This window comes from Piscibacillus salipiscarius (assembly GCF_042685285.1).
GTDB classification, from domain to species: Bacteria; Bacillota; Bacilli; order Bacillales; family Alkalibacillaceae; genus Piscibacillus; species Piscibacillus salipiscarius.
The window spans coordinates 57,672-112,101 of the sequence record NZ_JBHUMZ010000007.1 but is presented as its reverse complement, the minus strand read 5'-3'; the positions used below and the strand labels follow the sequence as shown (position 1 = coordinate 112,101).

The 54,430-nt window shown below is 35.2% G+C and carries 60 protein-coding genes and 1 riboswitch (1 of these 61 running past the window's edge); of the genes, 52 read left to right on the top strand and 8 right to left on the bottom strand.

Annotated elements, in window-relative coordinates; translation table 11 throughout:
- Positions 1-138 precede the first annotated feature (138 nt).
- Positions 139-279, bottom strand: coding sequence for a sporulation histidine kinase inhibitor Sda (gene sda / locus ACFSW4_RS01320; RefSeq protein ID WP_279401516.1), 141 nt, complete (start codon positions 277-279; stop codon positions 139-141).
- Positions 280-630: 351 nt separating this feature from the next.
- Here sda and ACFSW4_RS01315 point away from each other — a divergent pair, with 351 nt between their 5' ends.
- Genes ACFSW4_RS01315 through ACFSW4_RS01280 form a run of 8 tightly spaced genes read left to right on the top strand, consistent with a single transcriptional unit; the run spans position 631 to position 5,622 of the window.
- Entirely contained in the window at positions 631-1,149 is a 519-nt protein-coding gene (locus ACFSW4_RS01315; RefSeq protein WP_377326968.1) for a YqeG family HAD IIIA-type phosphatase, read from the top strand.
- The gene (gene yqeH / locus ACFSW4_RS01310) at positions 1,149-2,255 is read left to right on the top strand and encodes a ribosome biogenesis GTPase YqeH (protein ID WP_377326966.1); all 1,107 of its coding nucleotides are present in this window, start codon (positions 1,149-1,151) and stop codon (positions 2,253-2,255) included. The genes ACFSW4_RS01315 and yqeH overlap by 1 nt, the downstream gene beginning before the upstream one ends.
- A 14-nt stretch (positions 2,256-2,269) precedes the next feature.
- Positions 2,270-3,073: a shikimate dehydrogenase gene (aroE, locus tag ACFSW4_RS01305; protein WP_377326964.1), complete on the top strand. Its 804-nt coding sequence runs from the start codon at positions 2,270-2,272 to the stop codon at positions 3,071-3,073.
- Between the two features lie 20 nt (positions 3,074-3,093).
- Positions 3,094-3,384 carry a ribosome assembly RNA-binding protein YhbY gene (yhbY, locus tag ACFSW4_RS01300; protein ID WP_054753058.1) on the top strand — a complete coding sequence of 97 codons (291 nt, stop codon included), beginning with the start codon at positions 3,094-3,096 and terminating at the stop codon, positions 3,382-3,384.
- A 12-nt stretch (positions 3,385-3,396) separates the two neighbouring features.
- Positions 3,397-3,960 (top strand): nicotinate-nucleotide adenylyltransferase, encoded by a 564-nt coding sequence (locus ACFSW4_RS01295; RefSeq protein WP_377326962.1) that lies wholly within the window; start codon positions 3,397-3,399, stop codon positions 3,958-3,960.
- Positions 3,950-4,519 (top strand): bis(5'-nucleosyl)-tetraphosphatase (symmetrical) YqeK, encoded by a 570-nt coding sequence (gene yqeK, locus ACFSW4_RS01290; protein WP_377326960.1) that lies wholly within the window; start codon positions 3,950-3,952, stop codon positions 4,517-4,519. Before ACFSW4_RS01295 ends, yqeK begins: the two co-directional genes overlap by 11 nt.
- A 17-nt stretch (positions 4,520-4,536) precedes the next feature.
- The gene (gene rsfS / locus ACFSW4_RS01285; RefSeq protein ID WP_054753056.1) at positions 4,537-4,881 is read left to right on the top strand and encodes a ribosome silencing factor; all 345 of its coding nucleotides are present in this window, start codon (positions 4,537-4,539) and stop codon (positions 4,879-4,881) included.
- Between the two features lie 15 nt (positions 4,882-4,896).
- Complete coding sequence (locus tag ACFSW4_RS01280) at positions 4,897-5,622, top strand: class I SAM-dependent DNA methyltransferase (RefSeq protein ID WP_279401513.1); 726 nt, start codon at positions 4,897-4,899, stop codon at positions 5,620-5,622.
- Positions 5,623-5,720: 98 nt separating this feature from the next.
- Here ACFSW4_RS01280 and comER read toward each other — a convergent pair whose 3' ends face one another.
- A complete protein-coding gene (gene comER, locus ACFSW4_RS01275) occupies positions 5,721-6,554 on the bottom strand; it encodes a late competence protein ComER (protein ID WP_054753051.1) in 834 nt (277 codons plus the stop codon).
- 78 nt (positions 6,555-6,632) lie between these two features.
- On the opposite strand from comER, the gene ACFSW4_RS01270 reads away from it, so the two are divergent.
- The 3 genes from ACFSW4_RS01270 to ACFSW4_RS01260 are packed head-to-tail and all read left to right on the top strand — an operon-like array spanning position 6,633 to position 10,044.
- Complete coding sequence (locus tag ACFSW4_RS01270; protein WP_054753050.1) at positions 6,633-7,226, top strand: helix-hairpin-helix domain-containing protein; 594 nt, start codon at positions 6,633-6,635, stop codon at positions 7,224-7,226.
- A 47-nt stretch (positions 7,227-7,273) separates the two neighbouring features.
- A complete protein-coding gene (locus tag ACFSW4_RS01265; RefSeq protein WP_054753049.1) occupies positions 7,274-7,843 on the top strand; it encodes a ComE operon protein 2 in 570 nt (189 codons plus the stop codon).
- Positions 7,840-10,044 carry a DNA internalization-related competence protein ComEC/Rec2 gene (locus ACFSW4_RS01260; RefSeq protein WP_377326956.1) on the top strand — a complete coding sequence of 735 codons (2,205 nt, stop codon included), beginning with the start codon at positions 7,840-7,842 and terminating at the stop codon, positions 10,042-10,044. Before ACFSW4_RS01265 ends, ACFSW4_RS01260 begins: the two co-directional genes overlap by 4 nt.
- Before the next feature lie 78 nt (positions 10,045-10,122).
- Here ACFSW4_RS01260 and ACFSW4_RS01255 read toward each other — a convergent pair whose 3' ends face one another.
- Complete coding sequence (locus ACFSW4_RS01255; protein ID WP_377326954.1) at positions 10,123-10,257, bottom strand: YqzM family protein; 135 nt, start codon at positions 10,255-10,257, stop codon at positions 10,123-10,125.
- Between the two features lie 309 nt (positions 10,258-10,566).
- Here ACFSW4_RS01255 and holA point away from each other — a divergent pair, with 309 nt between their 5' ends.
- Positions 10,567-11,637: a DNA polymerase III subunit delta gene (gene holA / locus ACFSW4_RS01250; protein ID WP_377326952.1), complete on the top strand. Its 1,071-nt coding sequence runs from the start codon at positions 10,567-10,569 to the stop codon at positions 11,635-11,637.
- Between the two features lie 149 nt (positions 11,638-11,786).
- Here holA and rpsT read toward each other — a convergent pair whose 3' ends face one another.
- Entirely contained in the window at positions 11,787-12,053 is a 267-nt protein-coding gene (gene rpsT, locus ACFSW4_RS01245; RefSeq protein WP_377326950.1) for a 30S ribosomal protein S20, read from the bottom strand.
- Between the two features lie 191 nt (positions 12,054-12,244).
- Here rpsT and gpr point away from each other — a divergent pair, with 191 nt between their 5' ends.
- The 13 genes from gpr to deoC all read left to right on the top strand — a co-directional run bounded on the left by gpr (position 12,245) and on the right by deoC (position 26,808).
- A complete protein-coding gene (gene gpr, locus ACFSW4_RS01240) occupies positions 12,245-13,339 on the top strand; it encodes a GPR endopeptidase (protein WP_377326948.1) in 1,095 nt (364 codons plus the stop codon).
- A gap of 69 nt (positions 13,340-13,408) precedes the next feature.
- The gene (gene spoIIP / locus ACFSW4_RS01235; protein ID WP_377326946.1) at positions 13,409-14,530 is read left to right on the top strand and encodes a stage II sporulation protein P; all 1,122 of its coding nucleotides are present in this window, start codon (positions 13,409-13,411) and stop codon (positions 14,528-14,530) included.
- A 16-nt stretch (positions 14,531-14,546) separates the two neighbouring features.
- Positions 14,547-14,840: a hypothetical protein gene (locus ACFSW4_RS01230; protein ID WP_377326944.1), complete on the top strand. Its 294-nt coding sequence runs from the start codon at positions 14,547-14,549 to the stop codon at positions 14,838-14,840.
- Positions 14,841-14,982: 142 nt separating this feature from the next.
- Complete coding sequence (gene lepA, locus ACFSW4_RS01225) at positions 14,983-16,791, top strand: translation elongation factor 4 (RefSeq protein WP_377326942.1); 1,809 nt, start codon at positions 14,983-14,985, stop codon at positions 16,789-16,791.
- 50 nt (positions 16,792-16,841) lie between these two features.
- Positions 16,842-18,005 carry a radical SAM family heme chaperone HemW gene (gene hemW, locus ACFSW4_RS01220; protein WP_377326940.1) on the top strand — a complete coding sequence of 388 codons (1,164 nt, stop codon included), beginning with the start codon at positions 16,842-16,844 and terminating at the stop codon, positions 18,003-18,005.
- A 77-nt stretch (positions 18,006-18,082) separates the two neighbouring features.
- A complete protein-coding gene (hrcA, locus tag ACFSW4_RS01215) occupies positions 18,083-19,111 on the top strand; it encodes a heat-inducible transcriptional repressor HrcA (RefSeq protein WP_054753030.1) in 1,029 nt (342 codons plus the stop codon).
- A 175-nt stretch (positions 19,112-19,286) separates the two neighbouring features.
- Entirely contained in the window at positions 19,287-19,850 is a 564-nt protein-coding gene (grpE, locus tag ACFSW4_RS01210; protein ID WP_054753064.1) for a nucleotide exchange factor GrpE, read from the top strand.
- A 40-nt stretch (positions 19,851-19,890) separates the two neighbouring features.
- The gene (gene dnaK / locus ACFSW4_RS01205; RefSeq protein WP_377326938.1) at positions 19,891-21,711 is read left to right on the top strand and encodes a molecular chaperone DnaK; all 1,821 of its coding nucleotides are present in this window, start codon (positions 19,891-19,893) and stop codon (positions 21,709-21,711) included.
- A gap of 172 nt (positions 21,712-21,883) precedes the next feature.
- Positions 21,884-23,011: a molecular chaperone DnaJ gene (gene dnaJ, locus ACFSW4_RS01200; RefSeq protein ID WP_377326936.1), complete on the top strand. Its 1,128-nt coding sequence runs from the start codon at positions 21,884-21,886 to the stop codon at positions 23,009-23,011.
- A gap of 39 nt (positions 23,012-23,050) precedes the next feature.
- Entirely contained in the window at positions 23,051-23,995 is a 945-nt protein-coding gene (gene prmA / locus ACFSW4_RS01195; RefSeq protein WP_377326934.1) for a 50S ribosomal protein L11 methyltransferase, read from the top strand.
- A 14-nt stretch (positions 23,996-24,009) separates the two neighbouring features.
- Complete coding sequence (locus ACFSW4_RS01190) at positions 24,010-24,771, top strand: 16S rRNA (uracil(1498)-N(3))-methyltransferase (RefSeq protein ID WP_377326932.1); 762 nt, start codon at positions 24,010-24,012, stop codon at positions 24,769-24,771.
- On the top strand, positions 24,768-26,120 hold the full coding sequence (gene mtaB / locus ACFSW4_RS01185; protein ID WP_377326930.1) for a tRNA (N(6)-L-threonylcarbamoyladenosine(37)-C(2))-methylthiotransferase MtaB: 1,353 nt from the start codon (positions 24,768-24,770) through the stop codon (positions 26,118-26,120). The genes ACFSW4_RS01190 and mtaB overlap by 4 nt, the downstream gene beginning before the upstream one ends.
- Positions 26,121-26,133: 13 nt before the next feature.
- Positions 26,134-26,808, top strand: coding sequence for a deoxyribose-phosphate aldolase (deoC, locus tag ACFSW4_RS01180; RefSeq protein ID WP_377326928.1), 675 nt, complete (start codon positions 26,134-26,136; stop codon positions 26,806-26,808).
- Between the two features lie 37 nt (positions 26,809-26,845).
- On the opposite strand, the gene ACFSW4_RS01175 is transcribed toward deoC, so the two are convergent.
- The gene (locus tag ACFSW4_RS01175; RefSeq protein WP_377326926.1) at positions 26,846-27,814 is read right to left on the bottom strand and encodes a Na/Pi symporter; all 969 of its coding nucleotides are present in this window, start codon (positions 27,812-27,814) and stop codon (positions 26,846-26,848) included.
- 159 nt (positions 27,815-27,973) lie between these two features.
- On the opposite strand from ACFSW4_RS01175, the gene rpsU reads away from it, so the two are divergent.
- From rpsU to guaA, 24 genes are all read left to right on the top strand, one after another.
- Positions 27,974-28,150, top strand: a complete 177-nt coding sequence (rpsU, locus tag ACFSW4_RS01170) for a 30S ribosomal protein S21 (protein ID WP_054753022.1) — start codon at positions 27,974-27,976, stop codon at positions 28,148-28,150.
- A gap of 18 nt (positions 28,151-28,168) precedes the next feature.
- A complete protein-coding gene (locus ACFSW4_RS01165; protein WP_054753018.1) occupies positions 28,169-28,612 on the top strand; it encodes a GatB/YqeY domain-containing protein in 444 nt (147 codons plus the stop codon).
- Positions 28,613-28,747: 135 nt separating this feature from the next.
- Positions 28,748-30,070: an NfeD family protein gene (locus ACFSW4_RS01160; protein ID WP_377326923.1), complete on the top strand. Its 1,323-nt coding sequence runs from the start codon at positions 28,748-28,750 to the stop codon at positions 30,068-30,070.
- Positions 30,071-30,095: 25 nt separating this feature from the next.
- Complete coding sequence (floA, locus tag ACFSW4_RS01155; protein ID WP_377326921.1) at positions 30,096-31,094, top strand: flotillin-like protein FloA; 999 nt, start codon at positions 30,096-30,098, stop codon at positions 31,092-31,094.
- A 23-nt stretch (positions 31,095-31,117) separates the two neighbouring features.
- Positions 31,118-31,570 carry a hypothetical protein gene (locus tag ACFSW4_RS01150; protein WP_054753016.1) on the top strand — a complete coding sequence of 151 codons (453 nt, stop codon included), beginning with the start codon at positions 31,118-31,120 and terminating at the stop codon, positions 31,568-31,570.
- A 167-nt stretch (positions 31,571-31,737) separates the two neighbouring features.
- Complete coding sequence (gene yqfC / locus ACFSW4_RS01145) at positions 31,738-32,016, top strand: sporulation protein YqfC (RefSeq protein WP_054753014.1); 279 nt, start codon at positions 31,738-31,740, stop codon at positions 32,014-32,016.
- A 5-nt stretch (positions 32,017-32,021) separates the two neighbouring features.
- The gene (gene yqfD, locus ACFSW4_RS01140) at positions 32,022-33,191 is read left to right on the top strand and encodes a sporulation protein YqfD (RefSeq protein WP_377326918.1); all 1,170 of its coding nucleotides are present in this window, start codon (positions 32,022-32,024) and stop codon (positions 33,189-33,191) included.
- Positions 33,192-33,194: 3 nt separating this feature from the next.
- Positions 33,195-34,148, top strand: coding sequence for a PhoH family protein (locus ACFSW4_RS01135; protein ID WP_377326916.1), 954 nt, complete (start codon positions 33,195-33,197; stop codon positions 34,146-34,148).
- 22 nt (positions 34,149-34,170) lie between these two features.
- Entirely contained in the window at positions 34,171-35,622 is a 1,452-nt protein-coding gene (locus tag ACFSW4_RS01130) for an HD family phosphohydrolase (RefSeq protein WP_377326914.1), read from the top strand.
- A complete protein-coding gene (gene ybeY / locus ACFSW4_RS01125; protein ID WP_054753003.1) occupies positions 35,623-36,093 on the top strand; it encodes an rRNA maturation RNase YbeY in 471 nt (156 codons plus the stop codon).
- Positions 36,094-36,112: 19 nt separating this feature from the next.
- Positions 36,113-36,436 carry a diacylglycerol kinase family protein gene (locus ACFSW4_RS01120; protein WP_377326912.1) on the top strand — a complete coding sequence of 108 codons (324 nt, stop codon included), beginning with the start codon at positions 36,113-36,115 and terminating at the stop codon, positions 36,434-36,436.
- 124 nt (positions 36,437-36,560) lie between these two features.
- Entirely contained in the window at positions 36,561-37,469 is a 909-nt protein-coding gene (gene era / locus ACFSW4_RS01115) for a GTPase Era (protein WP_377326910.1), read from the top strand.
- Positions 37,470-37,631: 162 nt separating this feature from the next.
- Positions 37,632-37,781: a YqzL family protein gene (locus ACFSW4_RS01110; RefSeq protein WP_279401508.1), complete on the top strand. Its 150-nt coding sequence runs from the start codon at positions 37,632-37,634 to the stop codon at positions 37,779-37,781.
- A 15-nt stretch (positions 37,782-37,796) separates the two neighbouring features.
- A complete protein-coding gene (recO, locus tag ACFSW4_RS01105; protein ID WP_377326908.1) occupies positions 37,797-38,540 on the top strand; it encodes a DNA repair protein RecO in 744 nt (247 codons plus the stop codon).
- A 175-nt stretch (positions 38,541-38,715) separates the two neighbouring features.
- The gene (locus ACFSW4_RS01100; RefSeq protein ID WP_279401507.1) at positions 38,716-39,339 is read left to right on the top strand and encodes a helix-turn-helix transcriptional regulator; all 624 of its coding nucleotides are present in this window, start codon (positions 38,716-38,718) and stop codon (positions 39,337-39,339) included.
- A gap of 12 nt (positions 39,340-39,351) precedes the next feature.
- Positions 39,352-40,152 (top strand): pyruvate, water dikinase regulatory protein, encoded by an 801-nt coding sequence (locus ACFSW4_RS01095; protein ID WP_377326906.1) that lies wholly within the window; start codon positions 39,352-39,354, stop codon positions 40,150-40,152.
- Between the two features lie 358 nt (positions 40,153-40,510).
- Positions 40,511-42,325, top strand: a complete 1,815-nt coding sequence (dnaG, locus tag ACFSW4_RS01090) for a DNA primase (protein WP_377326904.1) — start codon at positions 40,511-40,513, stop codon at positions 42,323-42,325.
- Positions 42,326-42,361: 36 nt separating this feature from the next.
- A complete protein-coding gene (gene rpoD, locus ACFSW4_RS01085) occupies positions 42,362-43,486 on the top strand; it encodes an RNA polymerase sigma factor RpoD (protein ID WP_054752996.1) in 1,125 nt (374 codons plus the stop codon).
- A 26-nt stretch (positions 43,487-43,512) separates the two neighbouring features.
- Positions 43,513-44,046: a hypothetical protein gene (locus ACFSW4_RS01080; protein ID WP_377326902.1), complete on the top strand. Its 534-nt coding sequence runs from the start codon at positions 43,513-43,515 to the stop codon at positions 44,044-44,046.
- 106 nt (positions 44,047-44,152) lie between these two features.
- Positions 44,153-44,515, top strand: a complete 363-nt coding sequence (locus ACFSW4_RS01075; protein WP_054752992.1) for a c-type cytochrome — start codon at positions 44,153-44,155, stop codon at positions 44,513-44,515.
- A 72-nt stretch (positions 44,516-44,587) separates the two neighbouring features.
- Entirely contained in the window at positions 44,588-45,295 is a 708-nt protein-coding gene (locus tag ACFSW4_RS01070) for a tRNA (adenine(22)-N(1))-methyltransferase (RefSeq protein ID WP_377326900.1), read from the top strand.
- Positions 45,282-46,388: a Nif3-like dinuclear metal center hexameric protein gene (locus ACFSW4_RS01065; RefSeq protein ID WP_377326898.1), complete on the top strand. Its 1,107-nt coding sequence runs from the start codon at positions 45,282-45,284 to the stop codon at positions 46,386-46,388. Before ACFSW4_RS01070 ends, ACFSW4_RS01065 begins: the two co-directional genes overlap by 14 nt.
- Positions 46,389-46,526: 138 nt before the next feature.
- A complete protein-coding gene (guaB, locus tag ACFSW4_RS01060; RefSeq protein ID WP_377326896.1) occupies positions 46,527-47,993 on the top strand; it encodes an IMP dehydrogenase in 1,467 nt (488 codons plus the stop codon).
- 18 nt (positions 47,994-48,011) lie between these two features.
- Positions 48,012-48,113: riboswitch (purine riboswitch) on the top strand.
- A gap of 70 nt (positions 48,114-48,183) precedes the next feature.
- Entirely contained in the window at positions 48,184-49,722 is a 1,539-nt protein-coding gene (guaA, locus tag ACFSW4_RS01055) for a glutamine-hydrolyzing GMP synthase (RefSeq protein WP_377326894.1), read from the top strand.
- A 27-nt stretch (positions 49,723-49,749) separates the two neighbouring features.
- On the opposite strand, the gene ACFSW4_RS01050 is transcribed toward guaA, so the two are convergent.
- Complete coding sequence (locus ACFSW4_RS01050; RefSeq protein WP_054752987.1) at positions 49,750-50,715, bottom strand: 4-hydroxy-3-methylbut-2-enyl diphosphate reductase; 966 nt, start codon at positions 50,713-50,715, stop codon at positions 49,750-49,752.
- A gap of 137 nt (positions 50,716-50,852) precedes the next feature.
- Here ACFSW4_RS01050 and ACFSW4_RS01045 point away from each other — a divergent pair, with 137 nt between their 5' ends.
- Together ACFSW4_RS01045 and ACFSW4_RS01040 are read left to right on the top strand one after the other, a co-directional pair.
- Positions 50,853-52,175 (top strand): DEAD/DEAH box helicase, encoded by a 1,323-nt coding sequence (locus ACFSW4_RS01045; RefSeq protein WP_377326891.1) that lies wholly within the window; start codon positions 50,853-50,855, stop codon positions 52,173-52,175.
- Positions 52,175-53,071: a deoxyribonuclease IV gene (locus ACFSW4_RS01040; RefSeq protein WP_377326889.1), complete on the top strand. Its 897-nt coding sequence runs from the start codon at positions 52,175-52,177 to the stop codon at positions 53,069-53,071. The genes ACFSW4_RS01045 and ACFSW4_RS01040 overlap by 1 nt, the downstream gene beginning before the upstream one ends.
- Here ACFSW4_RS01040 and ACFSW4_RS01035 read toward each other — a convergent pair whose 3' ends face one another.
- A complete protein-coding gene (locus ACFSW4_RS01035) occupies positions 53,072-53,344 on the bottom strand; it encodes a DUF2624 family protein (protein ID WP_377326887.1) in 273 nt (90 codons plus the stop codon).
- A gap of 141 nt (positions 53,345-53,485) precedes the next feature.
- On the opposite strand from ACFSW4_RS01035, the gene ACFSW4_RS01030 reads away from it, so the two are divergent.
- A complete protein-coding gene (locus ACFSW4_RS01030; protein ID WP_377326885.1) occupies positions 53,486-53,905 on the top strand; it encodes a hypothetical protein in 420 nt (139 codons plus the stop codon).
- Between the two features lie 40 nt (positions 53,906-53,945).
- On the opposite strand, the gene ispG is transcribed toward ACFSW4_RS01030, so the two are convergent.
- Positions 53,946-54,430, bottom strand: partial view of a flavodoxin-dependent (E)-4-hydroxy-3-methylbut-2-enyl-diphosphate synthase gene (gene ispG, locus ACFSW4_RS01025; RefSeq protein ID WP_054752981.1) — the 3' portion only. It continues 622 nt past the right edge of the window; 485 of the gene's 1,107 nt are visible here — the last part of the coding sequence; its start codon lies off the right edge, out of view; its stop codon occupies positions 53,946-53,948.

Genomic DNA, 54,430 nt, shown 5'->3' with positions numbered 1-54,430 from the left:
CTTTTTGTTTATCTAAAATAATAAAAAAATAAAAAATTGTGGATGACAACCATATTAATGTCATCCACAATTTTTTATTTTACTGGGTTATGTCCCAGCCTCTTTGCGCTATCTTTATCTATAGTATATTGGGAGTTATTATGACGATTCTTTCAAATGTTGATACAATCCTCTTCTAATAAGTTCCTCCTCGATCAATTTTATAAAATCATGATTTAATTCCAATTTTTGTGCTTTCTTATAGGATTCAACTAACAATTGATCAGATAATTGTTCCATATTCGCCCTCGCCGTATTGGCTCGCACCTCCTTGAAAGTCGTCCACCTTGTAACAGTTATTATCCTATCATTAATCAAAAATTAGAACAACTTGAATAACTTGTTGATAACCTGTGTATAAAGTGTTCACAATTACTGAATATAACGGTAAGAATATTGTTTGAAAGCTGTGTATTATGTTGATAATTTTATCCACAGGTTGAAAAATGATATAATTTGTCGAACGATTTTTAGAATATTTCGATAAAAATAAATAATTAGGTATTGAGTTATTAGCAAAATTTTCTTTGAAACATGCTTCTGAATTGTATATGATGAAGGTTAGTTACAGAATTATTGAGGTGAACGACTTTGTTAAAATTATTTTTACCAGATGATCATGTTGAAACCGTTTTGGAGGTTACTCCAGAATTTCTACAAAATAAAGGAATTAAAGGTGTCATAACTGATTTAGATAATACACTCGTTGCTTGGGATCAACCTGAAGCAACCCCAGAAGTAATAGAGTGGTTTAGTGAACTGCGAAGAGCAGGTATACAGGTAACCATTATTTCAAATAACACTGAAGATCGAGTATCTTTCTTTTCTAAACCATTAGAAATCCCTTTTATATCTAAAGCAAGAAAGCCAATGCAGACGGCATTTCACAAAGCCATAAAGGAAATGGGACTATCCAAAGATAAAGTGGTCGTCGTTGGTGATCAGTTACTGACGGATGTATTTGGAGGTAATCGGGCTAACTTACATACTATATTAGTAGTACCTGTTGTCCAAACAGATGGTTTTTTGACGAAATTTAATCGAAAAATAGAACGACGGTTGTTAGAGTATTTTAAAAGAAAAGGGAAATTAAACTGGGAGGATAAATAATGGAAGAGTTATATTGTCAAGGCTGCGGTGCTCCTATCCAGACTGAAGATGAATCAAAAGTAGGGTATGCTCCTAAATCAGCTTTAACGCGAGATGAAATTGTTTGTAAACGATGTTTTAGACTTAAGCACTATAATGAAGTACAAGATGTCGATATGACAGCAGATGACTTTTTAGATATGTTACATGAGATTGGGCAGAGAGATGCATTTGTTTTAAAGGTTGTTGATTTATTTGATGTACATGGAAGCTTTATACAAGGATTGAACCGTTTTGCAGGAAATAATCCAGTTGTTTTAGTTGGAAATAAGGTAGACTTGTTACCTAAATCAATCAATTTTAACAAGGTTAAAAACTGGATGAGAAGAGTCGCTAAAAACTTTGGGCTAAAAGTTCAAGAGGTCTATTTGGTGAGTGCAACTACTGGAACAAATATGAAAGAATTAGCCTTTGAATTGGAACGAATTAGAGAAGGTAAAGACATATTTGTTGTTGGAAGTACCAATGTTGGTAAGTCAACTCTTATCAATTATTTTATTCAAAACTCAACAGAAGAAAAAGACGTCATCACAACTTCTTATTTTCCTGGTACAACGTTAGGTTTTATTGATATACCTCTTGACGACAGATCTAGCATGATCGATACACCTGGAATTATTAATCACTATCAGATGTCACATTTTCTATCTAAAAAAGATTTAAAAACCGTAACTCCGAAGAAAGAGGTCAAACCTAAAGTATTTCAGTTAAATGAAGGTCAAGCGTTGTTTATCGGTGGTTTAGCTCGTTTCGATATTGAACAAGCTGACCACAATATTGGCTATGTATGTTATTTTTCAAATGATTTAAACATTCACCGAACGAAATTAGAAAAGGCAGATGAATTATATGAAAATCATCTAGGTGAGTTGTTATCCCCTCCATCTGAAGAAACGTTAAAAAAATGGCCTAAGATGACAAAAGAAACATTTAAAATTAATGGTCAACAAAAAACTGATTTGGTATTTTCGGGACTTGGCTGGATTACAATTCCAGAAGGACCTGTAACCGTAACTGCATATGTACCTAAAGGTGTAAGAGTTATTAAACGTGAAGCGATAATCTAGGGAGGCTTTACATTTTGTATCGACTAGGACTAATTGGTCATCCAGTGAATCATTCTAATTCGCCGGACATTCATCATTTCTTTTTAAAACAAACAAATAATAATGGAACCTACCGTTTATTTGATTTGCAAGCAGAAGAACTTGAAGAGTTTCTAAAGAACATGAGACATTCAGATTTAAATGGAATAAATGTTACGGTACCTTATAAAGAAAGAGTGATTCCCTTTTTAGATGACCTTGATGAACATGCCCAAAAATTAAACGCAGTCAATACAATTAAACGAAAGGGAAATCGTTTAATCGGGTATAATACAGATGGAGAAGGTTATATAGAATCCCTAAACCAGACCTACCCTAATTTTTATAACCAGATTAATAATCAATCAATATTGATTCTGGGTGCTGGAGGGGCTGCTAAAGGGATTTTTTATAGCCTTAAGTCTCATGCTCCTAAACAGTTAGATGTTGCCAATCGTACAATTTCTAAAGCGAGTAAGATGACTAACCATTATGAGCATAGTCAGGAAATGGATTTGGAGTATGCAGAAAAACAACTTGATCAATATGATTTAATTATCCAAACAACCAATGTAGGCATGGAACCTAATGAGAATGAATTAATTATTAGCCCAAAAACTATAAAAGAAAACGCAATTGTAAGTGATATTGTTTATAAACCTAAAAGGACTTTATTTCTTACAGAAGCGGAAAGGTACGGTGCTCATTTAATGTTTGGTGAATCCATGCTTTGGTATCAAGCTGCAAAATCATTTAATATATGGACTGGAGAATCTGTAGAACATACGATTCGAATATAAATTAGAAAGGCGTGCATAATTTGCTTACTGGTAAACAAAAACGGTTTTTAAGAAAAGAAGCTCATCATCTTAATCCAATTTTTCAAGTTGGTAAGGATGGAGTTAATGATAATATGATAGAACAAATCAATGATACTCTAGAAAAAAGAGAATTGTTAAAAGTGAGTATTTTACAGAATTGTTTTGAGGATAAGCATTCAGTGGCTGAACAATTAGTAAAAGGAACTGGGGCAGAACTAGTCCAAATTATAGGAAACATAATCGTTTTATATAAGGAATCAGAAGAAAACAAAACTTTAGAACTTCCATAAAGGGTGCTAATGATGAAAAAAGTGGGTTTATTTGGTGGTACATTTGATCCGCCGCATAAAGGGCATCTTAAGTTATCGCAAACAGTCCTAAATACGTTAAATTTAGATGAAATTTGGTTTATACCTACCTTTAATCCGCCCCATAAGAAAGGTGCAGTCGCGACACCTGAGCAGCGTCTAACAATGCTAAATAAACTTTTAGAAGATGATCAAAGGTTAAAGGTATCTACGATTGAATACGAATTAAAGGGTAAATCTTATACGTATGAGACTGTCAAACGCCTTTGTAAAGAATATCCAAATACAATGTTTTATTTCATCATCGGCGGGGATATGGTTGAGTATTTACCTAAGTGGTACAAAATAGAAGAATTAAAACGTTTAATTCAATTTGTTGGTGTTAACCGTAAAGGGCATCACGCTGTCAATCAAAGAGGCGTTCTGATGGTTAACATGGATGAGGTTCCTGTTTCTTCTTCAGAAATACGGAAGGATATTAAAGAAGGTAGACTTCCTCAAGGGTTAACTGAAAGTGTGTTACATTATATAAGGGAGAATGAGCTTTATGAAGATTGATCAAGCTTTAGCCGAGTCAAAAAAAGTCCTGACAACTAAACGTTATGAACATGTTGAACGTGTAACAGAAACAGCGATTAATCTAGCCAAACGATATAATGGTGATGAATATAAAGTAGGGTTAGCAGCAGCTTTACACGATTATGCAAAAGATATGGACCCCCATATCTTGAAGTCTTGGATTGAAGCGGAAGTAGACTTACCAAAAGATTTATTACATTATCATCCTGAACTTTGGCACGGGCCGGTAGGGTCTAAAATGGCAAATAAGCTGTTTTTAATTCAAGATCAAGATATACTTGGTGCTATTCGTTATCATACGACAGGACATCAGTTAATGAGTTTAGTTGAAAAGATTGTCTTTTTAGCTGATTATATTGAACCAGGTAGGAACTTCCCTGTCGTCCACCTCGCAAGGGAATTGTCTGAAAAAGATTTAGATCAAGCATGTCATTATGCTTTAGAGAATTCAATACAATTTTTAATAAGTAAAAAACAATCTGTTTATCCTGATACATTTTTTGCTTATAACGCTTTAACAAACAAGCTGTCAAAATAAATATTGGAGGTTTAAAGATGGATAGTGAGCAATTATTAGAAATAGCAGCAAAAGCATGTGATGATAAACGTGCAGAAAATATTGTTGCATTAGATATGAAAGATGTTTCACTTATTGCCGATTATTTTTTAATTTGTCATGGAACTAATGAACGTCAGGTAGATGCCATTAGTAAAGGGATTAAGGATGCCGTAGAAGAACAAGGCTTTCATGTAAAGAAAATTGAAGGACGAGATCAGTCACGCTGGGTTCTAGTTGATTTGGAACATGTTGTCGTCCATATTTTCCATAAAGATGAACGTGAATATTACAATTTAGAGAAACTTTGGGGCGATGCTGATCGAGTTCAGTTAACTCTTTAATTTAGGGGCAAAATAATGTATGACAAATTAGCAGAAGTATATGATTTACTATTGGAAGACGCTCCGTATGAGGAGTGGATAGCATTTACAAAAATGTTTTTACCTAACTCCTCATCTCGTATGTTAGATATGGGCTGTGGTACAGGTACAATCTCTTCTCGATTATCACAGCTTGGTAATAAAGTTGAGGCATTTGATCTGTCGCCTGATATGATTGAAGTTGCGCAAAGTAAGCACCCATCCATTTCATTTATACAAGAGGACCTTAGAACGTTCAATTACGATCACAAATTTGATGCAATCATTAGTTATTGTGATGTTCTCAATTATATAACGAACGAAAATGAATTATTTCATATATTTGAACGAGTTTATAAGCATCTAAATGATGATGGAGTTTTTAGTTTCGATGTGCACTCTATAAGCTATATAAACTGGTTAATTGACCAAGAAATTTTCTCAGAAGTACGTGAGGACGTCAGTTATATATGGATGACTCAGGAAGGTGAATCATTTGATGAAGTGAATCATGATTTGACCTTTTTTGTGAAAGATTCTTCAGGTTTGTTTAAACGGTACGATGAATTTCATACACAGAGGGCTTTTTCAACTAATATTTATAAAGATTTACTGAACCAAACTGGGTTTCAGAATGTGAGGATATACGAAGATTTTAATCCTAACCCTGTTGAAAGGATCAGTGAAGACGCAAATCGCATCTTCTTCGTTTGTAATAAATAAAATAAACTAAAAAAATTCAAGTAGAATCTAATGCTGTAAAAGCAAAAGTAAACTACTTGAATTTTTTTAGTTTTTGAATAAAATATTTAATATCAAAGCTATTTTGGATTTGTATTGTTAACTAGATGGTCGATGTGTTCTTTCTCGGTATAAAACTTATCATGCGTAGCATTGAAGACATGATCAAATACGTTAATGAACGAATCTTCTAAAGCTACCATACCTTCCCCTGTAATACCGCCTTTCACCATTACTTTTTCTTTTAATGATGAAAAATCATATATTTGATCTTTGAACAGTTGACCATAACCAATGATCATTTGTTCCACTAAAGTAGTAGCTTGATCTTTGGATATTCCTGTTTTATCTACAGCTGATTTAATCATTTCTTCAAGAATATAACTTATAAATGCTGGACCACAAGAAACAATATCTGAAGCTATTCTTACGTGTTCCTCTTCAATTTCAACAGGTTTAGAAAAGTGTTTACACGTTTGCCAAATAATTTGTTTTTGATCATCGTTCATCTGTTCTGAAAAGGTTAATAAAGTAACCCCACTAAGTGCCCGATTAGTAATACTAGGAATCATTCTGGTTACGGAACATGGCAAGATGCTTTCAAGGTTCTGAACAGAAACCGAGCTTGTGATAGAAATGACACATTGATTTTCACTTAATTCGTCTTTTAACTTATATGCGATATCAACTATTTCTTTAGGTTTTGCGCAAAGAAAAATCATATCGCATTCAGATGCAATTGATTCTAATGTTTGAACGACATGAACATTAGGATAATCTCGTTTTAAACCATAGGCTTTCATAAATGTTCTATTATATAAAAAGAGTTGATGTTGGTCGACAGCTTGACTAGAGGTTAGACCATGTAAAATGACTTGCCCCATATTACCTGTGCCAACTATTCCCCACTTCATTGAATTACCCCCTTAGTAGACGATAGACGAATCAAAAATACTAACTCACCACTATGTATATGAAGGAAGGTTTAAATCATGCCTATAAATAAATTATGGTTATGGATACCCGTTGGATTAATACTAATAGTTTTTCTGTTTTGGCCAGAACAGGACGAGGAACTAGTCGTTCATAATTCCATGGATCAAACTGAAATTGTAGAAACCAATATAGAAAGTAAAGAAAGTGATGACCTAGAACGTAATCAAGTTGTGGTTGATGTTAAAGGTGAAGTCAACAAACCTGGAGTTTATGAATTGAACCAAGGACAAAGGGTAGTGGACGTAATTGAAATGGCGGGCGGAATGACAGCAAATGCTGATGAAACAAGTGTCAATTTAGCCATGTTATTATCTGACGAAATGGTTATTCATGTTTTAGCAAAACAACAAAATATCGGTGATGGAGATCAATCTGTTACGACGACTAATCAAAATAACAAAATTAGAATTAATGTCGCAGGAGTTGATGAACTTACACAAATACCGGGTATTGGCGAGGCGAAAGCAGCGGCGATTGTTCAGTACCGAGAGGAGAATGGATACTTTAAGACTGCTGAGGACTTACTAAATATTAGCGGGATTGGTGAGAAAACGTTAGAGAGAATGAAAGAATTTATTATGGTACCATAGGACAAATCATTTATAATGAAATGTATAAATGGATAGGGGGAATCGAAATGGAACGTATATCTTGGGATCAATATTTTATGTCACAAAGCCATTTATTAGCTTTAAGAAGCACGTGCGAGCGATTATCTGTAGGCGCCACAATCGTACGGGATAAACGAGTGATTGCTGGTGGCTATAACGGAAGTGTATCAGGAAGTGTACATTGTATTGATGAGGGATGTAAAGTGATCGACGGTCATTGCGTAAGGACGATTCATGCTGAAATTAATGCGATTTTACAATGTGCAAAATTTGGCGTTCCTACTGAAGGGGCTGAAATTTATGTCACTCATTTTCCTTGCTTAAATTGTACCAAAACGATTATTCAAAGTGGGATTAAGAAGATTTTCTATGCAACAGATTATAAAAATCATCCTTATGCACTTGAGTTGCTTCAAGAAGCTGGTGTAGAAGTTGAACAAGTAGAGTTAGACTATCTTCATATTGACACAAATACAAAAGATAAATTATATTTTATTTCTCAGTTACTGCGAAAGCTTGAGGAGAACGGTTCAGAAGAAGATGATTTAAAACAATTAAGACACGAGGCAAATCGTTTATTTTCTAATGTAGAATGATGAAAGGTCATTGGTGGCTAGTAGCCCTATTCTACATGGTGGGCTATTTACCAAAATGGATGGGATTTTGTTTAATCTGTCTTTTAATGATTATTTGGCATAGAAAGATTATACGAAATCCCTTTCTATTGATTATGGCTCTTGCTTTTTTCATAATTGCTTCAATAACTTCCCTGCAAATTAAGATTCCTCATAAAGATTTTGGCTTATACGAAGGCCACGTTAAAATTGTGTCAAATCCTGAATTAGAGTCGGATCAAATTAAATTTATAGGAGAAACATCATTTTCAAAAGTATCATTTATTTCAAAAGAAATCGGTAAACCCGTTTATCACGGTGCTACATGTCGTATTACGGGACATTTAACAGTACCAGAACCTGCTACAAATTCTGGTCAATTTGATTATCAAGACTATTTGGCCAAGCAGGGAATAAGTTATGTAGGATATAATGTGCAAATATTGGAATGCGAAGATAGGTCATGGCTGTCTTATTTATTTCGGTTTAGAGATGTATTAAAAGAGCAATTAAACCTACATCTTAGTGAAGAGACGCAAAGTTGGGTAGTCGCGCTTTTATTTGGCGATCGCAACCAACTTTCTGATGAGGTCATTGACACTTTTCAATACTGGGGATTGTCACATTTACTGGCGATTTCGGGACTTCATGTTGGCATTATCTTAAGTATTTGTTACTTGATATTAAATAAATTATTACATGTTACAAGGGAACAAAGTAATATATTACTTTTACTCATGATACCAATCTATATAGTGTTAGCCGGTTCACAACCACCTGTGATGAGAGCCGGAATGATGGCTATTTTAATAATCTTATTTAGTTTAAGTAAAAAAATTAAAATGGATTCTTCTGATTTAATTTCTATAGTTTTAATTGTCTTGCTCATTATGGATCCTTATTTAATGTATCAATTATCTTTCCAATTTTCGTTTGCTGTTACATTTGCATTAATCCTTTCAAAAAGGCTGTTGAAAAATCAATCTTGGATCATGCTATCCCTCAGAATCAGTCTTATAAGTCAATTGGTCATCCTTCCCTTACAGTTTTATTACTTTTATTACACTAATGTGTGGTCGTTTTTAATTAACTTAATTTACATTCCATATTTTACACTACTCGTGATTCCAGCAGTCATGGTTATATTTATAACTGTGTTGCTCATCCCTAATATTACACCTTTTTTGGATCAGCTTTTCCTAACCATTCACAACAAAATGACTGATCTATTGTTTCTTATTGGCCAACCTAAGTTTTCGTTATGGGTTGTTGGTAGACCTCATTTGTTGTTAATCATTGTTTACATCCTCATATTTATATACTTCATGAAAAGTTGGGAAGAAAAGAAGTCTAATCGAACAATTATATTGGCTATATGTCTTGTAGTGATTTGGTTCATTCCATTCGTTCAGAAAACATTAGATGACTCGCTCACTATTACAATGTTAGATGTAGGACAGGCAGAGTCCATCGTAGTTGAATTACCACGTAATCAAGGTACCTATGTTATTGATGTGGGCGAAGAAGTGACGTTTTCGAACGAAATAAAACACAATAATTATAAGCAAATTATAAAACCTTTTTTATGGTCGAAAGGAATATCTGCAGTAAATGGTTTAATCATTAGCCATTTTGATCATGACCATGCAGGATCGATAAAACCATTCATTAAAGAATTTAATCCATCGATCTTATATACCCATCCATTTAACAACAGTAACTATGTTCAGCATGTGAAGCTTGAGAGTGGCGATATGATTAAAAAAGGTGAATTAATAATAAAAATTCACTCACCTAGTCAGGCTAATATAAGTCATGAAGAGAATGACCGTTCTTTAGTATTTGAATTTAATTATGAAGATTTTAATATGTTATTTACGGGTGATATTACGAAAAGTGTGGAAAAAGTTCTCATATCTTCAAAGACCATTCAAGATATTGATGTACTTAAAGTAGCTCATCATGGAAGTAAAACATCTACGACTATGGAATTTATTAATGCTATACAAGCAGAAGTTTCATTAATTTCTGTTGGAAAACGCAATCCATTTGGTCACCCTCATAGCTCGGTACTTGAACACTTAAAAGCTTCTGGTATGACCATTTATAGAACTGATCTTAATGGCGCAATTACTTTAAAATATGCGGATGGACAAAGCACAATTATTAAGAATCATCCATAAGTTAAATTAAAGCATAAAAAAGACTGCATCTAATGATACAGTCTTTTTAACCATTCATTGTTCAATCTCTACTCTTTATTAAGAACCAACCACTTTGAATACAGTTCCAATAAAGAAAATAACCAAGAAGAAAATGAATGAGAAGCTGAAACCTTTGATTGAATCGACGACATCATTATTTTTTGATTGTACATCATTTTCAAATTCGTTCACGGTTATCCCTCCTACGCTACATTTTAGTATAATTCATCTTCTTAAAAAAATCTATTACTTTTTTACGTTTTCAAAAATCTGTAGAAATTTGTGAACTGTTAAGAGTTAACAGCAATATTCTAATCGATAACGCACAAAATAATAATACAACAAACGCCGCTAAAAATAAAATTACCCGGGATTTTATTTTTGGCGTTTATATAGATATTGGGGGGAGCTATCATGTTCCCCTCTTTATAATGTTATAACCTCTTGTCAACTGTGCCTCTTCGTTATACGATAAAATGGCATAGAAAGGTGTTGAATAAGATGCACGCACAGGAATTTATTAATGGTAAATCCCATCAACTGGTTCCTATTTATGTATTATATGGAGAAGAATCCTACTTTATACAAGAAGTAAAAAGACGCATAGAAAGTCAACTCAAAAAGAAAGATCCAGAATTTGACCGAAATACATATGACATGGAAACGACTGCTGTTCAAGAAGCCATTCATGATGCAGAAACTTTTCCCTTCTTTAGTGAGAATAAGTTAATTGAAATCCAAAGAGCTTATTTTTTAACAGGTCAGAAGGTTAAAACTGAAATAGAACATCAAATAGACGTTTTAGAAGAGTATGCGAATAATCCTGTTGATTTCTCAACTTTAATTATGATCGTACCTTACGAAAAGATGGATCAACGTAAAAAAATCGTTAAAACGTTAAAAAAACAAGCAACATTTATCGACTGCAGCTCACCAAAAGCCTACGAAATGGCAGAAGTTATAAAGCAGTTAGCAGAAAACAAAGGATTGCAATTAAATAAAGATTTAATTGAATTAATGACTGAACGTGTCGGTGAACATATTGAAGCTGCTCAGCATGAATTGGACAAGCTCCAATTATATTTTATGGACAAGGAGCCCACACTAGAAGAAGCTAAAGAAATTATTTCTATACACGCCGAAGCTAATACATTCAATTTAATTGATTATTTAGTTGAATTTAAAATTGGTGAAGCGGTTCAATTAATTAAGGAGTTAAAAAAACAAAATGAAGAACCGATTGGATTATTAGCACTCGTTAGTTCTCAAATACGGTTAATTTTACAGACAAAACTTTTAAAACAAAAGGGATATCAGCAACAACAAATTGCTAAAACAATCCAATCACATCCATATGCCGTCAAAATGGCATTAAAGAGGGAAAGGAAATTTACGGACCGAGCTTTGAAAGATATGTTATTGGAAGCAACTATAACAGATGAAAAAATGAAAACAGGTAAGGTAGAACAATGGCTCGCTTTAGAGCTGTTTTTACAACGTGTTGTGCAAAGGTTAAAGCAAGCTAGCNAGGAACAGCACGAGCTGAAAATCACGCCAAACGAACGGGAGTGAGTTTGGGGAAGTTGAAGCCGTGCCTGCGGAAAGCGAAGCATTTTGACGCAGCTAAAAAATGAAGACGAATATTAGGGATTGATCTCTCCTCTAATATTCGTCTTCTTCTAGATTAATTAATATTTTGTCCCAGCCTCTTTTGCTCTGTATTAGTTAGCTAGTTGATTAACTTTTGTCATTAGTGAGCTCTTCTTACGGTCACCATTGTTTTTGTGAATGATGCCTTTTTGAACGGCTTTATCAATTTTGCTAACAGCTGTTGTTAACGCTTCTTTCGCAGCATCAGCATTTTTCTCATGAACTGCTTTTTCTACACTTTTAACTGCAGAACGCATGTCTGATTTTACTGATAGATTGCGCATACGAGCATCGTGGTTTACGCGGATACGCTTAGTAGCTTGTTTTGTGTTTGCCACTTTTCTTCACCTCCTGATGAAAATGTCCCGTGATCAATTTTCTTAATTATGGACAAAAGTCATTTTATCAAAGCCAGCGTAAGTTTTCAATAGTTTGCTGTTAAGATATTTCTCTTGTCATGTTTTTGCATAGCTTCATCGTTTAATTTGAATAACTCTGGCAACAATAAGGTTGATAGGAGGGATATCAAATGGAACGACGAGAATTTAAACCTAGAACTGACCTTGCTGTTGAAGCTCAAGAGATGTTTGTAGAACAAAATCCAGATAAGAAACACGAATTAGACGGTATTATCATTAATGAGTATAAAAAAGGAGAATACAAATTAACACGTGTTGAGATTGATAAGAAAGGATCTGAACGAGTCGGTAAGAAACCAGGAAATTATATCACGATTGAGTCTCAAGAACTAAGGAAAATGGATCCAGAATTCGGTAGAAAATCTTCAATCATTTTAGGAGAAGAGATTAAAAGATTAATGGAAGAACATACAATTCCAGACGATGCAAGGTGTTTAATAGTCGGGTTAGGTAATGGGTATGTGACCCCTGATGCTTTGGGACCAAATACAGTAAATAAGCTATATGTAACGTCGCACTTATTTAAATTACATCCAGAGATGATTGGGGAAGGTGATCGATCAGTATCTGCGTTTACACCTGGCGTAATGGGTCTAACAGGAATGGAAACTAGTGATATTATTTTCGGAGTGGTTAGAAAGACGAATCCTGATTTTATGATCGTTGTTGACGCACTAGCAGCTCGTTCTATTGATCGAGTTAATACAACCATTCAGCTGTCGGATACCGGTATTAATCCTGGCTCAGGTGTTGGAAATGACCGAAAAGAAGTTAGTAAAGAAACATTAAATATTCCTGTGTTTTCTTTAGGGATTCCAACAGTAGTTGATGCTGTTACGATAACTAATGACACAATTGATTATATTTTAAAGCATTTTGGACGAGAGATGGAGGAAGGAGACAAACCTGGTAATGCTTTAACACCAGCGGGAATGGATTTTGGTGAGAGACGTGAATTTACTGATGAGGATTTACCAGATGAGGAAGCTAGACAAACTTATTTGGGTATCGTAGGTGCTTTAAAAGAGGACGAGAAAAGACAACTTATTAGAGAAGTTCTAAGACCTACTGGACATAACTTAATCGTCACCCCAAAAGAAGTAGATGAAGTTATTGAGTATATGAGTGAAGTTGTTGCATCAGGCATTAACCAGGCCTTACATGATTCGGTAACACCTGAAAATGCAAAGCATTATTTAAATTAAATGGTTCTACCTTTTCAACTTACTGAATAGAGTTTTAATAGAACTTCAGTAGAAAGGTTGAAAAGGTGTATGAATAAAAAGTTCCAAATAAATTGGTCCAAGTTACAAAAAGTTAAGAAACACCCTTTTCTATTATTTCAAGTCTTCTTTATTTGTTTAATCTTGTTTGTACCAATCTTTTCTATAAAACCATTTAGTGAAGCATCGACGAACTTTTTAGAAGGTTGGCTCAATCAAATCGACGGTGCTTCCTATTCATTTTTTATGACAATCGATCAACCGATTTTGGACGGGCTGAACGACCAACACACCGAACCTCTAACATTATCCAGTTTCGCTTTTCCAATCTTTACGAATTTGCCCTATCAAGATACGCGATTGTTATTTGGGCATGAATTACCAAGATTTCCGAACACAAATAGCACCATTGCCATCGCTGGTGAGGGAACCAATATGTTTTCAACAGTTATAGAAACTGAACCGCCAGATTACATGTTTGATAATCAAGAATCAGATCCTCAAGAAGAACAACCTCAAGTAAATGTTGATGATGAAAACATACTTGTATATACCACTCACAATCGAGAATCCTTCTTACCGCATTTACCAGAAGGTACTTCAATTAATACGGTATATCATGAAACTAAAAACGTGATGCAGCTCAGCAAAAGATTTGGAGATAAACTTAAGGCATTTGGATTAAATCCGTATATTGATCGTACAGATTATTGGAAACAGTTACCACCGGGTGGTTACGGCAAATCCTATGATTATTCCAGAAATATTGTAAAAGAGGTTATGAGTAAGAATAATGACATGAAATACCTTATTGATATTCATAGAGATGCCATGCCTAGAAGTAAGACAACTGCAAAAATCAACGGTAAATCAGTAGCTCGCCTCGCTTTCGTGGTAGGCGGCGAAAACAAAAATCATGAAAAGAATTTACAATTTGCATCTAAACTCCATGATTTAATTGAAAGTAAATATCCCGGCTTAAGCCGTGGCGTTATTATAAATGAAGGTCCAGGAACAAACGGTGTTTATAACCAGGATTTATCTAATAAAGCGGTGATCGTTGAAGTTGGTGGGATCGAGAATAACTTTGATGAGCTAAATTTTGCGATTGATGCGCTAGCAGAAGCATTTGGTGAGTATTATTTTGAGCAAGAAGGCGCAGTAAATCAATAATTAAAGGAGGATGATGATGAGAGTATTATTTTGGGTAATCGTCTGCTTTTTTATCTTTTACTTAGGGATGCAAACGGCTAATAACCATGCTGAGCCAGAGCAAAATATTATAGAAACAGAGGCTGATTTTAATCAGTCTAGCGTGACAGAGGAATCATTTAATGACGTTCATGATCAAGTTTTGAGTGATGATGTAGAATCTAAATCCAGTTCGTTTTATAGCATTGCGGTATTTTTAGAAGATGTCGTTAAAACATTATTCTCAGTCATCTTCCAATTCCTTTATCGATTTAGTGCCATGTTTTTTTGATTAAATACTGACGATTAAGTTTTGTAAAGAAACTCACCTTTGTAGGTGGGTTTCTTTTTGCTCAGTAAAAGATTGAATAATATAGGCTCAATTGCTATAATCGAGCTAGTGTTATTGGACGTAGAAACAGGAGTGATGAAAGTTGACTAAACAACAGAATGTCCGAAATTTTTCGATTATCGCCCATATTGACCACGGGAAGTCAACATTAGCAGATCGAATATTAGAGAAAACGAAAGCTCTGACTGATCGAGAAATGAAAGAACAGTTTCTTGATGCAATGGATTTAGAACGTGAACGTGGAATTACCATTAAACTTAATGCCGTACAGCTTAAATACGGAGCAAACGATGGTGAAGACTATTTATTTCATTTAATTGATACACCTGGACACGTCGATTTTACATATGAAGTTTCGAGAAGTTTGGCCGCTTGTGAAGGTGCTCTACTAGTAGTTGATGCTGCTCAAGGTATTGAAGCTCAAACGTTGGCCAACGTATATCTTGCACTTGATAATGATTTAGAAATTATTCCAGTGATCAATAAAATTGATTTGCCAAGTGCCGATGTTGATCGAGTAAAACAAGAAATAGAAGACGTAATAGGTATAGATGCTGACGATGCAATTCTAGCTTCAGCAAAAGATGGAGTTGGAATTGATGAAATCTTAGAGAGAATCGTCACAGATATTCCTGCTCCAGCAGGTAAACCTGAAAAACCAACAAAAGCACTTATTTTTGATTCGTTATATGACCCTTATAGAGGTGTCATCGCCTACATATGTGTGAAAGAAGGTAGCGTTAAAGTTGGCGATCAAATCAAAATGATGCAAACAGGTAAAACCTTCGAAGTTAATGAACTTGGTGTTTTTACACCTAAACCTATTAGTAAGAAAGAATTATCGGTAGGAGATGTCGGGTTCTTAACGGCTTCCATTAAGAATGTTGGAGACTCACGTGTTGGTGACACTATTACATTAGAGAACAATCCTGCTGCCGAACCATTACCAGGGTACAAGCGTTTAAACCCGATGGTATATTGCGGCTTATTCCCGGTAGATGCTGATAATTACAACGATTTACGTGAAGCATTAGAGCGTTTGGAATTAAATGATTCATCTTTACAATATGAACCAGAAACATCGCAAGCACTAGGTTTTGGCTTTCGTTGTGGATTCTTAGGCTTATTGCATATGGAAATTATTCAAGAACGAATCGAACGCGAATTCAATATTGATTTAATAACTACAGCTCCAAGTGTTATTTATGAAGTAGAATTAAATGACGGTCAAATGATTAACATTGAAAATCCTTCACTAATGCCAGAAACTAAAAATGTTAAAGAGGTACGTGAACCATTTGTTCAGGCTACTGTGATGGTCCCAAATGATTTTGTTGGTCCAGTTATGGAGATTTGTCAGAAGAAGCGCGGCCAATTCATTGATATGCAATATTTAGACGATAATCGTGTAAATATTGTATATGAAATTCCTTTATCTGAAATTGTTTATGATTTCTTTGACCAATTAAAATCTCAGACTAAAGGTTATGCTTCGTTTGATTATGAATTAAGTGGCTATAAACCATCTAATTTAGTTAAAATGGATATCTTACTGAATGGTGAACCGGTTGACGCGTTATCATTTATCGTTCACCGTGAATTTGCTTACCATCGCGGGAAACATATTGCCGAGAAATTGAAGAAGATTATTCCTAGACAGCAATTCGAAGTACCAGTCCAGGCGGCAATTGGAAATAAAGTGGTTGCAAGAACAACCATCAAAGCCATGCGTAAGAACGTATTATCTAAATGTTATGGCGGAGACATTTCGCGTAAAAGAAAACTTCTTGAAAAGCAAAAAGAAGGTAAAAAACGTATGAAAATGGTTGGTAAAGTTGAAATTCCACAGGAAGCATTTATGTCTGTTTTAGAAATGGATGATGATTCTTAAGGGCGGCCAAATGGTCAGCCCTTTTATCTTGTGTTAAAGGAGGTGGCAAAATGGATCGTTCAGTATATATACACATTCCTTTTTGTCATGAGATTTGCCATTATTGTGATTTTGCTAAAATATATTATAATCGTGATTTGGCAGATCAATATCTTAAGAACTTAAGGAAAGAGATGGAATTTTACTTAGGAAATCAAAAAATTTCACCTCGAACTATATATCTAGGTGGAGGGACACCTACTAGTCTGAATTCGGAACAACTTGAATATTTAATGAAGTCGATTCATAAGTTCATTGATGTAAAACAAGTTGAAGAGTTTACAATTGAAGCAAATCCTGGAGAGTTTGAAGAATCACATGTTAAAGTTATGAAAGATTATGGGATTAACCGCGTGTCATTAGGTGTACAAGTGTTAGATGATGATTTTCTGAAAATGTTAAACCGTAATCATACTGTTGATGATGTACAAAATACGGTAAGAATGTTAAAGGGGTTCAATCTAAATAATATTAGTATGGATTTTATATATGCATTACCAGATCAATCAATCGAACACTTTAAGAAAACCTTAAATTTAGCATTAGACTTTGATTTGCCTCACTACTCAGCTTATGCACTTCAAATAGAACCTAGAACGGTATTTCATATGAGACATCAGCAAGGTAAGTTAACTAAACCCCCAGAAGAGGACGAGGCAGAAATGTTGTCTATGCTCATGGAGATGATGGAGCAAGCTGGTAAATCACACTATGAAATAAGTAATTATGCTGAAGAAGGCTATGAAAGTAGACATAATTTAACTTATTGGAATAATGAGGAGTATTATGCATTTGGAGCCGGTGCTCATGGTTACGTTAATGAAGAACGTTATGTCAATATAAGACCTGTTAACCATTACAATGAAGCAATCGAAAAAGGAAAAAAACCAATATTACACGTTGACCCTATTACCTTAAAAGAAAAAATTGAAGAAGAGATGTTCTTAGGGTTAAGAAGAGCACTAGGAGTTGATAACCGAAGTTTTACTAAAAAGTACGGTGTTTCAATGTATGAGTTATATAAGAGGGAAATACAAGATTTATTACAGAAAGGCTGGATTGAGAAACAAAATGAGCGAATCTTCCTTACCAAAGATGGTATGATGTTTGGTAATGATGTCTTTGCATCATTTTTATTGGATGAACAGACATATAAAAAAGTCTTTAATAATTGACAGGTTTATATGATTTTGATAATTTATTATTAGAATTAGCACTCGAATCAATTGAGTGCTAACAGGGGTGATAGATTATGCTAACAAATCGTCAACTACTAGTATTAAAAGTGATTGTTGATGACTTTATTGAGTCAGCTCAGCCTGTTGGTTCTCGTAATATTGCTAAGAAAGAGCAAGTTTCTTTTAGCCCTGCTACAATCCGGAATGAAATGGCGGATTTAGAAGACATGGGTTTTTTAGAAAAAACTCATTCATCTTCAGGACGAATTCCTTCTGAAAAAGGGTATCGTTATTATGTGGATCACATTATGTCACCACTTAAATTATCTAATCATGAGGTCAATCAGATTCAACAATCTTTTAGTGAAAGAATGATGGAGCTAGAACGAGTGATGCAAAATTCTGCTCATATTCTATCTGAGTTGACGAGATATACAACACTTGTATTAGGGCCCCAAGTATATGAAACGAAATTAAAACAACTTCAAATTGTTCCTTTAAATAATCAATCAGCAATTGCGATTTTGATTACGGATAAAGGACATGTTGAGCATCGTTCATTTGCTATTCCAAAAGATTTAGACCATTCAGATTTAGAGAAAACGGTTAATATCTTAAATGAAAAGTTAAGCGGTGTTCCAATTATTTATTTAGACAGATTTATAGATACTGAAGTAAAAGGGTTATTGAAAAAGTATACTAGTGATTTTCAAAAATCATATCAGTTACTTAATCAGGCCTTATTTACAGAACAGCCGACCAACCTTTATGTAAGTGGTAAAACAAATATATTAACCCAACCTGAATTTACAGATGTCGATAAAATTAGATCACTATTTGACATTATGGAAAGTGAAGAGCAAATTGCACCAGTTCTAAAAAGTGAAGATGAAGGTTTGCATATTTATATTGGCCGGGAAAACAAAATCAAAGAAATGAATAATTGTACACTAATTACAGCTACTTATTCATTAGATGACGACCAAGTTGGTACAATTGCATTACTTGGGCCAACTCGCATGGATTATGCAAAGGCCGTTTCGATCCTGGATTTATGGAGTGGTCAAATGACGAAGACACTGCAAACCTGGTTTAATGACTAGTAAAAGAGGAAATGCTTATATTGTTAGTGTCATGTGTTAATTATTTACCGTTATAAGGTAATAAAACTTGGCTTATGCGTGGCCAAGTTTTATTGCGGTTAAATACTTGTCATTTTTAAAATTAATGGTATATTTAACAATTGGAAATGGAAGGGAATTCGCTGGAGGTGACGAAATGGATGAAAAAACAATGAATCAAGAACAACAAGAAGAATTGACAAATGAAGAGCCTAAAAATGATCAAAATGAATCTGTTAATGAATCACAAGATTCAGAACAGGAATCACTAAAAGACCAAGTTAAACAACTTGAAACCGAAAATGAGGAATTAAAAAATAAATACTTAAGAACTCAGGCTGACTTTGATAATTTCCGTCGTCGAACGCAGAAAGAACGCGAAAACGACTTGAAATATAAGTCACAGGAACTTGTAGGTGAAATCTTACCTGTTTTAGATAACTTTGAAAGAGCCCTACAGACAGAAGTCAGTGGTGAAGGTAGTCAGTCGTTTGTCGATGGAGTAAAAATGGTTTATAACCAGTTAAATCAAGCACTTGAAAAAGCAGGGGTTGAAGAAATTCAAGCAGAGAATGAAGAATTCGATCCCAATATGCATCAAGCTGTCATGCAAGTAAGTGAGGAAGGTTATGAATCAAATCAAATTGTAGAAGTCTTACAAAAAGGCTATAAATTAAAGGATCGGGTTATCCGACCAGCAATGGTTAAGGTTAATGAATAATAAACAATAATTGACGTTATGAATAAGGGAGGATTTAATAATGAGTAAAATTATCGGTATTGACTTAGGTACAACAAACTCATGTGTAGCAGTTATGGAAGGTGGCGAAGCTAAAGTCATCCCAAATCCAGAAGGAAATCGTACGACACCATCAGTTGTTTCATTTAAAAATGGTGAGCGTCAGGTTGGTGAAGTAGCAAAACGTCAAGCAATAACTAACCCAAATACGATTCAATCAATTAAGCGTCACATGGGAACTGATCATAAAGAGGAAATTGAAGGAAAAGAATATACTCCTCAAGAAGTCTCAGCAATCATTTTACAACACATTAAATCTTACGCTGAAGATTACCTCGGCGAAGAAGTAACTAAAGCAGTTATTACCGTACCTGCTTATTTCAACGATGCTGAGCGTCAAGCAACTAAAGATGCAGGTAAAATTGCAGGATTAGAAGTTGAACGTATTATTAACGAGCCGACTGCTGCAGCATTAGCTTATGGAATTGATCAGGATCAAGACCAAACAGTTCTAGTATATGACTTAGGCGGCGGTACTTTTGACGTATCAATTCTAGATATTGGCGACGGTACGTTTGAAGTTGTTTCTACTGCTGGTGATAACAAACTTGGTGGTGACGACTTTGACCAAGTCATTATTAACCATATGGTAGAAGAATTCAAGAAAGAAAATGGCATTGACCTTTCTCAAGATAAAATGGCATTACAACGCTTAAAAGACGCAGCTGAGAAAGCTAAGAAAGATCTTTCAGGTGTTGCGCAGACACAAATCTCTTTACCATTCATCACAGCTGGTGATGCTGGGCCATTACACTTAGAGATGAACTTAACTCGCGCTAAATTTGAAGAGTTAGCTTCTGATTTAGTAGAAAGAACAATGAAACCTACACGTCAAGCGTTAAAAGATGCAGATATGAGTGCTTCAGAAATTGATAAAGTTATTTTAGTAGGTGGTTCTACTCGTATTCCAGCAGTTCAGGAAGCTATTGAAAAATCAGTTGGAAAAGAACCTTCTAAAGGTGTAAACCCAGATGAAGTTGTAGCTTTAGGTGCAGCTATTCAAGGTGGCGTTCTTCAAGGTGACGTTAAAGACGTTGTTCTATTAGACGTAACACCACTATCATTAGGTATCGAAACAATGGGCGGCGTATCAACTAAGCTAATTGAACGTAATACAACAATTCCAACTAGTCACTCACAAGTGTTCTCAACAGCTGCAGATAACCAAACAGCTGTAGACATTCACGTCTTGCAAGGTGAGCGTGAAATGGCTCAAGATAACAAAACACTTGGTCGTTTCCAGTTAACGGATATTCCACCAGCGCCTCGTGGTGTACCTCAAATCGAAGTTAAATTCGATATTGATGCCAATGGTATTGTTAACGTAAGTGCTAAAGATATGGGTACAAACAAAGAACAGTCTATTACAATCAAATCTTCTTCAGGTCTATCAGATGAAGAAGTTGAACAAATGGTTAAGGAAGCAGAAGAAAATGCGGAAGAAGATAAGAAGCGCCGTGAACAAATCGAACTTCGTAACGAGGCGGATCAGTTAGTCTTCCAAACAGATAAGACGATTAAAGATTTAGGCGACAATGTCACTGATGAAGAGAAACAAAAAGCAGAGGATGCAAAAGAAGAACTTAAAAAAGCTTTAGAAGGCGAAGATTTTGAAGATATTAAAGCTAAGAAAGAAGCTTTAGAACAAGAAGTTCAAAACCTTTCTGTAAAGCTTTATGAACAAGCACAACAACAAGCTCAGCAAGAACAAGGTAAAACTGATGAAGGCGATGAAGTTGTTGATGCTGACTATGAAGAAGTAAACGAAGACGATAAAAAATAATGTACTAAAAAAGTCAAAGTCAGGGCATTCTTGGCTTTGACTTTTTTTCAGCACAATATGATTTTAAGGTTTGATTCTAAATATTCTTATAATCACTTAATGAATTGCAGTAACTTAGACTGTAATGTTATGATAAAATTTATGCGATAAGGTACGGGAGAGTGATCAGAGGTTGAGTAAACGAGACTATTATGAAGTGCTTGGTGTATCAAAGGATGCATCAAAAGATGAAATTAAAAAAGCATACCGTAAACTAGCCAGAAAGTATCATCCAGATGTGAGTCAAGAAGAAAACGCAGCAGATAAATTCAAGGAAGTCAAAGAGGCTTATGAAGTATTAAGTAATGCCCAAAAACGTCAGCAGTATGACCAATTTGGCCACGCAGGGACACAGCAAGGTGCAGGTCAAGGTGGCTTTGGTGGCTTCGAAGACTTTGGTGATTTTGGTGATATTTTTGATATGTTCTTCGGGGGTGGCGGAAGAAGAAGCCGTGACCCAAATGCCCCAAGACAAGGTCAGGACTTACAATATACAATGGAAATTGATTTTGAAGAAGCGATTTTTGGTAAGGAAACTACAATCGAAATACCAAAAGAAGAAACGTGTGACACATGTGATGGTTCTGGAGCGAAACCAGGAACATCCGTTCATACATGTCAGCACTGTAATGGCACAGGTCAGTTAAACGTGGAACAAAATACTCCATTTGGTAGAGTCGTGAACCGTAGAGTTTGTCATCATTGTCAAGGAAGCGGTAAGCAAGTTGAAGAAAAATGTAACACATGCGGTGGAGATGGGAAAGTAAAAACTCGCAAGAAAATTGATATTCGCATTCCTGCTGGTGTGGATGATGGACAGCAAATTCGTGTTACTCGTCAAGGTGGACCTGGGGTTAACGGAGGACCTTCAGGTGATTTATATGTTGTTATTCGTGTCAGACGACATGAATTCTTTGAGCGTGACGGTGACGATATTCTCTGTGAAATGCCTATTACATTTACCCAGGCTGCACTCGGTGACGAAATAGAGGTACCGACTGTGCATGGCCGCGTTAAATTAAAAGTACCAGCTGGTACACAAACGGGCACGCATTTTAGACTAAAAGGCAAAGGGGCACCTAATGTTCATGGACATGGTCAAGGTGACCAGCATATTTTAGTAAAAGTAATTGTGCCTAAGAAATTAAATGACAAGCAAAAAGAATTACTAAGAGAATTCCATGAATTAAGTGGCGATGAGTCATTAGATGAACAACAAGATAATCTATTTCAGCGAATGAAACGCGCCTTTAAAGGGTAATGTTTATCAGGTTAAAAAAAGTCGAAGTGAGTGATTCGTATGAAGTGGTCCGAGTTAAAAGTTCACACCACAAACGAAGCAATAGAACCGATTTCTAACATTCTTCATGAAGCGGGAGCAAGCGGAGTCGTTATTGAAGATCCACAAGATTTATATCTAAAGGACGATGTTAAGCTATTCGGAACAATATATGAACTTGACCCTAATCAATATCCTGAAGAAGGCGTATATATTAAAGCGTACCTTCCAGTTAATAGTTTTTTAGGTGAAACAGTAGATGAAATTAAGCTAGCCATCAGTAACCTAGTTAAATATGGTATTGATATTGGTAAAAACAATGTAACGATTTCAGAGGTTAATGAGGAAGATTGGGCAACCGCTTGGAAAAAGTATTATAAGCCAGTTAAAATATCTGAAAAAATTACCATTATACCGACCTGGGAGGAATACGAACCTGTCAGCAGTGATGAAATTATCATAGAGCTAGACCCAGGTATGGCTTTTGGTACTGGTACACACCCAACAACTGTATTATCTATACAAGCATTGGAACAATATGTTGATGAAGGGGATATAGTCTATGACGTTGGGTCTGGCTCAGGTGTTTTAACCATTGCTGCTGCGCTGTTAGGTGCTAGACATATCAAAGCTTATGACTTAGATGAAGTAGCTGTTAAAAGTACGCAAAATAATGTTAAACTAAATCAAGTACAAGACCGCATCGAAGCTAAACAGAATAACCTGTTAGAAGATGTTGAAGCTGGTGCAGATGTCATTGTGTCTAATATTTTAGCTGAGATTATTTTAGAATTTATTGACGATGCCTTCAGTAAAGTGAAACCAGGTGGTTATTTTATTACTTCAGGTATAATTCAAGGTAAGAAAAATGATGTGAAAGATGCATTAACATCAATTGGATTTGACATTGTGGAAGTGAATGCAATGGAGGATTGGATTTCAATCGTAGCAAAAAAGCCTGAATAAAAGAGGTTTAAATTATGCAACGTTATTTCGTTCCATCCCATCAATGGTCTGAGCAAAATTTAGTTATTAAAGGTGATGACTATCACCATATTGTAAATGTCATGCGCATGAAAGAAGGACACTCCATTATTTGTGTTACAAATGGTGTGTCTTATGTTTGTGAAGTTCATGACATTCAGGATCAAACGGTAGAATGTTTAATTATTAAAAAATTAAACGAAAATCAAGAATTACCTGTTAAGGTGACATTAGCACAAGGATTGCCTAAGGGTGATAAATTAGACTTAATAGTCCAAAAGTCAACAGAACTAGGACTTGAGCATTTTATTCCATTACAAATGGATCGTACTATTGTAAAATGGGATCATAAAAAGGAACAAAAAAAGCTAGAACGACTTGAGAAAATTGCTAAGGAAGCAAGTGAACAATCACATAGGTCTGTCATCCCTACAATTAATCAGAAACTAACCTTAAAGGAACTATTTAATAACCCTAGTTATGATCACCTTTGGGTTGCTAGTGAACTAGTCGCAAAAGACCACAAGAACTGTTCACTTAAATTTAGAAATATGATCAATCAAGTTGAAAAGGGAGACCACATTTTAATAATAATTGGCCCTGAAGGTGGATTTTCTGATCAAGAAATCGAGTTCTTAAGTGACCATAACTGTCAGTCTATTCGACTTGGCCCAAGAATATTGAGAACAGAAACAGCGCCATTATATGCTTTATCAGCTATTTCATTTTATTTTGAAGAATGGAGGTGCGAAGTGTGACTACTGTTGCGTTTCACACTTTAGGGTGTAAGGTAAACCATTATGAAACAGAAGCCATTTGGCAATTTTTTAAAGAACATGATTATGAGCGCGTTGATTTTAACCAACGTTCTGATGTTTACGTGATTAATACGTGTACTGTAACAAACACTGGTGATCGTAAAAGTCGCCAAGTAATACGTCGTGCCGTCAGAAAGAACCCTGAAGCGGTCATTTGTGTTACAGGTTGCTATGCACAAACGTCCCCAGATGAAATTATGGAAATCCCTGGTGTCGATATTGTGATTGGTACACAAGAACGCCGTAAAATGCTTGAGTACATAGAACAATACAAACAAGATCGCGAGCCAATTAATGGTGTTAAAAACATTATGAAAACTCGTGTGTTCGAAGAAATGGATGTACCACAATTTACAGATCGTACAAGAGCATCATTAAAAATCCAAGAAGGTTGTAATAACTTCTGTACATTTTGCATCATTCCTTGGGCTAGAGGGTTAATGCGTTCTCGTCCACCTGAGGAAGTCGTTAAACAAGCTCAGCAATTAGTAGATGCTGGATATAAAGAAATTGTTCTAACGGGTATTCACACAGGTGGATACGGAGAAGACTTAAAAGACTATAATTTAGCACAGTTACTACGCGACTTAGAGTCTCAAGTAGTTGGTCTTAAAAGAATTCGAATTTCATCAATAGAAGCTAGCCAAATTTCAGATGAAGTAATCGAGGTTTTAGACCAGTCAGAAAAGGTAGTACGTCATCTACACATCCCGTTACAATCTGGTTCTGACACCGTGCTTAAACGTATGCGCAGAAAGTACACGATGGAATTTTATATGTCACGTGTCAAAAAAGTAAAAGAAGCCTTACCAGGTTTAGCCATTACATCTGATGTAATTGTTGGATTCCCGGGTGAAACTGAAGAAGAATTTATGGAAACATATCGTTCAATTCAAGAGATTGGTTTTTCTGAACTTCATGTGTTCCCTTATTCACAGCGTACTGGTACTCCTGCTGCACGTATGAAAGACCAAATCGATGATGAGATCAAACACGAACGCGTACGTCAACTAATTGAGTTATCAAACCAGCAAGCTAAAGAATACGCATCACAGTATGAAGATGAAGTATTAGAAGTTATACCTGAAGAAAAGTACAAACGCGATCCTGAAAGTGGACTATATGAAGGCTATACTGATAATTACCTAAAAGTTGTATTCCCTGCAACTGAAGATATGGTAGGAAAGATTGTTAGAGTGAAAGTTAAAAAAGCTGGCTATCCATATAATGAAGCAGAATTTGTACGCGTAATGGATGATGCCCCAATTAAAAAGGCAGTTAATCAATAAGGAGTGTATGAACATGACAAAAACGAATTTAGCATCCATGATTGACCATACTCAATTAAAGCCTGAAACTCAGGCGGAAAAGATTAACCAAATTTGTAAAGAAGCTAAAGAAAATAGCTTTGCATCGGTTTGTGTAAATCCAACATGGGTTTCACATTGTCATGAGTTATTAAAAGAATCAGATGTAAAAGTATGTACAGTAATTGGATTCCCACTAGGAGCAACAACTTCAGAAACAAAAGCTTTTGAAACTAAACAAGCAATTGAAAATGGTGCTACTGAAGTGGATATGGTAATCAACATTGGTTCACTTAAAGATAACCGTTATGAAGAAGTTGAACGTGATATCCAAGCGGTGGTTGATGCTGCAAAAGACCAAGCACTTGTTAAAGTAATTATTGAAACGTCACTTTTAACTAAAGAAGAAAAAGTAAAAGCATGTGAACTTGCTAAAAAGGCAGGAGCCGATTTTGTTAAGACGTCAACTGGATTCTCAGGTGGCGGTGCAACCGTTGAAGATGTTCGTTTAATGAGATTAACAGTTGGACCTGAAATGGGCGTTAAAGCCTCAGGTGGCGTAAGGAGTTTAGAAGATGCTAACGCTATGATTGATGCAGGAGCAACACGTATAGGTGCTTCATCAGGCGTTGAAATTGTAAAAGGCGAAACGTCAAATAGTGATTATTAATTAGAAAAGGTGATCCCATCTCGGGGTCACCTTTTTACTAAATATTATTATTAATGACTATTCTGGTAGAATGGTTTGGGCTTTCCGGTGGTTTGTGTATAAACGTTAATAATTTAATAAATGGTTTCATGAAAATGAAGAACAAAATCCCTGTTAACACGTTATAACCAACCGCGGTCCATACGATTTGTTGCTGCGGAACTGCTGAGACCCATTCTGCAAAATGTATGATTGGGTTCGCAATAAAAATAGGGAACGTAATTATAGCCCCTAAGACATTTATCCAAATGTGTGCATAAGCTGTTATTCTAGCATGGTATGGTTGTTTAAGTGACACTAAGTAAACGGTAAAGCACGTCCCAATATTCGCTCCGATTAGAACATAGTAAATTTGTATTAATGGAACCGTTCCTTCGCTCGAAAAGCTCATTAACATCCCAGTTGCAACTGTAGATGATTGTATAATCATAGTAAATAACATCCCAAAGATTGATAGAGATAAAGGCGTATTATGCTCAGAATTAACAATATATTGAATACGTTCAGTAGGAATAATATTAGCTAAGCTTTCAAAACCATTTAATGCACTGAAAATAACTCCAAGCCCAAAAATAATTAATCCAGCTAACAATATTTTTTGATTTGAAATAAAGATCATGAAAAAGCCTACGAGCAGACATAAAAACATGAGATGAACTTCATTCCAAACAAATAGTTGTGCCGTAAAGGTTGTCCCAATATTTGCTCCGATTAAATAACTAATTGAAAAAGGCAGATTTGTTTTCAGCGCAGCTAAAAACGTGATGAGTAATGCTATTGAAGCAGAACTACTTTGAAGAATTAAGGTTAAGAATAGACCTAACAATAGCCCATTAAATGGTGATAAGTTTGGTCTTAATTTTTCAAGTTGTTGATAGGTCAACCCTTTTATACCTAGTCTCATGACAGTAATTCCAAATAAGAAAATTCCTATAAGTAAGAAAACCTGCATTATAATATTGTACATGCTTCAACACCTCATTTAATCTTATGGAAAAGTGGTCTAAACATGAATAAAAATTTGATGGATATTGATTTTTGTAGAAATGTTTAATATAATAACTAAAGATGTGCATAAGGGCACACGATGTTTTATTTTGTGTTTTATTTGGAGGGAGGGTTGAGCATGTCAAATACAACTCGCGTTAAAAAGAATGAGTCGATTGAAGATGCTCTTCGACGCTTCAGACGTAGTGTTTCAAAGAACGGCACGTTGTCTGAGTATCGTAAGCGTGAATACTACGAAAAGCCTAGCGTACGTAGAAAGAAAAAGTCAGAAGCTGCTAGAAAGCGTAAAAAATAGAAGAGGGTGTAACATGGAATGACTTTGCTTGAACGTTTGAATCAAGATATGAAACAAGCATTAAAGAACAAGGAAAAAGATCGTCTCGCTGTTATTCGCATGGTTAAGTCTTCATTACAGAATGAAGCGATCAAAAAAGGCGGAGAGTTATCTGAAGGCGATGAAATGCAAGTTTTAACGCGTGAAGTAAAGCAAAGAAAAGATTCCCTCCAGGAGTTTAAGAATGCCAATCGTGATGATCTAGCAGAGAAAACTGAGCAAGAATTAGAAATTATTCAAGCTTATTTACCAGAGCAGTTGACTGATGAAGAGCTAGAGCAAATTATCATTAACACAATTAATGAAGTTGGTGCTACATCCAAACAAGATATGGGGAAAGTGATGAGTGCCGTAATGCCTAAAGTTAAAGGTCAAGCAGATGGCTCTAAAGTAAATAAATTGGTCATGAACCATTTACAATAATGACTAAGAGTAAAATACCTAACTTTTAAACAAGTTTTTTAATTTGTTTTTAGTTAGGTATTTTATTTTTTTGAAACGAAATTGGTTGCTATTTCGTATTAATGTTTAGGATAATAGAGAGAAAGGGGGGAGCAAATGAGAAAAAGGTTCTATACGTTTATCATCTTAATGTGTTCTTTCTTATGGCTGAATCAATTATCAGTTGATGCCGATCAACATAATGATTCTACATCTATTCACGTCATACCAGTTAAGAATGATGTTGAACAAGGGTTAGTTGCTTTCTTAGAGAGGTCAATTAAAGAAGCTGAAGACAGCTTTGCTGATTTAATTGTATTTGAGATTGATTCTCCAGGCGGACGTGTTGATTCAGCAAATGACATAGCGAATTTAATTACTGGAACTGATATACCTACCACGGCTTATGTCATCAACCAAGCTGCCTCTGCTGGTTCATACATAGCGCTTAATGCTGATAAAATTTATTTTAAGCCAAACGCTAGAATGGGGGCAGCTGGAGTCATTACCTCTGACGGTAATGCGGCAAGTAAAAAAGCGCAATCTGATTGGATTAAAGCCATGAGGGCATCGGCTGAAGCAAATGGAAGAGATCCAATTTATGCTGAAGCTATGGCAGACTCTAGTATCGACTTACCTGAATATGGCGCACCTGAGGGTGAATTTTTAACGTTAAGTGCGGAAGAAGCTGTTGAAGTTGGATATGCAGAGGGGATTGCAGAAGACAGACGAGCGTTGTTTGACCAACTTGATATTAACAACCCAAAAGTCACTGAAGCAGAATTAACCATATCTGAACATATTGCGAGATTTATTACTAATCCGGTTGTCATTCCAATCCTTTTATCAATTGCAAGTATTGGACTAATTGTGGAATTATATTCACCAGGATTCGGTATACCGGGAATATTAGGATTAGTCTCCTTAATATTATTTTTCTATGGACACTTAGTGGCAGGTTTAGCTGGGTATGAGTCAGTTATATTATTATTAGTTGGGCTCATATGTATTATACTGGAGATCTTTGTCCCAAGTGGAATTTTAGGAATTATTGGCGGTGGTGCCATATTAGGTGCGTTATTAGTATCTGGTGCAGATATGGGGCACATGGCATTTAGTATCGGAGTCGCTTTACTAGTATCAATAGTTCTAGCGATTGTTTTATTTAGAAAATTAGATTTTAATAAAGGAATATTAAGGCATATCGTGTTATCAGATTCGACTAAGTCAGAATTAGGTTATGTTTCAAATGAGAACCGCATGGATTTAATCGGTTTAAGAGGCCGCGCATTAACGTTTTTAAGGCCGTCTGGATCGGCAGTGTTTAATGGTGAAAGACTTGATGTGGTCTCAGAAGGTTCATTTATTTCGAGAGATGCAGAAGTTGAAATTGTTAAAGTTGAAGGTTCTCGAGTTGTTGTTCGAGAAATTCAATCATAAAAAAATATGTAGGAGGAGTTTATGAATGGGGACTGAACAATTATTTCCACTCATTATTGTGGCAGTTATAATTATTGCCATTGCTATTTTATTTACTTTCGTACCAGTCATGCTATGGATTAGTGCACTAGCTGCTGGTGTACGTATTAGCATTTTTACTTTAATTGGGATGAGGTTACGCCGGGTTGTACCAAGAATGGTCATCAACCCACTAATTAAAGCACATAAAGCTGGGTTAGACGTTAAAACGAACCAATTAGAGAGTCATTATCTAGCTGGTGGTAATGTTGACCGAGTGGTAAACGCGCTAATTGCTGCTCACCGTGCAAATATTGAATTAAGCTTCGAACGTTGTGCTGCAATTGACTTAGCAGGTCGTGACGTATTAGAAGCCGTTCAAATGAGCGTTAATCCAAAAGTGATTGAAACACCATTTATCGCAGGTGTCGCAATGGATGGTATTGAAGTTAAAGCAAAAGCTAGAATTACGGTTCGTGCAAACATTGATCGTTTAGTCGGTGGTGCAGGTGAAGATACTGTTATTGCACGTGTTGGTGAAGGTGTTGTAAGTACAATTGGTTCATCTAAGAGCCATGGTGAAGTACTAGAAAATCCAGATTTGATCTCTCAAAATGTATTATCGAAAGGTCTAGATGCAGGTACTGCATTTGAAATCTTATCAATTGATATAGCTGATGTTGATATTGGTAAAAACATCGGAGCTATGCTACAAATGGACCAAGCAGAAGCAGATAAAAACATTGCTCAAGCAAAAGCAGAAGAACGACGTGCAATGGCGGTTGCTCAAGAACAAGAGAACATTGCTAAAGTTCAAGAGATGCAGGCGCGCGTTGTAGAAGCAGAAGCAGAAGTACCTTTAGCACTTGCTGAGGCATTACGCAGTGGCAATATGGGTGTAATGGATTATGTTAACTATAAAAACGTATTAGCTGATACAGATATGCGCGACATGATTAGTAAACTTAATAAAGATGACGATGATCATACAGATGAGCAAAAATAATCCCGATTGGTTAGGTGATAATGATGGGGTTTATTGATTTAATATTTGATAATATCGTCTTTTTAATAGCGATTCTTGCGGGTATCATGAGTTTGTTTAAAAAGTCGGGTGACAATGAAGATGCTGGCCCAGTTAGATCTGAGAGGCCAAAACCAGTCACTTATGAAAAGTCAGACTCCAAACCGGCAAAAGTTAGTATCGATACCATTTCTTCATCCAGTTCAGATGAAGATGATGAAGTTCAAATTGATCAAACCAATCAATGGTATGAGCAATTACAGGAATCAAGAGAGAGAAGAGAACAAAGCAAAACAGATAAAAACCTTGATAAAATTAAACAAAGCTCTATTCACAATAAGGATAGGCAAACAGTTGAAAATGTATCGATACGTAGAAATTTAAATAACCGGCGATTAGTAGAAAGCTTAATTATGAGTGAAGTCTTAGGAAAGCCAAAAGCTAAACAAAATCGATAATTCAAAAACAGGGTTGTGAATACACAATCCTGTTTTTTTATGCCTTCAATTTCTGACCTCAACGTTCAAATTCAGTTAAAGCGCTAATAATTTTCAATTATTCTACCTAGATATAGTGATACATTTATAAGTTCTTTCATAAATTGGTGATGATAGGGGGATTTTGAATGAAGCCTATGCGCAAACATATAAATCAATGGTTAACAGGGCGATTACAACTACCAGCTGATATCGTTTATGACTACCCACGCATTACGTTAGTGGGTGATATTCATTTATACATAGAAAATCATAATGGACTTGTTACTTTTGAATCTGACTTAATTGAAGTAAAGCAACAAAACGGACTGATTAGAGTACATGGTGAGAATTTGGTCATCAAGAACTTATTAAAGAAAGAGATTGTTATCGAAGGTAAAATTTATAACGTTCAGCATAAAAAATAAAGAGATTGGAGGGGACGACCATTAGTAAATCATTTATAAACGGTTACGTTGATGTCAAAATTACGGGGAACAGGCCTGGTCAAATGCTTAATCATTTACACAGGAATGGAGTGCCTTTTTACAATGTAAAGAAAATAGATTCATCTACCATTACACTAAGAATGAAATATATTGATGCATTGAAGTTAAAACCTGTTAGGAAAGACTTTAAATGCAAAATATCATTTCAAAAGAGAGGCGGTGCACCTCATTATTACCAAAAAAGAAAGAAAATTGCCCCAATCTTTTTTAGCTTATGTTTAGTCATTGGATTCATATTCCTATTATCAAACATGATATGGAAGGTAGATATTCAAGGGGGCTCACCAGAAGTACGGTATGAAGTTAGTGAACTAATTGAAACTTTAGGAATGAATCGAGGTTCGTTTATTCAAAATATGGAATCCATTAGTTCCATTGAAAGAGAAATTATGAATAAAGTAGAGGAAGTTTCTTATGTGGGAATAAAAAGGACAGGCACATCATTTCACATAATGATCGAGGAAAATAAAAATAATACAGTTAAGGCTGATCGAGAGCCAAGTAACTTAGTAGCAACTAATTCAGGCACCATCAAAAAAATGTATGTTCAAAGTGGACGGCCACTCGTACGAGTTAATGATGTTGTGAAAAAAGGGGATTTATTGGTTTCTGGTAATTTGGATGATGAAAATGATGTTTATACCTACTCGGAAGGGGAAGTTATTGCAGAAGTTTGGTATAATATAACAGGCACGATCAATTTAGCTAGTGAAAAGAAGGACCTTATAGATGATGTTGAAACGAAATACGGCCTAGGATTTGGCAATCATTCATGGTTTTTCAATAAGTCAGATCAAAAAAGGTTATTATTAGAGGAATCTAAATCCATTTACTTTTTAATATGGGAAACGCCTTTTTCTATAAATAAGAAGCACTATTATCCTGAGGATGTTTCAGTTGAAACAATTGAAGATGAACAAGTGATCGATGAAGTTATCGAAGAGCAATTAAAAAGGAAACTAGGACAATCGGTTGAAGTGCTGTACCAAAAAGTTTTGCACCAGAAAAAGGACAATGATAAAGTAAAATTAGAAATGTTTGTTAAAGTATTAGAGGATATCACCAAAGAACAAATTATTGATCAAGGAGACTGATGTATGGCAGAGACGACAAAAACGATTGACTTACATTTAGAGGATCATTCAGATACATTGAATCTGTTTGGCACTAATGATCGTCATATAAAACAAATCGAACATTTTATTCCCGTTAAAATCATCACTCGTGGTGGACAATTAAAAATTAACGGTGAAGAAAAAGATGTTGATATCGTTTTTTCATTATTAGAATCAGTTTTAAATGTTATTAAGAAAGGAATTAACATCACTGAGCGTGATGTCATATATGGATTAGAGCTAGCTAAGTCAGGAAAGATTGAACAATTTGAAACTTTATTTGAGGATGAAATTACAAAAAACCAACAAGGCAAGCCAATACGTGTAAAGACATTAGGTCAACGCGACTATGTACAGTCGATTAAAAAAAGAGATTTAGTCTTTGGGATTGGCCCGGCAGGTACAGGTAAAACGTACTTAGCAGTTGTAATGGCAGCTAAGGCCTTAAGAAATGGAGATGTTAAACGATTAATTTTAACTCGACCTGCTGTTGAAGCTGGTGAAAGCTTAGGTTTTCTACCTGGCGACTTAAAAGAGAAAGTCGATCCTTATTTAAGACCATTATATGATGCCCTTCATGATGTTATAGGGGCAGAACATACAGCCAGGTTATTAGAACGAGGAACAATTGAAATTGCTCCATTAGCATATATGCGAGGACGTACTTTAGATGATGCATTTGTCATTTTAGATGAGGCTCAAAATACAACGCCAGAACAAATGAAAATGTTTATTACACGTTTAGGATTTGGGTCTAAAATGGTCATTACAGGGGATATTACACAAATTGATTTACCTAAAGGTGTTACTTCAGGTCTTAAAGTATCAGAAGACCGACTAAGTAACATTGATGGAATTTCTTTTAATTATTTAAAAGGTTCAGATGTGGTCAGACACCCACTCGTTCAAAAAGTAATTGAAGCATACGAAAAATAATGTGGTAAAGTTGGTGTAATTGATGAAATTAGTAAATCGTCATAAACCATTAGTTTTATTTAATGTACGTAAACTAAAATATAGTGATTTGCTTTCAATTTTCATTACACCAACTTTGTTTATCGCATTTATGATTCTTCATTATATTCAAAGCTTAGTTACTTTCAATGAATTTCTTATAGGTATTAGTATTGGTATACTATTAGGATTTGTATTACATATTGAAGTGAAACAAAAGGAAAGCTGGTCTAAACAAGAAGCTATAACGTTCACGTTTCTTGGAACTGGCTTGCTATTAACCATGTATGCCTTACAAGTTATTAGCCTCGACTTACCAAATATCTTTTATTTGACTCCAATTGCTGCTTTTTCAATTTTAGTTAAGCACTTCATGACAGAACGCTTCGCATTAATGACATCAGTTGTGACGTCAATCTACGGTAGTTTTATTTTTATGACTACCGATTTTAATATGTATCAGCTGTTTGTTTATTTATTACTTTCGCAATGGTTTGCTGTTTTTATGTTTCAATCAATTAAAGATCGAAAGACATTACTTAAAACAGCTACATCCTTAATATCTGTTCATTTAATTTTAGTGACTATATTTGAATTGGAGCCTTGGAATACATGGATGGCCATGACGCCGGAGTTTATGCTATCCCTTGTATTTTCGATGGTTTCGGTTTTATTGGCAGTTATTCTAACGTTAGGCATTTTACCGTTAATTGAAGCGGCATTTAACATGTTAACAGAGAGTAAGCTATTAACATTATCTAATCCGAATCATCCTTTGCTACGTAAAATGCTAGTTGAAGCACCTGGAACTTACCACCATAGTGTTATGGTTGCAAATCTAAGTGAATCAGCATGTGAATCGATTGGTGCTAATGGATTATTAGCAAGAGTGGCAGCTTATTATCATGATATTGGTAAAGCGCTTAAGCCTCATATGTTTATTGAAAATCAAAGCGGAAATAATCCGCATGATTCATTACCACCTGAAGAAAGTGCGAGAATCATTCTTCAGCATCCTAATGATTCTGCACGTCTATTAAAAGAATACGGTTTACCTAAAGAAATCATCGAGATTGCTCAAGAGCATCATGGTACGACGCTTTTAAAATTCTTTTACCATAAGGCGAGAGAACGTCAACCAAACGTGGATGAGGATAATTTTAGATATGATGGACCAATCCCACAGTCAAAAGAAGCGGCAATTATTAATATCTGTGATTCTGTTGAAGCGGCTGTGAGATCAAAGCAACACCCAACTAACGAAGAAATCCATAAAATAGTGCGAACTATAATTTATGATCGTCTGTTAGATGGACAATTTAACGATTGTCACTTAACAATTGATGAAATTTTAACAATCGAAAATGATATATGTGATATGTTAAATGGAATCTTCCACCAAAGAATTGATTATCCTAAGGATAAAAATTTGCAGTCAACTCTAGGAGGTCACTAAATGAATATCGATTTTATTGATGAGATGAACCAAGTAACTGAAGATGAGCTTAAGCTCCTTAGGGATTTACTTAATTATGCAGCAGATATGGAAGAAGTAAACTCAGAAGCTGAAATATCCATTACATTTGTTAATAATGAACAAATACAGAGTATTAACAGAGATTACAGACAAAAAGACACTGCCACAGACGTTATTTCATTTGCGATGCAAGAAACAGGTGAAGAAGAGCTTCAAATTGTGGGTGATAATTTACCTGAACATCTTGGAGATATTATTGTTTCATTAGAGAAAGCTAAAGAACAAGCAAAAGAATATAATCATTCCTATCAACGTGAATTAGGATTTTTGATTGTGCATGGTTTTCTACATTTATTAGGTTATGATCATCAAACTGTTGAAGAAGAAAAAGAAATGTTTGAGAGGCAAGAACATATTTTGGAAGAATTTGGTTTGAAACGTGATGCGTAAAATAGGTTTTAAGCATGCTTTGCGTGGTATATATAAAGCAATAGAACTTGAATTCAATATGAAAATACACATTGTTAGCATGTTAGTAGTCATATTCACAGGAATATGGTTAAAAATTGAACCAATTGAATGGTTATTTATCATACTTGCAATAGCAGTTGTTTTGATAGCTGAAACATTGAATACAGCAATTGAAAATATAACAGACGTTTTGTTTAAAGAACGTGACGAACAAGCTAGAAATATTAAAGACATTAGCTCCGGGGCTGTATTATTAGCTTCTATTTTTGCAGCCATTGTAGGTGTGATTATCTTTGTTCCTAAAGTTATAACTTTCTTTTAATTTTGGAGTATTCGTATTTATAGAATACTCTTTTGTCTTTTATCGATATCTTTTGTCGAACAAAATGAAATCTTCTTTTCTTTATAGTAAAATAAAATCAAACCAAGCTAGGAGAGACAAAAATATGAATAATGGCAACTTTAGATCTGGATTTATAGCGATTATTGGACGACCAAATGTTGGGAAATCAACTTTTTTGAACCATGTGTTAGGACAAAAAATAGCGATCATGAGTGATAAACCACAGACAACAAGAAATAAAATTCAAGGCGTATACACAACTGAACATTCTCAATTTGTTTTTATTGATACTCCTGGAATTCATAAACCTAAGCACAAACTTGGAGATTTTATGGTTCAATCTTCAATTAATACCCTCAATGAAGTTGATCTTATTATGTTTATGATTAATGCAAAAGAAGGTTTTGGCAAAGGTGATCAATTTATTATAGATAAGTTAAAAGAGGTTAATCAACCTATATTCCTTGTCATTAATAAAATTGATGAAGTTCACCCTGATGAATTGCTTCCTCTTATTAGTTTATATAAAGAGAAGCTTGATTTTCAGGAAATCATACCAATTTCTGCCTTAAACGGAAATAATGTAAATCATCTATTAGAGGTTATGGAAGGTTACTTACCTGAAGGACCTCAATTTTATCCGGAAGATCAAATTACAGACCACCCAGAACGATTTATTATTAGTGAGTTAATTCGTGAAAAGGTCTTGCATCATACTAGGGAGGAAATACCACATTCTATAGCCGTTGTCATTGAGGGTATACAACCAGAAGAAAACAGCCATGTCATCAATGTACAAGCTATGATTATTGTGGAACGGTCTTCTCAAAAAGGAATAATAATAGGTAAACAAGGTCAAATGTTGCGTCAAATCGGAACAGAAGCACGTAAAGATATTGAAAGCTTGCTTGGTTCCAGAGTTTATTTAGAGCTTTGGGTTAAGGTTCAGAAAGATTGGCGTAATCGAATGACTCATTTAAAAGATTATGGCTATAACGAAGATGAGTACTAATGTCAACTGGTAATTTTTTTAACTAATGAAGTCCGTTATATGAGAGACAATATGACTAAATCATAATGTTTTCATCCTGATTGAAAACACATTTGACAAAGTGTGTATCAAGCAGAGTGGACATTTGTTTGTGATCAATAAATCTGAAAGGTGGAGATTTTGATGATCGATTTACCTTGGAAAGTTTTTAGTAAAACTGGTAGTGTTGAAACGTATTTATTGATGAAACAAATGGAGGAAGCCTATAAAAGTACGCACCAAAAGAGCGATTTAAATCAGTCCAAGACATCATTAGCAAATAATAACCAATAAAGGTATGGGAGACGGATGTTTGAAAAAGTTGAGGGAATCGTATTAAGAACAAAAGACTACGGAGAAACGAACAAAATAGTCACGTTATACACTAAGGAGTTTGGTTTAATTAGTGCAGTTGCAAGAGGTGCTAAAAAGTCTAAAAGTCGAATGGCTGCTATTACGCAGCCATTTATATATGGATCCTTTCTAATTCAATTAGGTAAAGGTCTAGGGACAATTCATCAAGGCGAAATAATACACAGCATGAGGAATATAAGAGAAGACATTATGTTAACAGCATATGTTTCTTATATGTGTGAATTGTTATCAAAAATCGTAAACGAGAGAGAACCCAGTAAGCATATTTTTGATGAATTATATGTCAGTTTAGAGCGAGTATCAGAGGGTGACCCTCCACAAGCGATCACGCTGATGTTTGAATTGAAGATGTATTATGTAGGAGGGTTCGCACCTGTCTTAGACACTTGTGTTAATGGTCACGATGATAGACCCATTGCTGCTTTTTCAATTACTGAAGGTGGCGTTATTTGTGACCAGTGCATTTATCGTGCAGAAGATTATTTTAAACTAACACCTCATATACATAAAATTATAAAACTGATGAGTCAAACGAGCATTAAGCGTATCCGTAATTTAAATATAAAAAAAGAAACGTTAGTCTTTATTAGAGAGCTTTTAGATCAATATTATGACAGGTTTGGCGGTATGCCAATTAAATCAAAACGATTTCTTGATCAAATGCATTTACTTGAATAAAGTAAAACTTAGTTTTACTACCTCATTCGTCCATAAACTGATTGATTTAAGCTTTTTACATGATTAGAAGCTTAAATAAGTTTAAGGGGCGAATTTTTCTTTCTTTATTCGATCAATAAATTAGTATATAATATTTAAATATAGTATGTCAGATTTTGTAGAGGTGGTAAAAATAATGGAATTAACACACCGACAAGAACAAATTATAGAAATTGTAAAAGAAAACGGACCCATTACTGGAGAAAATATCGCAGATCGTTTAAATTTAACTCGGGCAACGTTACGCCCTGACTTAGCGATTCTGACGATGGCTGGATTTTTAGATGCTAGACCTCGAGTAGGTTATTTTTATACAGGGAAAACAGGTAGTGAAATCATTTCAGACCAAGTAAAGAAGTTAAAAGTTAGAGACCAACATTCTGTTCCAGTGGTTGTCAATGATCAAGTATCTGTGTATGATGCTATTACAACCATGTTTTTGGAGGATGTTGGTACGTTATTTGTCGTGAATCATCAAGCACATTTAGTAGGTGTTTTGTCTAGAAAAGATTTATTACGTGCAGCTATGGGAAATCAAGAGTTGTCAGATGTACCTGTACATATTATTATGACACGAACCCCTAAAATTAAGATATGTTATAAAGATGATTTATTAGTCGATGCGGCAACGAAGTTAATCGAAAATCAGATCGATGCACTTCCAGTTGTCGTAGAACGTGAAGATGGTCAAGAAGTGGTCGGCCGATTAACAAAAACCAATGTCACTAAAGCATTTGTGGATTTAGTCAGAGATGAGTAAGAATCAAGGAGGATGGCTGATATGATTTTTTATGTGTTGTCAGATTCGGTAGGTGAAACCGCGGAACTTTTAGGGAAAGCTGCTTTGAGTCAATTTGCCAATCAAGATATTAAAATCCAAAGAATCCCATATGTTGATGATGAGGCTACAATGGTAGATGCCTTTAATTTAGCTAATGAGAATAATGGAATTATCGCATATACATTAGTGAAACCAGAATTTAGACAGAAAATGAAAGATTTATCTGCTCAGTATAATATTAAAGCTATCGATTTAATTGGTCCTTTATTAGAGGAGTTAGAACAACATTTACAAGAAAAACCTACACTTCAACCTGGCTTAGTACATAAATTAGATGAAGATTACTATAAGCGTGTTGAAGCAATAGAATTTGCTGTTAAATATGATGATGGCCGAGATGCTAAGGGCATATTAAAAGCAGATTTAGTACTTATAGGTGTATCAAGAACCTCTAAAACACCATTATCACAGTTCTTAGCGCACAAGCGGTTAAAGGTTGCTAATGTACCAATTGTACCTGAAGTAGAACCACCAGAAGAGTTATTTCAAGTAGATCCAGATAAGTGTATTGGTCTTAAAATTAGCTCAGAGAAATTAAATCATATCCGGACTGAACGATTAAAAGCTTTAGGGTTGAATGGTTCGGCTAACTATGCAAAAAAAGAACGTATACAAGAAGAAATCAATTATTTTAATAGAGTTGTTGACAAAATTGGCTGTGATACGATTGATGTTTCCAATAAAGCAGTTGAAGAAACAGCGAACGTTATTTTACGAAAACTCAAGAAATAACACTAGATGACATTTTAAAAATTGAAACACTAATATGTGATATCGTGGATATCTGTATTGGTGTTTCTTTTTTACTTTATAATAATTTGAAGTTCCAGCTTTATCAATATATTTAAAATATTAAGACTTCAATCAAAGTATTCGCATAATCGAATTGAATAAGTTATAATCGTTATTTGTGGAAAGAAGTAGAATTATAGATTAAATCGACTTTAATTAGTTTCTCACTTATGAGTGAGGGGTATACATAGAATATAAAGTCCATCCGTTTGTGACAATATTTTTAACAACATAATTTTTTGTCGATGTTTGAAGGTATTTAGGAAAGAATATCGAATTTAATCACATGGTGATGTAGATGGTGAACAGAATTCCTCAAGAAAAAATAGATGAAATAACTCAGAACAACAATATTGTAGATGTCATTAGCGACTATATTAAATTGACTAAAAAGGGGCGTAATTACTTCGGTTTATGTCCTTTTCATGGAGAAGATACACCATCATTTTCCGTCTCACCAGAAAAACAAATTTTTCATTGTTTTGGTTGTGGTAAAGGCGGCAATGTAACGTCGTTTGTCATGGAAATTGAGAACTTATCCTTTGTTGAGGCAATAAAACATTTAGCTGATAAAAGTGGTGACTCTCTACCAGATGAATGGATCAGGCAGCAAGGACCTTCTTACTCTAGTGAGGAACAAAACATATTGGACGCTTATGAGTGGTCTAATAAATTGTTTCATCATGTACTGAAACACACTAAAGATGGCAAAGATGCTCTTAACTACGTTAAAAATAGAGGATTTTCTAAAGACGCTATCGAAGAGTTTCAATTAGGGTATTCACCCTACAAAGACCAATTTTTAAGTGCATTCCTTAAAGGAAAAGGGTTTGAACTCGAAAATTTGGCACAATACGGTTTATTAAACAGCCGAGATGGGAATAGCTTTTTTGACAGATTTCAAGGCAGGGTTATTTTTCCTATCCACAACCATCAAGGAAAAGTTGTCGGGTTTGGAGGAAGATCGATTCAAGATCATCTAGAACCCAAGTATTTAAATAGCCCTGAATCAAAGTTATTTCATAAAGGAAAAATCTTATATAATTTCCACAGAGCAAGAAAATATTTTCAAAAACTTAATCAAGTTGTTTTATTTGAAGGATATGCAGATGTGATAAAAGCTTATCAAGCAGGAGTTCACCATGCTGTTGCAACAATGGGTACAAGCTTATCTGAAACACACGCAAAGATATTAAGTCATTATGTCGATGAAGTCATTATATGTTACGACGGAGATGCTCCAGGTAGAGAAGCAAGTTTTAAAACTGCAAAAATCATAAAAAATGCAGGAATGAACGCAAGAGTGGCGAATGTACCTAATGAGATGGACCCTGATGATTTTTTTGAAAAACATGGTCCAGAAGCATTTCAAAATTTAATTCAGTCAGCAGAGAATGATGTATCGTTTTCGTTGCAGTATATAAAAAAGAACTACAATTTAAATATTGACCATGATAGAGTCCAATACGTTGAGAAAGCTTTAGATATCATTGCGACAGTCAATCAAGCAGTTGAACGTGATTTTTATTTAAATGACTTAGAGGAAATGTTTAAGCTTGACCGATCGACATTACTTCAAGAAATTGAAAATCGCAGAAGAATAATGCAACGTACAAAAGACCATGATAATCATGTTAATAATAAGAGCATTGAGCATAATAAGTGGAAGAAACCTCAGAAATTATATAGTGCGTATCAGAATGCTGAACGTCACTTAATTTCTCATATGTTACAGAATGAATATGTAGCTGATAAAGTTCAACAACGATTAGGTTCCTCATTTAATCTTGAGGATCATCAGGTATTAGTAACTTATTTATATGCATATTATGAGGAAGGGAACGAGCCGAGTGTAAGTCAATTCTTAGAAAGACTTAATGATGATCACATCAAACAATTGGCTACAGAATTAGCTTTAATTCCTATAAATGAATCTTTTAGTGATCAAGAATTGGATGATTACATTCGAGCAATAAAGCGAGAAAGTGAATCCAGTCAAGAGCTTAGGACATTAAAGCAGATGTTGATACAGGCAGAAAAAGAAAATGATCATCAATCCGCAGCTCGAATCGGTATGAAATTAATTGAATTAAAAAAGAAAAACATGACATGAATTGAACAGTAACCAGTTTGGAAGGAGGGGTTATAAATGGCAAACAAGCCAGTAGATCAAAATCAAGATCTTGAACAACAAGAGCTAACACTTGACCAGTCAAAAGAACAACTACTTGAGATTGGTAAAAAGCGAGGTGTTCTCGTATATGAAGAAATAGCTGATAAATTAGGCCATTTCGAATTAGACTCTGAACAGATGGATGAATTTTATGAAACCCTAGCAGAAGAAGGAATTGACGTTATAGGAGAAAATGACGAAGATCCTAACATGCAAAAAATCGAAAAGGAAGAAGAGTTCGATTTAAACGACTTAAGTGTCCCACCAGGCGTTAAAATAAATGACCCTGTAAGGATGTATCTGAAAGAAATTGGGCGAGTTGACCTGTTATCAGCTGACGATGAGATTGATTTAGCTCATCGCATTGAACAAGGCGATGAAATTGCTAAACAAAAACTAGCTGAAGCTAACTTGCGTTTAGTTGTTAGTATTGCAAAACGTTACGTTGGTAGAGGCATGCTGTTTTTAGATCTAATCCAAGAAGGTAATATGGGCTTAATTAAAGCCGTTGAAAAGTTCGATTACCGTAAAGGTTTTAAATTCAGTACCTATGCAACATGGTGGATTCGGCAGGCAATCACACGTGCTATTGCGGACCAAGCAAGAACCATTCGTATTCCTGTTCACATGGTAGAAACGATTAATAAATTAATTCGCGTTCAGCGTCAACTCCTTCAAGATTTAGGTCGTGAACCTACTCCTGAGGAAATTGCTGAAGAAATGGACTTAACACCAGATAAAGTAAGAGAAATCTTAAAAATTGCTCAAGAACCAGTATCTTTAGAAACACCAATTGGTGAAGAAGATGACTCTCACCTCGGTGATTTTATAGAAGACCAAGAAGCTCAGTCACCATCAGATCATGCTGCTTATGAGTTGCTAAAAGAGCAACTGGAAGATGTATTAGATACACTAACTGACCGAGAAGAAAATGTATTACGTTTACGTTTTGGTTTAGATGATGGTAGAACAAGAACTCTTGAAGAAGTTGGTAAGGTCTTTGGAGTAACTAGGGAACGAATTCGTCAAATTGAAGCTAAAGCCTTAAGAAAGCTTAGACACCCTAGTCGTAGTAAACGCTTAAAGGACTTTTTAGAATAATTGTCTAAGTTTAACATGGGGAAAGCATGAATTTTGATCGTAAAGAGGTCATTATTAAAGAAATAAAGTATTGGAAAGAGTCCAAACTTCTACCAGAAAAATATTGCGACTTTTTATTAATGCTATATACTCAGGGGGAAGGTAATTCGGAATCAGAAGTATCTAAGAAGCAGAGCAATATTTGGTATTATATTGACTTAACCTTCTTAGTGCTCTTACTCCCTGTTTCAACTTTTTTATTATTAAATGATGAATTTCAACAATGGGTTAAATTATTTGTTATAATTTTTACAGTAAGTATTGCATCTTTTCATATGTTGATCTTTTATAGATTGAATCAATTTATTTTCCATTTATCGATTATAGTCCTGTTATCTATTGTATTAACGGGATCATTAAATTTAAACATTATTTTTAATCTGGGTATTCATCCAGCATTAATAACTTTAATAAATTGTTTTGCTTGGATAACAATTGGTTTTTGGAAACGATTTAGTTATTTAATCTTATCAGGTATGACTGGTATTATAATTTTACTAATAAATTATTATGTTATATAAAATATTCACAATTTCTCCCTTTTAGTTTATGGATTTTTCGAGTAAAATAAATATAGTTTGAATTTATATCCGTATACATATAGCGCAACGAAGGAGGGCAAATAACATGAAGAAAAATTTAGTTATGCCATATGCACTTATTGCTTTACTAGGGATTGTTACAATGGTTGTAATGGGTGGAGTTGGACTAGCTCAAATGGACCAAGCAGAGGGTGAAGGTGGTAATGAAGGTACCCTGGATCCGGCAGAGTTAGTACAACAAAACAACTGTACATCTTGTCACGGTGCTGACCTAAGCGGTTCAGGTAATGCGCCTAACTTAAATACTGTTGGAGATCGTTATTCTAAAGAGGAATTAGTTGATATCATTAACAACGGTGTTGAAGGTAGTAACCTAATGACAGGTGATTATGCGAATGCTGAAGAAGCAGAAGTCATAGCCGAATGGCTGTTAAATGGGAAAGAGTAGAAAAGTAATGAAAAGTCCAGGACATATTCCATGTTTCTGGACTTTTTTAAACTGAAAGAGGATTTCATACAAATGACGAAAATTAATTTATCTAAACGATTAATGACTGTAGCAAACTACATACCGAAAGACACTAAAGTTTTAGCTGATATCGGTTCTGATCATGCCTATTTACCTTGTTACGTATGTTTAAAGCATGAACATGTAAATGCAATAGCTGGAGAAGTGAATGGAGGACCATTTGAATCGGCTCAACAGCAAGTCAATCAAATTGGGCTTAAAGGACAAATTGACGTTCGTTTGGGAGATGGACTCGACATATTAAAAGAGGGTGAAGCAGACACAATTGTCATTGCTGGAATGGGAGGATCACTTATCACGTCAATATTGGATAACGGTAGATCTAAACTATCTAATGTTAAACGACTAATCTTACAACCAAATATTGATGCACAATCTGTAAGGAGCTTTGCTAAGAATTACAATTTTAAAATAGTTGAAGAGGAAATCTTGGATGAAGAAGGCTATATTTATGAAATTGTTGTTTTGGAACCTGATAATCAGTCCACCCAATATACTCCTAAAGAGCTGTATTTAGGTCCAATATTACTCCTTAAGAAACCCGATGCTTTTTATAGAAAATGGGAAAATGTATTACATAAAAAAGAAAAAATTATTGAACAAATGAAGCAATCTACTAATGTTAGTAGTGAAAAACTTGAGGAATTCGTTCAACAAGTAAAATGGATTAAGGAGGAAATCAATTATGGCGACCGTTAAGGATGTCATTAACTTGCTTGAAGACTTCGCACCAAAATCTTATGCCTTTGAAGGGGATAAAATTGGTCTTCATGTAGGTAAGATGAATGCTAAAGTTTCTAAAGTAATGATTGCTTTAGATGTTTTAGAAAGTGTTGTTGATGAAGCGATTGAAAACGACGTCAATCTGATTGTTGCACACCATCCCCTTATTTTTAAACCTTTAAAAAAGATAGATCTAAATAGTGAAAAAGGAAGAATTATTCAAAAGTTGATAAAACATGATATATCTGTTTACGCTGCACATACGAATTTAGACATTGCAACAGGTGGCGTAAATGATATGCTTATGAATCAGCTTGGTATTAAGCATACAGATATTTTAGTTGAGACAGGGGAAGAACCTTTATTTAAGTTAGTGGTATTTGTCCCTCAAACTCATGAAGACCAACTAAGAGATGCTCTTTCTAATGCTGGAGCGGGACACATAGGGGATTACAGTCACTGTACATTTAATTCAACTGGAACAGGAACGTTTAAACCATTAGATGGTACTAACCCATATATAGGACAAAAAGGTGAACTCGAAAAAGTACAAGAAGTACGAATGGAAACAATTGTTCCTAAGTCGATTTTAAGAAAGGTGATAGATGCCTCAGTGGATGCTCATCCGTATGAAGAAATGGCCTATGATGTTTACCCAGTAGAATTACCAGGCATAAAGCGTGGATTAGGTAGAATTGGAAAGTTAGATCAACCTTTAGCACTTGAGGATTTTGCTGAGTATGTTAAAAAGTCATTCGATGTACCTTATGTAAGAATGGTGGGAGAACATTCTAAGAAAGTACAAACAATTGCTGTAATTGGTGGCGATGGAAATAAATATATTGATCAGGCTAAAATTAAAGGAGCAGATGTTTTAATTACAGGTGATTTGTATTACCATACGGCCCATGATGCACTTGGTATAGGATTAAATGTTATTGATCCTGGTCATCACATCGAGAAAGTTATGAAAAGCGAACTACTGAAAATCTTAAAAGAACGTAGTCAGGATTTAGATGTAGACTATATATCATCTTCCACAATCACAGAGCCGTTTACTTTTATCTAAAACAAGCAGGGGTTATTTTATAACCTCTGCTTGTTTTCTGTTTATTTTGAATCTTATAACTTATTTCCTCCATGTTGACATTTAAGATGTAACGTTGATAATCTTATTTAAAATGAAATAAGGGGGAGGATTAAAATAATGGTTTGGGAGCAAAAGTTTCAAAAAGAAGGTTTAACATTTGATGATGTTTTATTACTACCTTCTAAATCAGATGTGTTACCTCGAGAAGTTGACCTTAAAGTAGAGTTAACCGATTCACTAAAATTGAACGCACCGGTTATTAGTGCGGGTATGGATACGGTGACTGAAGCCAAAATGGCTATTGGAATGGCCCGTGAAGGTGGACTTGGGATTATTCATAAGAACATGTCCATCGAGGAGCAAGCTGATCAAGTTGATCAAGTTAAACGTTCTATTAGGGGAGTCATTACAAATCCATTCTTCTTAACGCCAGAGCATCAAGTTTACGATGCTGAACACCTAATGGGTAAATACCGCATCTCTGGAGTTCCAATTGTGGATGATGAAGATAACCAAAAACTAGTTGGCATCATTACAAATCGAGATTTAAGGTTTATTCAAGATTATTCATCTAGAATCGCTGATGTGATGACTAAAGAAGACTTAATTACTGCACCTGTTAATACGACATTAGAAGAAGCAGAGCATATCTTACAAGAACACAAAATTGAAAAGCTTCCTTTAGTAGATCAAGCTGGGACATTAAAAGGGTTAATCACCATTAAAGATATTGAAAAAGTTATTGAGTTCCCTCACTCAGCAGTTGATTCACAAGGGCGTCTAATCGTCGGTGCCGCTATTGGAGTGACTGGTGACGTGCTCGTTAGAGCTGAAAAATTAGTTGAAGCAGGAGTTGATGCTCTTGTCATTGATACAGCGCACGGTCACTCTCAAGGAGTTTTAGAGTCGATTAAAACAATTAGAGATGCCTTTCCAAACGTTAATCTGATTGCAGGTAATGTAGCTACTGCTGAAGCTACGCGAGAGTTAATACATGCTGGCGTAGATGTAGTAAAAGTCGGAATTGGACCAGGATCTATTTGTACAACAAGAGTCGTTGCAGGTGTTGGAGTACCGCAAATTACAGCTATTTATGACTGTGCATCTGAGGCTAGAAAGCATGGCGTACCTATCATAGCTGATGGTGGTATTAAGTTTTCAGGCGATTTAGTTAAGGCACTAGCAGCTGGTGGTCATGCTGTAATGCTTGGTAGTATGCTAGCAGGTACAAGTGAAAGCCCTGGACAAACTGAGATTTTCCAAGGCCGCAGATATAAAGTGTACAGAGGAATGGGCTCTGTTGGTGCAATGGAAAAAGGAAGTAAAGACCGATATTTCCAAGAGGAAAATAAAAAATTTGTCCCAGAGGGAATAGAAGGAAGAGTTCCTTATAAAGGTCCAGTTGCAGATACACTCTATCAGTTAGTTGGCGGGCTGCGCTCAGGCATGGGATATTGTGGTGCGTCAAATCTAAAGTCATTAAGAGAAGAAGCACAGTTCGTTAGAATAACAAACGCAGGACTAAAAGAAAGTCATCCACATGATGTACAAGTAACAAAAGAAGCTCCTAATTATTCATTTTAATTTTGTATTTTAAACCCCTTATAAAAAACGGAATCACTTCATATATCCTTGCTAATATGGAGCAAGAGTCTCTACCGGGTTGCCGTAAACAACCTGACTATGAAGGTAAGAATCTAGAATTCTGCCTTTGTAGCTACTTGAGGTGGAATTCTAGTTTTTTATATAGGGAAATAATGCGAGGTGTTTAAACATGAAGTCAATTGATGAAAAAATCATTGTACTGGATTATGGAAGTCAATACAATCAGCTCATCACTAGACGAATTCGTGAACAAGGCGTCTTTAGTGAACTAAAGCCTAATGACATAACAGCTAAGGAATTAAAGGGTTTAAATCCAACGGGAATCATTCTATCTGGAGGCCCAAATAGTGTATATGGAGATCAAGCCTTTACGATTGATCCTGAAATCTTTGAACTAAACATCCCCATTTTAGGTATTTGCTATGGGATGCAGCTTATGTCTTATCATTATGGCGGAAGTGTCGAACGTGCTGGTAGACGAGAATATGGAAGAGCAGTGATTAAGCGGTTAAATGATTCAGAGTTATTTTTAACGTTACCTGAAGAGCAGCAGGTTTGGATGAGCCACGGTGATCATGTCACAAAAGAGCCAGAAGGTTTTCAAGTGGATGCTTCAAATGAATCTTGTCCAATTGCAGCTATAAGTCATCCAGATAAAAAACTCTATGGTGTGCAATTTCATCCTGAAGTAAAACATTCAGAATATGGAAATGATTTACTTAAGAATTTTGTTTTAAATATTTGTGGTTGTTCCGGAAATTGGACAATGGAAAATTTTATTGAACTCGAAGTTGAAAAAATTAGAAATCAAGTACAAGATAAAAAGGTTCTTTGTGCGTTAAGTGGCGGTGTTGATTCATCCGTTGTCGCAGTCTTATTACACCGTGCTATTGGTGATCAACTAACATGTATCTTCGTTGACCATGGGTTACTTAGAAAGAATGAAGCAGAAGACGTCATGAAGATGTTTAGAGAAGGTTTTAATATAAATGTTATTAAAGTAGATGCTCAAGACCGGTTTTTAGGAAAATTAAAAGGTGTAGATGATCCTGAAGAAAAACGCAAAATCATCGGTAATGAGTTTATTTATGTATTTGAAGATCAAGCCTCAAAATTACATGACATTGATTATTTAGCTCAAGGAACACTCTATACTGATGTCATTGAAAGCGGAACTCAAACAGCACAGACGATTAAATCACATCATAACGTTGGCGGGTTACCAGAACGTATGAATTTTGACTTAATCGAGCCTTTAAATACTTTATTTAAAGATGAAGTTCGTGTACTAGGGGAAGAGCTTGGCATTCCAGAGCATATTGTATGGAGACAGCCATTTCCAGGACCTGGACTAGCAATTAGAGTATTAGGTGAAATTACTGAGGATAAACTTGAATTAGTTAAAGAATCTGATGCAATTTTACGTGAAGAAATTAAGCACGCTGGTTTAGACAGAGACGTATGGCAGTATTTCACAGTCCTACCAGGCATACAAAGTGTTGGAGTGATGGGGGATGAACGAACTTATGATCATGCAATCGGGATAAGAGCAGTAACATCCATTGATGGCATGACATCTGACTGGGCGAGAATCCCTTATGATGTTCTTGAAAAAATTTCAACGAGAATCGTTAATGAAGTCAAACATGTTAATCGAGTGGTTTATGACATAACAAGCAAGCCACCATCAACAATTGAATGGGAATAAACAAAATCCGGCTAAGGCCGGATTTTTTTAAGCGCGTTTTTTCTTTGTTGATTTAACTTTAGGTAAAATTTTATTATTTGTAACAAGTGATTCGCGTTCCCATGAACTCTCATCTTCATGATTATAATTTTCGATAAAGCGAATTACTTCTTTAGTAATTGGAGTTGGTGTTGAAGCGCCAGCCGTTACGGCAACTTTTTCGCAATCTTGAAGCCATTCCAACTTAATTTCAGAAACATCTGCAATTCGATAAGCTTCAGTTCCGGCAATTTGTTTAGAAACTTGGGCTAAACGGTTGGAGTTATTACTCATAGGGTCACCAACTACTAACGTTAAATCTGCATCCTTAGCTTGTTCAGCAACAGCTTCTTGTCTAACTTGCGTTGCCATACAAATTTCTTGAACCATTTCAGTCTGCGGATATAACTCTTTAACTTTTTGCATAACGTCATAAACATCCCATTGACTCATCGTCGTTTGGTTCGTTACGATAATTTTTGTATCTTCGTCAAAGTTTAACTCTTTAGCATCTTCTTCAGTTGTAATCAAATGAACGTGACCTGGCGCAACTCCAACGGCTCCTTCAGGTTCTGGATGACCTTTTTTACCAATATAAACAACTTCATATCCCTCTGAAACTTTTTCGCGAATCAAATCATGTGTGCGAGTCACATCAGGGCAAGTCGCATCAAGCACAGTTAATCCTTTACTTTCAGCAACTTCTTTTACTTCTGGTGAAACACCATGTGCTGTAAAGACGACCGTACCTTCATTAATATCTTTTAAAAGCTCTAAACGACTTTTACCTCGTTGATCTAATGTGACAATTCCTTCATCTTTAAAAGCTTTTGTTACATGACTATTATGAACGATCATTCCTAAAATGTAGATCGGTCTTGGTAAGTTTGGGTCTTTGGCAGCGTTGCTTGCAATGACCATGGCATCTACAACACCGTAACAATAGCCCCTTGGTGCAATTTTTATAACTTCCATGAAAATGGCCTCCCCATTTTATACTCTCTATGCTTATTATAAAGGCTATAAGCTTTATTGACAAAATGTTTATTCGGTGGCATTTAAAGTATGTCTCCTTTATAATAAATATTGTTAGGAATAAAGGAGAATGTAAAATGAATAGATATTTTCAATCATATCAATTAAGCCCTAATATGTTAACAGTTATACAGGGTTTAAGATTTAAACAACCTACTGAAATCCAGCATCGAGTTATACCAGCTGCTCTACGCTACGAAAACGTGATTGGGCAGTCACAAACTGGTACTGGTAAAACGCATGCTTATTTAATTCCGTTAATTGATCAGCTTAACTTAAACGAACAAACAACACAAAAAATGATTGTTGCCCCGACTCGTGAGTTAGCGATGCAAATTTTTCATGAAGTTAAAAAGATGCAGGATCATTCTGAACTTGAATTTACTTCACGTTTAGTCATTGGCGGAACTGATAAAGAGCGCGAACTTCAAAAGTTTCAGAAACAACCTCATTTAATTGTAGGGACTCCAGGAAGGATTTTAGACTTTATTGAAGAGAATGCCATTAACCCCTCAACTGTTAATAGTGTAGTAATTGATGAAGCGGATTTGCTTATTGATTTAGGCCTAATGGAAGAAGTAGACCAAATTGTAAGTCGTATGTATGCCGACGTTCAAACAATGGTGTTTTCAGCCACCGTCCCTAAAAAATTACAACCATTCTTGCGTAAATATTTAATTAATCCAAATTATATCGTGATAGACGATCAAGAGAATGCTTCTAAATTAGAACATCGATTAATTCCAAGGCGACACCGCCGGGCGGCTGATATAATTGTTGAAACATCTAAATTAATTCATCCATACATTGCATTAATTTTTGTCAATAAAAAGGAACACGCCGATGATTTAAGTAAAGATTTATTAGACAAAGGACTGGAAACGGGTGTAATACACGGTGGACTTAAGCCAAGAGAGCGTAAAAGAATGCTAAATGACTTACGTTCTTTAAAATATCAATATATTGTTGCTACAGATTTAGCAGCAAGAGGTATTGATATCCCGGGTGTTAGTCATGTATTTAATGCTGAATTTCCTCAAGATGTAGATACCTACATTCACCGTGTTGGTAGAACTGCAAGAGCAGGTAATGAAGGAACAGCTGTTACATTTTATGATGAGAAGGATTTGCCTATTATAGAAAAACTTGAAGAGACTGGGATCGAATTTCACAACTACGATATTAAAAAAGGCGAATGGGTGCCAGTTAAAGAATGGAACGTAAGAAAAAAACGAGAGCAGCAAGAAAACGAACTTGAAAAAGAAGCATGGAAAAAGGTTAGGAAACCAAAAAAGGTTAAACCTGGTTATAAGAAAAAAATGAAACAAGAAAAAGACCAAATTAAAAAACAACTAAAACGAGAGAAATTCCGAAAGATGAATAAAGGGAGGAGAAAGTAATGACATTAAAAATAGGTTCACACGTATCAATGAGTGGGAAGAAAATGCTTTTGGCTTCTAGTGAAGAAGCGGTTTCTTATGGTGCAAACACGTTTATGATTTATACAGGAGCTCCGCAAAATACGAGACGAAAAGATATTGAAGACCTTAACATCGAAGCAGGGCAAAATCATATGAAAGAAAACGGTATTGATGAATTTATTGTACATGCACCATACATTATTAACATAGGTAACACAACTAAACCTGCAACATTCAAGTTAGGCGTTGATTTCTTGCAATCAGAAATTGACCGAACAGAAGCTTTAGGGGCGAAACAAATTGTTTTACATCCTGGAGCTCATGTTGGAGCAGGAGCAGATGCTGGGATTGATAAAATTATTGAAGGGTTAAATGAAATTCTTCAAAAAGATCAAAACGTTCAAATCGCTCTAGAAACAATGGCTGGTAAAGGATCAGAGTGTGGACGTTCATTTGATGAAATTGCCAGAATTATTGATGGTGTCAAAAATAATCAACATCTATCCGTGTGTTTTGATACTTGTCACGTTCATGATGCAGGGTACGATATTGTAAATGATTTTGATGGAGTACTTAAAGAATTTGATGACACTATTGGCATAGAAAGAATGAAAGTTATTCATATTAATGACAGTAAAAATGAATGTGGTGCAAGAAAGGACCGACATGAAAATATTGGCTTTGGTCACATCGGGTTTGAAGCTATTCACCAAGTTGTCCATCACCCTGACTTAATGCATTTACCTAAAATTTTAGAGACGCCATATGTTGGTGAAGATAAAAAGAATAAAAAACCGCCTTATAAGTTTGAGATTGAAATGTTAAGAAATGGAACTTTTGATCAAGATCTCAAAGAAAAAATTATGAATCAATAATTACAATAAATGATCTAAATTATACTGTTTAGCAAGTTGATTCAATAGGCGTTCAGCTTGTTGTGCTTCTTGACGACCAATATGTTGTTCCACATATTGATAAGTTTTCGATCGGTCCTGTTTAGAAAATGGGTCGATCGATTCTTTTTTTATAAATTGGAGTAATTGGTTTGCTTGTTGTCTCGTTAACGAAATGCCGTACTGTTTGCTGTATTTCATCAATTCATCTGGGGTTGAAGCATACAATTTCGTTCGAATTAGATGCTTAAGCATGTAAAACTTCCTTTCAATAAAAGTCATCATTATGTATATGCTAAATATTAAAAAAATTGATCATTTCCAAAAATTACTTATGTAAAATTATTAAAACCTCACACACTATAAATACCACGTAGAAAGTGAGGTAAGATAATTATGGCTGATGATCAGTACCCAACAAGTTTTGATGATGATCAGGATTATTTTCCAAATAAAGGTGAAAAACAAAAAAAGGTCTATAAGGACTATAATGAATATGATGAAAGAGATCGTGGGTATGATACGGAGTTTGCAAGTGATGCTGCAACATTCAACCCAAATGAATTAGATGAAGAAAAAATTAAGAAAGAAGAGAAAGAAACGCGTTTTGAAGAACATGTTGATGCAGGTTGGGGTTGGATTGCGTTAGTTGTATCACTACTATCTTTCTTCGTATGGACGTTACTGTTTGCTGTAATTGGTGCTGTAATGGGCATCTACGCAAAAAGACGTGGTGCAGATACACTGGGTAACATTGCGATAGGTATTGCTATCTTAGCTGTCGCATTACGGTTATTCGTCTTTCCAATAATGTAAAAATAAAATCCCCTAAGATTAATGTCTTAGGGGATTTACTTTAGGCATTTTGTTTTTCTTCTTCTTGTTTTTTATAATGTTCTTCAGCTAATTTATCGACTTCTTTTTTAAGCTCCTCAACCATCGTTTCCTCAGGAACTTTTCGAATAATTTCTCCATGCCTGAATAATAGACCTTCACCACGCGCGCCTGCGATTCCAATATCAGCTTCACGTGCTTCACCTGGTCCATTAACAGCGCAACCCAGTACGGCTACTTTAATAGGTGCTTTAATCGTTTGTATATACTCTTCAACTTCATTTGCAATACTAATCAAGTCGATTTCAATACGGCCACAAGTAGGACATGAAATTAAAGTCGCTGCATTCGAAGCAAGACCGAAAGATTTTAATAGTTCTTTAGCTACTTTAACTTCCTCAACTGGATCTGCACTCAATGAAATGCGTAAAGTGCTTCCAATTCCTTTACTTAAAATAGCACCTAAACCGGCAGCACTTTTAACGGTTCCTGCAAAAAGTGTACCAG

Excerpts from the sequence above, each read along its gene's own strand:
- guaB (WP_377326896.1), top strand. The coding sequence starts at position 46,527 with ATGGTTTGGGAGCAAAAGTTTCAAAAAGAAGGTTTAACATTTGATGAT.
- rpoD (WP_054752996.1), top strand. The coding sequence starts at position 42,362 with ATGGCAAACAAGCCAGTAGATCAAAATCAAGATCTTGAACAACAAGAG.
- ACFSW4_RS01045 (WP_377326891.1), top strand. The coding sequence starts at position 50,853 with ATGAATAGATATTTTCAATCATATCAATTAAGCCCTAATATGTTAACA.
- ACFSW4_RS01150 (WP_054753016.1), top strand. The coding sequence starts at position 31,118 with ATGGGGTTTATTGATTTAATATTTGATAATATCGTCTTTTTAATAGCG.
- ACFSW4_RS01165 (WP_054753018.1), top strand. The coding sequence starts at position 28,169 with ATGACTTTGCTTGAACGTTTGAATCAAGATATGAAACAAGCATTAAAG.
- grpE (WP_054753064.1), top strand. The coding sequence starts at position 19,287 with ATGGATGAAAAAACAATGAATCAAGAACAACAAGAAGAATTGACAAAT.
- ACFSW4_RS01130 (WP_377326914.1), top strand. The coding sequence starts at position 34,171 with ATGAAATTAGTAAATCGTCATAAACCATTAGTTTTATTTAATGTACGT.
- hrcA (WP_054753030.1), top strand. The coding sequence starts at position 18,083 with ATGCTAACAAATCGTCAACTACTAGTATTAAAAGTGATTGTTGATGAC.
- ACFSW4_RS01080 (WP_377326902.1), top strand. The coding sequence starts at position 43,513 with ATGAATTTTGATCGTAAAGAGGTCATTATTAAAGAAATAAAGTATTGG.
- ACFSW4_RS01030 (WP_377326885.1), top strand. The coding sequence starts at position 53,486 with ATGGCTGATGATCAGTACCCAACAAGTTTTGATGATGATCAGGATTAT.
- guaA (WP_377326894.1), top strand. The coding sequence starts at position 48,184 with ATGAAGTCAATTGATGAAAAAATCATTGTACTGGATTATGGAAGTCAA.
- ACFSW4_RS01160 (WP_377326923.1), top strand. The coding sequence starts at position 28,748 with ATGAGAAAAAGGTTCTATACGTTTATCATCTTAATGTGTTCTTTCTTA.
- ybeY (WP_054753003.1), top strand. The coding sequence starts at position 35,623 with ATGAATATCGATTTTATTGATGAGATGAACCAAGTAACTGAAGATGAG.
- ACFSW4_RS01095 (WP_377326906.1), top strand. The coding sequence starts at position 39,352 with ATGGCTGATATGATTTTTTATGTGTTGTCAGATTCGGTAGGTGAAACC.
- spoIIP (WP_377326946.1), top strand. The coding sequence starts at position 13,409 with ATGAATAAAAAGTTCCAAATAAATTGGTCCAAGTTACAAAAAGTTAAG.
- ACFSW4_RS01295 (WP_377326962.1), top strand. The coding sequence starts at position 3,397 with ATGAAAAAAGTGGGTTTATTTGGTGGTACATTTGATCCGCCGCATAAA.
- ACFSW4_RS01075 (WP_054752992.1), top strand. The coding sequence starts at position 44,153 with ATGAAGAAAAATTTAGTTATGCCATATGCACTTATTGCTTTACTAGGG.
- ACFSW4_RS01280 (WP_279401513.1), top strand. The coding sequence starts at position 4,897 with ATGTATGACAAATTAGCAGAAGTATATGATTTACTATTGGAAGACGCT.
- floA (WP_377326921.1), top strand. The coding sequence starts at position 30,096 with ATGGGGACTGAACAATTATTTCCACTCATTATTGTGGCAGTTATAATT.
- hemW (WP_377326940.1), top strand. The coding sequence starts at position 16,842 with ATGGATCGTTCAGTATATATACACATTCCTTTTTGTCATGAGATTTGC.
- deoC (WP_377326928.1), top strand. The coding sequence starts at position 26,134 with ATGACAAAAACGAATTTAGCATCCATGATTGACCATACTCAATTAAAG.
- dnaG (WP_377326904.1), top strand. The coding sequence starts at position 40,511 with ATGGTGAACAGAATTCCTCAAGAAAAAATAGATGAAATAACTCAGAAC.
- ACFSW4_RS01040 (WP_377326889.1), top strand. The coding sequence starts at position 52,175 with ATGACATTAAAAATAGGTTCACACGTATCAATGAGTGGGAAGAAAATG.
- yqeH (WP_377326966.1), top strand. The coding sequence starts at position 1,149 with ATGGAAGAGTTATATTGTCAAGGCTGCGGTGCTCCTATCCAGACTGAA.
- rpsU (WP_054753022.1), top strand. The coding sequence starts at position 27,974 with ATGTCAAATACAACTCGCGTTAAAAAGAATGAGTCGATTGAAGATGCT.
- era (WP_377326910.1), top strand. The coding sequence starts at position 36,561 with ATGAATAATGGCAACTTTAGATCTGGATTTATAGCGATTATTGGACGA.
- yqeK (WP_377326960.1), top strand. The coding sequence starts at position 3,950 with ATGAAGATTGATCAAGCTTTAGCCGAGTCAAAAAAAGTCCTGACAACT.
- yqfC (WP_054753014.1), top strand. The coding sequence starts at position 31,738 with ATGAAGCCTATGCGCAAACATATAAATCAATGGTTAACAGGGCGATTA.
- ACFSW4_RS01070 (WP_377326900.1), top strand. The coding sequence starts at position 44,588 with ATGACGAAAATTAATTTATCTAAACGATTAATGACTGTAGCAAACTAC.
- ACFSW4_RS01135 (WP_377326916.1), top strand. The coding sequence starts at position 33,195 with ATGGCAGAGACGACAAAAACGATTGACTTACATTTAGAGGATCATTCA.
- dnaK (WP_377326938.1), top strand. The coding sequence starts at position 19,891 with ATGAGTAAAATTATCGGTATTGACTTAGGTACAACAAACTCATGTGTA.
- sda (WP_279401516.1), bottom strand. The coding sequence starts at position 279 with ATGGAACAATTATCTGATCAATTGTTAGTTGAATCCTATAAGAAAGCA.
- rsfS (WP_054753056.1), top strand. The coding sequence starts at position 4,537 with ATGGATAGTGAGCAATTATTAGAAATAGCAGCAAAAGCATGTGATGAT.
- gpr (WP_377326948.1), top strand. The coding sequence starts at position 12,245 with ATGGAACGACGAGAATTTAAACCTAGAACTGACCTTGCTGTTGAAGCT.
- ACFSW4_RS01050 (WP_054752987.1), bottom strand. The coding sequence starts at position 50,715 with ATGGAAGTTATAAAAATTGCACCAAGGGGCTATTGTTACGGTGTTGTA.
- ACFSW4_RS01190 (WP_377326932.1), top strand. The coding sequence starts at position 24,010 with ATGCAACGTTATTTCGTTCCATCCCATCAATGGTCTGAGCAAAATTTA.
- ACFSW4_RS01175 (WP_377326926.1), bottom strand. The coding sequence starts at position 27,814 with ATGTACAATATTATAATGCAGGTTTTCTTACTTATAGGAATTTTCTTA.
- ACFSW4_RS01265 (WP_054753049.1), top strand. The coding sequence starts at position 7,274 with ATGGAACGTATATCTTGGGATCAATATTTTATGTCACAAAGCCATTTA.
- ACFSW4_RS01035 (WP_377326887.1), bottom strand. The coding sequence starts at position 53,344 with ATGCTTAAGCATCTAATTCGAACGAAATTGTATGCTTCAACCCCAGAT.
- ACFSW4_RS01110 (WP_279401508.1), top strand. The coding sequence starts at position 37,632 with ATGATCGATTTACCTTGGAAAGTTTTTAGTAAAACTGGTAGTGTTGAA.
- ACFSW4_RS01260 (WP_377326956.1), top strand. The coding sequence starts at position 7,840 with ATGATGAAAGGTCATTGGTGGCTAGTAGCCCTATTCTACATGGTGGGC.
- ACFSW4_RS01270 (WP_054753050.1), top strand. The coding sequence starts at position 6,633 with ATGCCTATAAATAAATTATGGTTATGGATACCCGTTGGATTAATACTA.
- ACFSW4_RS01230 (WP_377326944.1), top strand. The coding sequence starts at position 14,547 with ATGAGAGTATTATTTTGGGTAATCGTCTGCTTTTTTATCTTTTACTTA.
- comER (WP_054753051.1), bottom strand. The coding sequence starts at position 6,554 with ATGAAGTGGGGAATAGTTGGCACAGGTAATATGGGGCAAGTCATTTTA.
- ACFSW4_RS01100 (WP_279401507.1), top strand. The coding sequence starts at position 38,716 with ATGGAATTAACACACCGACAAGAACAAATTATAGAAATTGTAAAAGAA.
- recO (WP_377326908.1), top strand. The coding sequence starts at position 37,797 with ATGTTTGAAAAAGTTGAGGGAATCGTATTAAGAACAAAAGACTACGGA.
- ACFSW4_RS01065 (WP_377326898.1), top strand. The coding sequence starts at position 45,282 with ATGGCGACCGTTAAGGATGTCATTAACTTGCTTGAAGACTTCGCACCA.
- prmA (WP_377326934.1), top strand. The coding sequence starts at position 23,051 with ATGAAGTGGTCCGAGTTAAAAGTTCACACCACAAACGAAGCAATAGAA.